The 56,027-nt window shown below is 73.6% G+C and carries 52 protein-coding genes, 2 tRNA genes and 1 pseudogene; 38 read left to right on the top strand and 17 right to left on the bottom strand.

Translation table 11 applies throughout. From position 1 onward, the window contains the following. Positions 1-137: 137 nt before the first annotated feature. The 4 genes from ettA to ACZ6Q9_RS03805 all read left to right on the top strand — a co-directional run bounded on the left by ettA (position 138) and on the right by ACZ6Q9_RS03805 (position 3,709). Positions 138-1,814, top strand: a complete 1,677-nt coding sequence (ettA, locus tag ACZ6Q9_RS03820) for an energy-dependent translational throttle protein EttA (protein ID WP_393260766.1) — start codon at positions 138-140, stop codon at positions 1,812-1,814. Position 1,815: 1 nt separating this feature from the next. Beyond that, a complete protein-coding gene (locus ACZ6Q9_RS03815; RefSeq protein ID WP_357695622.1) occupies positions 1,816-2,262 on the top strand; it encodes an acyl-CoA thioesterase in 447 nt (148 codons plus the stop codon). Beyond that, positions 2,259-2,972, top strand: a complete 714-nt coding sequence (locus ACZ6Q9_RS03810; RefSeq protein ID WP_393451339.1) for a DUF8185 domain-containing protein — start codon at positions 2,259-2,261, stop codon at positions 2,970-2,972. The genes ACZ6Q9_RS03815 and ACZ6Q9_RS03810 overlap by 4 nt, the downstream gene beginning before the upstream one ends. 149 nt (positions 2,973-3,121) lie before the next feature. Beyond that, on the top strand, positions 3,122-3,709 hold the full coding sequence (locus ACZ6Q9_RS03805) for a type III secretion system chaperone family protein (protein ID WP_350708519.1): 588 nt from the start codon (positions 3,122-3,124) through the stop codon (positions 3,707-3,709). A 128-nt stretch (positions 3,710-3,837) separates the two neighbouring features. Here the strand turns inward: ACZ6Q9_RS03805 and ACZ6Q9_RS03800 are convergent, their stop codons facing one another. From ACZ6Q9_RS03800 to ACZ6Q9_RS03785, 4 genes are all read right to left on the bottom strand, one after another. Continuing rightward, positions 3,838-4,227 (bottom strand): globin, encoded by a 390-nt coding sequence (locus tag ACZ6Q9_RS03800; protein ID WP_393261638.1) that lies wholly within the window; start codon positions 4,225-4,227, stop codon positions 3,838-3,840. A gap of 91 nt (positions 4,228-4,318) precedes the next feature. Further along, complete coding sequence (locus tag ACZ6Q9_RS03795) at positions 4,319-5,743, bottom strand: MFS transporter (protein WP_396827642.1); 1,425 nt, start codon at positions 5,741-5,743, stop codon at positions 4,319-4,321. A gap of 240 nt (positions 5,744-5,983) precedes the next feature. After that, complete coding sequence (locus ACZ6Q9_RS03790) at positions 5,984-7,036, bottom strand: mechanosensitive ion channel family protein (protein ID WP_393451345.1); 1,053 nt, start codon at positions 7,034-7,036, stop codon at positions 5,984-5,986. 219 nt (positions 7,037-7,255) lie between these two features. Next, on the bottom strand, positions 7,256-7,507 hold the full coding sequence (locus ACZ6Q9_RS03785; RefSeq protein WP_393451348.1) for a hypothetical protein: 252 nt from the start codon (positions 7,505-7,507) through the stop codon (positions 7,256-7,258). 397 nt (positions 7,508-7,904) lie between these two features. Between ACZ6Q9_RS03785 and ACZ6Q9_RS03780 the strand changes: the two genes are divergently transcribed. From ACZ6Q9_RS03780 to ACZ6Q9_RS03770, 3 genes and pseudogenes are all read left to right on the top strand, one after another. Further along, positions 7,905-8,204, top strand: a complete 300-nt coding sequence (locus tag ACZ6Q9_RS03780) for a DUF6342 family protein (protein WP_393260756.1) — start codon at positions 7,905-7,907, stop codon at positions 8,202-8,204. 217 nt (positions 8,205-8,421) lie between these two features. Continuing rightward, positions 8,422-8,604 (top strand): annotated as a pseudogene (locus ACZ6Q9_RS03775) (GntR family transcriptional regulator); the annotation flags it as partial. A 354-nt stretch (positions 8,605-8,958) separates the two neighbouring features. After that, on the top strand, positions 8,959-9,492 hold the full coding sequence (locus ACZ6Q9_RS03770) for an HNH endonuclease (RefSeq protein ID WP_396827639.1): 534 nt from the start codon (positions 8,959-8,961) through the stop codon (positions 9,490-9,492). An 18-nt stretch (positions 9,493-9,510) separates the two neighbouring features. Here the strand turns inward: ACZ6Q9_RS03770 and ACZ6Q9_RS03765 are convergent, their stop codons facing one another. The 3 genes from ACZ6Q9_RS03765 to ACZ6Q9_RS03755 form a co-directional block, all read right to left on the bottom strand. Beyond that, the gene (locus ACZ6Q9_RS03765; RefSeq protein WP_396827637.1) at positions 9,511-10,383 is read right to left on the bottom strand and encodes a class F sortase; all 873 of its coding nucleotides are present in this window, start codon (positions 10,381-10,383) and stop codon (positions 9,511-9,513) included. A 12-nt stretch (positions 10,384-10,395) separates the two neighbouring features. Continuing rightward, a complete protein-coding gene (locus ACZ6Q9_RS03760) occupies positions 10,396-10,872 on the bottom strand; it encodes a hypothetical protein (RefSeq protein ID WP_357695731.1) in 477 nt (158 codons plus the stop codon). 137 nt (positions 10,873-11,009) lie between these two features. After that, entirely contained in the window at positions 11,010-11,465 is a 456-nt protein-coding gene (locus ACZ6Q9_RS03755; RefSeq protein ID WP_396827636.1) for an Lrp/AsnC family transcriptional regulator, read from the bottom strand. Between the two features lie 169 nt (positions 11,466-11,634). On the opposite strand from ACZ6Q9_RS03755, the gene ACZ6Q9_RS03750 reads away from it, so the two are divergent. From ACZ6Q9_RS03750 to ACZ6Q9_RS03685, 14 genes are all read left to right on the top strand, one after another. Continuing rightward, positions 11,635-12,534, top strand: coding sequence for a tryptophan 2,3-dioxygenase (locus ACZ6Q9_RS03750; RefSeq protein WP_396827634.1), 900 nt, complete (start codon positions 11,635-11,637; stop codon positions 12,532-12,534). Between the two features lie 19 nt (positions 12,535-12,553). Then, complete coding sequence (gene kynU, locus ACZ6Q9_RS03745; protein WP_393260742.1) at positions 12,554-13,861, top strand: kynureninase; 1,308 nt, start codon at positions 12,554-12,556, stop codon at positions 13,859-13,861. Continuing rightward, complete coding sequence (locus tag ACZ6Q9_RS03740) at positions 13,858-15,195, top strand: FAD-dependent oxidoreductase (RefSeq protein WP_393260739.1); 1,338 nt, start codon at positions 13,858-13,860, stop codon at positions 15,193-15,195. Before kynU ends, ACZ6Q9_RS03740 begins: the two co-directional genes overlap by 4 nt. A gap of 23 nt (positions 15,196-15,218) precedes the next feature. Next, positions 15,219-16,700: a 2-hydroxymuconic semialdehyde dehydrogenase gene (locus tag ACZ6Q9_RS03735; protein WP_393261635.1), complete on the top strand. Its 1,482-nt coding sequence runs from the start codon at positions 15,219-15,221 to the stop codon at positions 16,698-16,700. Continuing rightward, on the top strand, positions 16,697-17,494 hold the full coding sequence (locus ACZ6Q9_RS03730) for a 2-keto-4-pentenoate hydratase (RefSeq protein WP_396827631.1): 798 nt from the start codon (positions 16,697-16,699) through the stop codon (positions 17,492-17,494). The genes ACZ6Q9_RS03735 and ACZ6Q9_RS03730 overlap by 4 nt, the downstream gene beginning before the upstream one ends. Then, the gene (locus ACZ6Q9_RS03725) at positions 17,491-18,447 is read left to right on the top strand and encodes an acetaldehyde dehydrogenase (acetylating) (RefSeq protein WP_393451363.1); all 957 of its coding nucleotides are present in this window, start codon (positions 17,491-17,493) and stop codon (positions 18,445-18,447) included. The genes ACZ6Q9_RS03730 and ACZ6Q9_RS03725 overlap by 4 nt, the downstream gene beginning before the upstream one ends. Further along, a complete protein-coding gene (gene dmpG, locus ACZ6Q9_RS03720) occupies positions 18,444-19,502 on the top strand; it encodes a 4-hydroxy-2-oxovalerate aldolase (RefSeq protein ID WP_396827629.1) in 1,059 nt (352 codons plus the stop codon). Before ACZ6Q9_RS03725 ends, dmpG begins: the two co-directional genes overlap by 4 nt. Before the next feature lie 173 nt (positions 19,503-19,675). After that, complete coding sequence (locus ACZ6Q9_RS03715) at positions 19,676-20,449, top strand: 2-keto-4-pentenoate hydratase (RefSeq protein WP_396827627.1); 774 nt, start codon at positions 19,676-19,678, stop codon at positions 20,447-20,449. Between the two features lie 124 nt (positions 20,450-20,573). Further along, entirely contained in the window at positions 20,574-21,002 is a 429-nt protein-coding gene (locus ACZ6Q9_RS03710; RefSeq protein ID WP_396827625.1) for a RidA family protein, read from the top strand. Beyond that, complete coding sequence (locus ACZ6Q9_RS03705; protein WP_350708470.1) at positions 20,999-21,523, top strand: 3-hydroxyanthranilate 3,4-dioxygenase; 525 nt, start codon at positions 20,999-21,001, stop codon at positions 21,521-21,523. The genes ACZ6Q9_RS03710 and ACZ6Q9_RS03705 overlap by 4 nt, the downstream gene beginning before the upstream one ends. Continuing rightward, the gene (locus ACZ6Q9_RS03700) at positions 21,523-22,557 is read left to right on the top strand and encodes an amidohydrolase family protein (RefSeq protein WP_396827622.1); all 1,035 of its coding nucleotides are present in this window, start codon (positions 21,523-21,525) and stop codon (positions 22,555-22,557) included. Before ACZ6Q9_RS03705 ends, ACZ6Q9_RS03700 begins: the two co-directional genes overlap by 1 nt. A gap of 148 nt (positions 22,558-22,705) precedes the next feature. Then, positions 22,706-24,169 carry an amidase gene (locus ACZ6Q9_RS03695; protein WP_393260727.1) on the top strand — a complete coding sequence of 488 codons (1,464 nt, stop codon included), beginning with the start codon at positions 22,706-22,708 and terminating at the stop codon, positions 24,167-24,169. 49 nt (positions 24,170-24,218) lie between these two features. After that, entirely contained in the window at positions 24,219-24,530 is a 312-nt protein-coding gene (ctaJ, locus tag ACZ6Q9_RS03690; RefSeq protein WP_466016085.1) for an aa3-type cytochrome oxidase subunit CtaJ, read from the top strand. Further along, the gene (locus ACZ6Q9_RS03685) at positions 24,517-24,924 is read left to right on the top strand and encodes a DUF5130 family protein (RefSeq protein WP_393260725.1); all 408 of its coding nucleotides are present in this window, start codon (positions 24,517-24,519) and stop codon (positions 24,922-24,924) included. Before ctaJ ends, ACZ6Q9_RS03685 begins: the two co-directional genes overlap by 14 nt. Before the next feature lie 133 nt (positions 24,925-25,057). Here ACZ6Q9_RS03685 and pepN read toward each other — a convergent pair whose 3' ends face one another. Further along, a complete protein-coding gene (gene pepN, locus ACZ6Q9_RS03680; RefSeq protein ID WP_393260723.1) occupies positions 25,058-27,607 on the bottom strand; it encodes an aminopeptidase N in 2,550 nt (849 codons plus the stop codon). Positions 27,608-27,817: 210 nt separating this feature from the next. Between pepN and ACZ6Q9_RS03675 the strand changes: the two genes are divergently transcribed. The 4 genes from ACZ6Q9_RS03675 to ACZ6Q9_RS03660 all read left to right on the top strand — a co-directional run bounded on the left by ACZ6Q9_RS03675 (position 27,818) and on the right by ACZ6Q9_RS03660 (position 31,030). Next, positions 27,818-28,441 (top strand): mycothiol-dependent nitroreductase Rv2466c family protein, encoded by a 624-nt coding sequence (locus ACZ6Q9_RS03675; protein WP_396827620.1) that lies wholly within the window; start codon positions 27,818-27,820, stop codon positions 28,439-28,441. 277 nt (positions 28,442-28,718) lie between these two features. Then, a complete protein-coding gene (locus tag ACZ6Q9_RS03670) occupies positions 28,719-29,144 on the top strand; it encodes a hypothetical protein (RefSeq protein WP_396827618.1) in 426 nt (141 codons plus the stop codon). A 147-nt stretch (positions 29,145-29,291) separates the two neighbouring features. Then, the gene (locus ACZ6Q9_RS03665; protein WP_396827617.1) at positions 29,292-30,491 is read left to right on the top strand and encodes a DUF1015 family protein; all 1,200 of its coding nucleotides are present in this window, start codon (positions 29,292-29,294) and stop codon (positions 30,489-30,491) included. 71 nt (positions 30,492-30,562) lie between these two features. After that, positions 30,563-31,030 (top strand): ribose-5-phosphate isomerase, encoded by a 468-nt coding sequence (locus tag ACZ6Q9_RS03660; RefSeq protein WP_350708454.1) that lies wholly within the window; start codon positions 30,563-30,565, stop codon positions 31,028-31,030. Positions 31,031-31,173: 143 nt separating this feature from the next. Here the strand turns inward: ACZ6Q9_RS03660 and ACZ6Q9_RS03655 are convergent, their stop codons facing one another. Both ACZ6Q9_RS03655 and ACZ6Q9_RS03650 read right to left on the bottom strand, forming a co-directional pair. Continuing rightward, positions 31,174-31,497: a hypothetical protein gene (locus ACZ6Q9_RS03655; RefSeq protein WP_393260712.1), complete on the bottom strand. Its 324-nt coding sequence runs from the start codon at positions 31,495-31,497 to the stop codon at positions 31,174-31,176. A 61-nt stretch (positions 31,498-31,558) separates the two neighbouring features. Next, positions 31,559-32,791 (bottom strand): GNAT family N-acetyltransferase, encoded by a 1,233-nt coding sequence (locus ACZ6Q9_RS03650; protein ID WP_396827614.1) that lies wholly within the window; start codon positions 32,789-32,791, stop codon positions 31,559-31,561. A gap of 108 nt (positions 32,792-32,899) precedes the next feature. Between ACZ6Q9_RS03650 and ACZ6Q9_RS03645 the strand changes: the two genes are divergently transcribed. Further along, positions 32,900-33,445: a hypothetical protein gene (locus ACZ6Q9_RS03645; protein WP_393451388.1), complete on the top strand. Its 546-nt coding sequence runs from the start codon at positions 32,900-32,902 to the stop codon at positions 33,443-33,445. A gap of 205 nt (positions 33,446-33,650) precedes the next feature. Here the strand turns inward: ACZ6Q9_RS03645 and ACZ6Q9_RS03640 are convergent, their stop codons facing one another. After that, positions 33,651-33,917 carry a hypothetical protein gene (locus ACZ6Q9_RS03640; protein WP_393260704.1) on the bottom strand — a complete coding sequence of 89 codons (267 nt, stop codon included), beginning with the start codon at positions 33,915-33,917 and terminating at the stop codon, positions 33,651-33,653. Between the two features lie 194 nt (positions 33,918-34,111). On the opposite strand from ACZ6Q9_RS03640, the gene ACZ6Q9_RS03635 reads away from it, so the two are divergent. From ACZ6Q9_RS03635 to ACZ6Q9_RS03610, 6 genes are all read left to right on the top strand, one after another. Next, complete coding sequence (locus tag ACZ6Q9_RS03635) at positions 34,112-34,909, top strand: S1 family peptidase (RefSeq protein ID WP_393451391.1); 798 nt, start codon at positions 34,112-34,114, stop codon at positions 34,907-34,909. Positions 34,910-35,364: 455 nt separating this feature from the next. Then, complete coding sequence (locus tag ACZ6Q9_RS03630; protein WP_396827612.1) at positions 35,365-38,994, top strand: amino acid adenylation domain-containing protein; 3,630 nt, start codon at positions 35,365-35,367, stop codon at positions 38,992-38,994. Between the two features lie 44 nt (positions 38,995-39,038). Then, the gene (locus ACZ6Q9_RS03625) at positions 39,039-40,022 is read left to right on the top strand and encodes an aldo/keto reductase (RefSeq protein ID WP_393451397.1); all 984 of its coding nucleotides are present in this window, start codon (positions 39,039-39,041) and stop codon (positions 40,020-40,022) included. A 61-nt stretch (positions 40,023-40,083) separates the two neighbouring features. Then, complete coding sequence (locus ACZ6Q9_RS03620) at positions 40,084-40,821, top strand: sulfotransferase-like domain-containing protein (RefSeq protein WP_393451400.1); 738 nt, start codon at positions 40,084-40,086, stop codon at positions 40,819-40,821. Next, positions 40,818-41,675 (top strand): family 3 encapsulin nanocompartment shell protein, encoded by an 858-nt coding sequence (locus tag ACZ6Q9_RS03615; RefSeq protein ID WP_396827609.1) that lies wholly within the window; start codon positions 40,818-40,820, stop codon positions 41,673-41,675. Before ACZ6Q9_RS03620 ends, ACZ6Q9_RS03615 begins: the two co-directional genes overlap by 4 nt. Before the next feature lie 12 nt (positions 41,676-41,687). Continuing rightward, positions 41,688-42,917 carry an MFS transporter gene (locus ACZ6Q9_RS03610; protein ID WP_393451406.1) on the top strand — a complete coding sequence of 410 codons (1,230 nt, stop codon included), beginning with the start codon at positions 41,688-41,690 and terminating at the stop codon, positions 42,915-42,917. A 16-nt stretch (positions 42,918-42,933) separates the two neighbouring features. Here the strand turns inward: ACZ6Q9_RS03610 and ACZ6Q9_RS03605 are convergent, their stop codons facing one another. From ACZ6Q9_RS03605 to ACZ6Q9_RS03585, 5 genes are all read right to left on the bottom strand, one after another. Then, positions 42,934-44,043, bottom strand: coding sequence for an NAD(P)/FAD-dependent oxidoreductase (locus ACZ6Q9_RS03605; protein ID WP_393260686.1), 1,110 nt, complete (start codon positions 44,041-44,043; stop codon positions 42,934-42,936). A gap of 286 nt (positions 44,044-44,329) precedes the next feature. Beyond that, on the bottom strand, positions 44,330-45,556 hold the full coding sequence (locus ACZ6Q9_RS03600) for a S8 family peptidase (RefSeq protein WP_396827606.1): 1,227 nt from the start codon (positions 45,554-45,556) through the stop codon (positions 44,330-44,332). Positions 45,557-45,671: 115 nt separating this feature from the next. Further along, positions 45,672-48,830: an Hsp70 family protein gene (locus tag ACZ6Q9_RS03595; RefSeq protein WP_396827604.1), complete on the bottom strand. Its 3,159-nt coding sequence runs from the start codon at positions 48,828-48,830 to the stop codon at positions 45,672-45,674. A 151-nt stretch (positions 48,831-48,981) separates the two neighbouring features. Continuing rightward, positions 48,982-49,260: a hypothetical protein gene (locus ACZ6Q9_RS03590; RefSeq protein ID WP_396827602.1), complete on the bottom strand. Its 279-nt coding sequence runs from the start codon at positions 49,258-49,260 to the stop codon at positions 48,982-48,984. A 110-nt stretch (positions 49,261-49,370) separates the two neighbouring features. Further along, a tRNA-Gly gene (locus tag ACZ6Q9_RS03585) sits at positions 49,371-49,444 on the bottom strand. 202 nt (positions 49,445-49,646) lie between these two features. Here ACZ6Q9_RS03585 and ACZ6Q9_RS03580 point away from each other — a divergent pair. The 6 genes from ACZ6Q9_RS03580 to ACZ6Q9_RS03555 all read left to right on the top strand — a co-directional run bounded on the left by ACZ6Q9_RS03580 (position 49,647) and on the right by ACZ6Q9_RS03555 (position 55,145). Then, positions 49,647-49,720, top strand: a tRNA-Pro gene (locus ACZ6Q9_RS03580). Positions 49,721-49,856: 136 nt separating this feature from the next. After that, positions 49,857-51,203 (top strand): trigger factor, encoded by a 1,347-nt coding sequence (gene tig / locus ACZ6Q9_RS03575; RefSeq protein ID WP_396827601.1) that lies wholly within the window; start codon positions 49,857-49,859, stop codon positions 51,201-51,203. Between the two features lie 168 nt (positions 51,204-51,371). Further along, positions 51,372-52,013 (top strand): ATP-dependent Clp protease proteolytic subunit, encoded by a 642-nt coding sequence (locus ACZ6Q9_RS03570; protein ID WP_350685012.1) that lies wholly within the window; start codon positions 51,372-51,374, stop codon positions 52,011-52,013. A 10-nt stretch (positions 52,014-52,023) separates the two neighbouring features. Further along, positions 52,024-52,686, top strand: a complete 663-nt coding sequence (locus ACZ6Q9_RS03565; RefSeq protein WP_357462851.1) for an ATP-dependent Clp protease proteolytic subunit — start codon at positions 52,024-52,026, stop codon at positions 52,684-52,686. 205 nt (positions 52,687-52,891) lie between these two features. Next, positions 52,892-54,187 carry an ATP-dependent Clp protease ATP-binding subunit ClpX gene (gene clpX, locus ACZ6Q9_RS03560; protein ID WP_350708380.1) on the top strand — a complete coding sequence of 432 codons (1,296 nt, stop codon included), beginning with the start codon at positions 52,892-52,894 and terminating at the stop codon, positions 54,185-54,187. Positions 54,188-54,347: 160 nt separating this feature from the next. Next, positions 54,348-55,145, top strand: a complete 798-nt coding sequence (locus tag ACZ6Q9_RS03555) for a carbon-nitrogen hydrolase family protein (RefSeq protein ID WP_393271226.1) — start codon at positions 54,348-54,350, stop codon at positions 55,143-55,145. Positions 55,146-55,149: 4 nt separating this feature from the next. Here the strand turns inward: ACZ6Q9_RS03555 and ACZ6Q9_RS03550 are convergent, their stop codons facing one another. After that, positions 55,150-55,377, bottom strand: a complete 228-nt coding sequence (locus tag ACZ6Q9_RS03550) for a hypothetical protein (RefSeq protein ID WP_350708377.1) — start codon at positions 55,375-55,377, stop codon at positions 55,150-55,152. Between the last annotated feature and the right edge of the window lie 650 nt (positions 55,378-56,027).

The following is a 56,027-nucleotide window of genomic DNA, read 5'->3' as shown; positions in this document are numbered from 1 at the left end:
ATGTGGGCGCGGCGGCGCGTACCTGTCAGGATTGACGACGGCGTGCGTGCGGCCGGCCAGCGGCCGGCGGCGGCGGACGGAAGTCGCAGCCCGCGCCCGCCGGCCCCCAGTCGCAACCTACGGAGGTAGCCCGCACCGTGGCCCAGTACATCTACGTCCTGGAAAAGGCGCGCAAGGCGCACGGCGACAAGGTCGTGCTCGACAACGTGACGCTGAGCTTCCTCCCGGGGGCCAAGATCGGTGTGGTCGGCCCGAACGGCGCCGGTAAGTCCAGCCTCCTCAAGATCATGGCAGGGTGGGACCGGCCGAGCAACGGCGAGGCCCGGCTCATGCCCGGCTACACCGTGGGCATGCTGGCCCAGGAGCCGCCGCTCAACGACGCCAAGACCGTCCTCGGCAACGTCGAGGAGGCGGTCGCCGAGATCAAGGCCAAGCTGGAGCGGTTCAACAAGATCGCCGAGCAGATGGCGACCGACTACTCCGACGAGCTGATGGAGGAGATGGGCCGGCTCCAGGAGGAGCTGGACAACGCCGACGCGTGGGACGTCGACTCCAAGCTCGAGCTGGCCATGGACGCGCTGCGCTGCCCGCCGCCGGACGCCGACGTCACCAAGCTCTCCGGTGGCGAGCGCCGCCGGGTCGCGCTCTGCAAGCTGCTGCTGGAGGCGCCCGACCTGCTGCTGCTCGACGAGCCCACCAACCACCTCGACGCGGAGAGCGTGCAGTGGCTGGAGCAGCACCTGGCCAAGTACGCCGGCACGGTCATCGCGATCACCCACGACCGGTACTTCCTCGACAACGTGGCCGGCTGGATCCTGGAGCTGGACCGCGGTCGGGCCATCGGCTACCAGGGCAACTACTCCACCTACCTGGAGAAGAAGGCCGCCCGGATGGCCGTCGAGGGGCGCCGCGACGCCAAGATGAAGAAGCGCCTCGACGAGGAGCTGGAGTGGGTCCGCTCCAACGCCAAGGCCCGGCAGACCAAGTCCAAGGCCCGGCTCGAGCGGTACGAGGAGATGGCCACCGCGGCGGAGCAGACCCGCAAGCTGGACTTCGAGGAGATCCAGATCCCGCCGGGTCCCCGCCTGGGCAGCACGGTGATCGAGGTCAACGGCCTGGTCAAGGCGTTCGGCGACCGGGTGCTGATCGACGGCCTGTCGTTCTCGCTGCCGCGCAACGGCATCGTCGGCGTGATCGGCCCGAACGGCGTCGGCAAGACCACCCTGTTCAAGACCATCGTCGGGCTGGAGGAGCCGACCTCCGGCTCGGTGAAGGTCGGCGACACCGTCTCGCTGTCGTACGTCGACCAGAGCCGGGCCGGCCTGGCGGGGGACAGTACGGTCTGGGAGACGGTCTCCGACGGGCTGGACCACCTGCTGGTCGGCAAGGTCGAGATGCCGTCCCGGGCGTACATCGCGGCGTTCGGCTTCAAGGGCCCGGACCAGCAGAAGCCGACCAAGGTGCTCTCCGGCGGCGAGCGCAACCGGCTCAACCTGGCGCTGACGCTGAAGATCGGCGGCAACGTGATCCTGCTCGACGAGCCGACCAACGACCTCGACGTCGAGACGCTCGGCAGCCTGGAGAACGCGCTGCTGGAGTTCCCCGGCTGCGCCGTGGTCATCTCCCACGACCGGATGTTCCTCGACCGGGTCGCCACGCACATCCTGGCCTGGGAGGGCGACGACGAGAACCCGGCCAAGTGGTTCTGGTTCGAGGGCAACTTCGAGGCGTACGAGAAGAACAAGATCGACCGGCTCGGCGCCGAGGCGGCCCGCCCGCACCGGGTGACCTACCGCAAGCTGACCCGCGACTGACGTGGCGGACCGCTTTGTCTACCACTGCACCCTGCGGTGGTCGGACCTGGACGCGTACGGCCACGTCAACAACTCCCGCTTCCTCACCCTCTACGAGGAGGCGCGGGTGGCGTTGATGTTCGCCGGCGGCCGGGCGTGGGGCGTGGGCTCGCTCGCCGACGGGGTCGTGATCCGTCGGCACGAGGTCGACTACCTGCGCCCGGTCGACTACGCCCTCGGCCGGGCCACCGCCGAGGCGGCTCCGACGGTGCGCATCGAGCTGTGGGTGGAGGAGATCCGGGCCGCGTCCTTCACGGTCGCCTACGAGCTGTACGACGGCGACGTGCTGGCCAGCCGGGCCCGCTCCGTGCTGGTGCCGTTCGACCTGACCCGGCAGACGCCCCGGCGGGTCAGCCCGGAGGAGCGCGAGTTCCTGCTCTCGTACGCGCCGCGGCTCGGGCCGGCATGACGGGGGCCGGGGGACCGGCCCCCACTCCGGCGGGCGCGGCCGGCGGCGGGCACGGGATCGTGGACGCGGCCGACGCGGGAGCCTTCCTCGCCCGCCTGGTGCGGCTGGACCGGGACGCGCCGGTGCGGCTGCGGCCGACCGGCGTGGCGGGGCGTACGGCCCTCTGGGGGCACCTGCCGTGGGGGGTGCTGGTCGTCCGCACCGTGGCCGGCGACGGCCCCGGCGACGTCACCGTCGGGGCCGGCGAACTCCTCGCCGAGCTGGCGGCCGGCGGTGGGGCGCTGCCCCGGCGCCGGGACGAGCGGTGGCGCTGGCCGCTGCCGCCCCCGGCCAGCCGACGGGTGGAGACGCTGCCGGCGGGGGAACTGCGGCGGATCGCCGCGGCGGCGGCGGGCACCCTGCGCGACGCCGCCGCGCACGGCGTGGCCGGCCGGGCGGTCGGCCAGCGGGCGCTGCGCGACGCGCTGCTCGACCACGTGCCGGTGGTCGTCACCCCCGACGACCCGCCCGGCGAGCCGGTCGAGGTGACCCAGCGGATGGTCCAGGGGTTGGTCCGGATGGGCTTCCTGGGCGCCGCCGGGGAGGCTGCCGGCGCGACCGGCGCGGGCGACGTCCAGGTGCGCACGGTCGGCCGTTGGGTCGGACTTGTGGGACCATACGGAGCGATCTGGTCGCAGAAGGCTACGGATCTTTCCGTCCGGCCCCTCTGAGGTCATCCGTTCGGATGACCCATGGTCATTCTTCTGTCCTGGGGCTGTCGTTGGGGGGGTGCTTCAACCCGGCTGTCCGGGTACCGTCCATCCTCGGATCCAACGCACCGTAGGCGGCTGGATCCGCTGGGGAGTGAGGTGCGCGAACGATGCCGTGGTGGTCATGGCGCCCCGGTCCCGCCAACGGCGGCGGCGATCCGGACAGTCGGAGCGGGATCACAGTGGAGGGCACCGTCCGGGTCGGACCACCGGCCCCCCGTCAGCCGGGAGACGACTGCCCGGCGGCCGAGCGGCCCGTGATGGCGGACATGCCGGCCACCGTCGAGCCGGTCACCCTGCGCCGTGTCTGCGACGCGCTCGACCTGCTCGACGTGCGCTACCTGGCCGACGGCGACGGGAACCTGCTGGCCATGTGGGAGCGGCACGCGGTGCTGGTCACCCTGGAGGGCCCCGAGGACGAGATCCTGGTGATGCGGGCCCGTCCACACGCGACGGTGCCGCCCGACTGGGCCGACCGGGCCTACCGGGTGGTCAACGAGTGGAACCACACCCGCCGCTTCTGCAAGGCCTACATCGGCGACCCGACGGAGCGCGGGCAGTTGCCGATCTACGCGGAGCTGCAGGTGCCGTTCGGCGCCGGGGCGCACGACGCGCTCCTGGTCGAGATGCTCGACTGTGGCGCGGCGGTCGCCACCAGCTTCGTCGACTGGCTGCACGACGAGGGTGCCCTGCTCTGAGCCGAGGCGGCCGTGCTGCGAGCGAAGGCGGCCGTGCTGCGAGCCGAGGCGGCCCTGCGCCGAGCCGGGGCCGTCCCGGCTGACGCGGCTCGGCGCAGGGCCGACCCCCGCGCCCACCTGGCGCGCGGTCAGGCGGGCCCGGCCGGGTCCTCCATCATGTTGACCATGAAGTACGCGGCCCGCTCCAGGTAGTCCCAGAACGCGGTGGCGATCTCCGGCGGCAGGTCGAGCCGGTCGACGGCGCGGCGCATGTGCAGCAGCCACGCGTCCCGCTCGGCGGCGCCGATTCGGAACGGCGCGTGGCGCATCCGCAGCCGGGGGTGCCCGCGCTGGGCGGAGTACGTGTGCGGGCCGCCCCAGTACTGCATGAGGAACAGGGCCAGTCGGTCCGCGGCGGGGCCGAGGTCCTCCTCGGGATACATGGGGCGCAGCAGCGGGTCGGTGGCGACCCCGGCGTAGAACTCGTCCACCAGCTTGCGGAAGGTGGGCTCGCCGCCCACCGCCTCGAAGAGGGTCATCGACGCGCCGGGACGGTCGGACTCACCTGCGGCATTCACCGTTCCATCCTGCCAGGTGCCATCCGGGGCGTCGGGGGGTGGCGGCTGTGCGTCAGCTCACCGCGTGCCGCTGGTAGCCCGGCTCGCCCGGCCGGCCGCCCACCGGGTCGCCGTCGAGCTGCTCCGACGGACCGCGCCGGCCGTCCCCCGACGGGCCCGTCTCCGTACCGGCACTGCCGGCCAGCGGGACCGCCGTGCCCGCTGTCGCCCTGCCCGCCGCCTCGGCCGCCGCGACGGCCGCGTCGACGGCCGGCTGGCTCGGCCAGCGCAGGGCGGTGAGCGCCATCAGCAGGACGCCGACCGCGCTCCACACCCCGACCACGATCGGGATCGGGTAGCGCTCGGACAGCAGCCCGGTGATCAGGACGGCCAGGCCCTGGATCACCTGGAGGCCGGTGGCCATCACCCCGAAGGCGCGCGCCCGGAAGCCGGTGGGCAGGGCCCGGACGAAGAGGCCGTTGGCCACCGGGAGCATGCCGGCCACCGCGAACCCGGAGGCCGCGGCGAGCAGCGCCACCACCAGCGGTGGCGGGTCGAGCAGGGCCGGCACCAGGGCCAGCGGGGAGAGCACCGCCAACGGCCGCATCATGGTCAGCCGCCGGTCCGGCCCGAACGCCCGGCTCATCACGAGGCCGCCGACGATGAAACCGACGGGGCTGGCCGCCATGATGATCGCCTGGGCGGCGCCGGCGTCCAGAGGACCGGCGTGCTCGCTGGCCCAGGCGGCGGCCAGGCCCTCCGGCACCACGGAGAAGAGCATGGCGGCGAAGACCAGGACGGCGATGGCCCGCAGCACCGGGGTGCCGAACACGATCTGGAAGCCCTCGGCGGTCTCCCGCAACAGGTGGCTGCGGTGCGCGGCGGTCATCGCCGGTGGGCGGTCCGCCACCCCGAAGCGGACCAGCGCGGCCGACAGGGCGAACGTCGCCGCGTTCACCAGGAGCGCGGCCGTGGGGCTGAAGGCGGCGATGGCGGCGCCCGCGAGGTAGCCGACGACCTGGGCGGCCTGGCCCACGCTGCTGTTGATCGACAGCCCCAACACCAGCCGGTCCCCGGTGAGGATCAGGGGGATCAGCGCGGACTTGGCGGCCTGGCTGGGTGGGTTGGCCAGGGTGGTGGCGAAGAGCAGGGCCAGGATCAGCGGGACGGGCATGCCGGGGATGGCGATGCCGACCATCAGCACCATCCGGACGAGGTCGCAGACCACCATGACCTGCCGGTAGCGGTGCCGCTCCGCGAGCGTCGCGAGCAGGGGGCCGCCGACCAGCCAGGGCAGGTAGCTCACCGCGAACGCGGCCGCGGAGAGCGCGACCGACCGGGTCGCCTCGTAGACCAGCAGGGTTACCGCGGCCTTGGCGATGTAGTCGCCGATCCAGGAGAGAGCGCTCGCCGCGAAGACGGCGCGGTATTCGCGATCGGCGAACACCTCACGGAAGGTTGCCGGCCCTTCCGGGGATGGTCGCTGGTCGGGCACCATCGCCTCCATCGTTCCCGGGGCGGTCCACTCGTGATGGACGGGCCCGGGAACCGTCGTCAGATTCACGGATCAGCGAGGACGTGATCACGCTCTGGGGGAGCGCGTGCACCGGATTCTGCCCGATCGTCTGACAACTGGCTAGGGCGAACGGATTGATCGTCGCATCTCCGACTGAACGAACGGACGATACCCGAGGGGCCGCCCGGACCGCGACCCCCGCCGATGGCCTTCCCGGCCGGCTCAGGTCGCGCCGCCCTGCCCGGTCTCGCCGGGGGCGGCGATCGGCACGCCGGGATAGAGCCGGGCGGCCGCGATCTTCGCGGTGATGCCCGAGTTCTCCAGCGCCTCGGCCAGCCGGCGCCGCAGCTCCCGGCCGACCGCGAACTGCCCGTCGGCGGTCGTCTTGACCACCGTACGGATCACTGCGCCCTCGACCGTCATCTGCTCGACGCCCAGCACCTCGGGCGGCTCGACGATCTCCGGCGCCAGCTCCGGGTCCACCGCCACCGAGGCGGCCGCGGTCCGCAGCACCGCCGTGGCCTGCTCGGTGCCGGCGAAGCCGATCGGCAGGTCCACCACGACCAGGGCCCAGCCCTGGCTCTTGTTGCCCACCCGGACGATCTCGCCGTTGCGGATGTACCAGAGCACGCCCCGCCCGTCGCGGACCGTGGTGACCCGCAACCCGACCGACTCCACCACGCCGGTCGCCTCGCCGAGGTCCACCGTGTCGCCGACGCCGTACTGGTCCTCGATCAGCATGAACAGGCCGGCGAGTAGGTCCTTGACCAGGCTCTGCGCGCCGAAGCCGAGCGCCACGCCCGCGATGCCGGCGCTGGCGAGCAGCGGGGCCAGGTCGAAGCTGAACTCCTTGAGCACCATCAGCACCGCGATGCCGAAGATGAACGCCGTGCTGAGGCTGCGCAGCACCGACCCGATCGCCTCGGCCCGCTGGCGGCGCCGCTCCGGGACGAACTCGCCCGGCTCCGCGGCAGCGGTGGGGATCCGCTCGCGCAGGGGCCGCAGCATGGTGGGCACGCCCGCGTCGGTGGTGGTACGCACCAACCGGCTGATCGTCCGGTGCACCAGCCACCGGGCGGCGACCGCCAGCAGCAGGATCATGACGATCCGCAGCGGCTTGAGCAGGATCCAGTAGCTGCCCTCGGCGAACCACACCGAGTTGGTGATGTCGAAGACGCTCCGGCAGAGCGCGTCGTCCAGGCAGGTCGGCGACGGGTCCGGCGCCGGCGCCTCGACGGCGGGCAGGGCGAGCGGCAGGAGGCTGGCAGCGGTCACGCTGTCTTCGTACCGCACCGGGGGCCTCGCATTCCCGCCGACCCTCCGGGCCGTGACCGGGGCCCCGCGCGATGCCGGGTCACGCCGGCCGTACGAGGGCGAACCGGTCATCGTGGCGGACGGGGGAAACGCTTCCGGAGGGACCCCGGATGAGTACGTGCGATCCCCGGTTGGCGATGGTGCATGGGCGGCCCACCCTCGGCGACCCGGGGAAGCTGTCTAACCAGGCCGCCCCGCCGGTCCTTCTTCGGCATCCAGTCCGAAATGTTCGACGGAACGCCGCAACTGTTGCACGGCGTGCAGTTCTCCGTGAATGACGTCGAGGCGCCGCAGCACTATCCTCCATGCCCAACACCTCACCGCGGCGCAATCCCTCACCAGTTCCTGGCCAGGTAGCCGCGCGGAACGTCCGGGCGCCACCTCGACAAGCTTGAGCACCTGATTCTCGTTCGGCACCATTTCGGTGCCCATGATATTCAGCGCAGGAATTGCTTGAGGCTCATGTCGTCGAGAGGATTGTCGGTGAGTGCCTTATCGGTAACGGCCGCGTTGGGCTCGATCCGCGATGGCGAGGGTGAAGCAGTGGTCACTGCCTGAGAGGGCGGTTTCGGGGGGCGTTTGTCTGGGGGGTGGCCGTAAATTAGGGGTCCCGGGCGGGGAGGGCGCGTCAGCCCGCAACCACTCGCGACGGTCATACCGCCACCTTCCCTGAGCCCCTGATCGGGTCCTGACTGCATCACCTTTAACTGGCGGTAACCAAGCTATTAATCGGCTCGGCAATATAGCCGACACTCGCGGTCGTCTATATAAGCCATAGGCTTGCCCTCGAACGCGGGAAATTCTCGCGAGTCAGGGAAGGGAGACTTCGATGCCGGATGTGGACTTGGGCGTGGCCACGGACTGGGACGAGGGTGACACCCATGGGCGAATCATGCTGCGGCAGAATCAGTGCTACCCGAACTCACCCAAGCGGGACGTGTTGATCAGCTCCCCGGTCAGCATCGAGTTGTCGGTGAACACCAACCACAGCACCAGCCAGGAGGCCGACAAGATTTTCTTCACCACCCACCACGGAAGCCAGAAGAAGATCATTGCCGTGCTGGATTCCGACGGCAATCTGCAGATCGCCGGCCGCGTCACGGAAATGCAGACGAATCTGCAGTACTGATAACGACGCGAACGTGACACCACGGGAGCGCCCGCACCGGCGGGTGCTCCCGTGCCATGCCGGGCGGGTCTGTCGAGTTGATGGAGCGTCGGCCGGCGCGGCGTGCCGCGGCACCCCACCGGAGCGCTCCGCCGGTCCTGGAGGGCGGACCCGTTCCACGGGGTGTGGGACGAAGGTGACGTGATGGCGGAGGGCCGGTGCTGGTTGCGCTACGCGATTGACGGAGGACCCGGAGGCCCGCATCGCTCACGGGGCGCCGCTGCCGCCGTATCGGCGACCGGCCGGCATCCTTGCCGCCCGGATCGAGCGCGGCGACTGGCAGCCCAACCGGGCGATCCCGTCCGAGTCTCAGTTGGTGCCGGAGTGCGGCCCTGCGCGGGCGCCCGTGCGGCGAACGATGCTTCCCGCTTCACGTCAGGCCCTTCAGTGATCTTGAGCTACCTTGATCAAATTTACGAATTCCAATGTGTATTCATGATCATCGGACGCGGATCCGGCGGGACCGAGTTTGAAAATCGGGCGTGAACGTCGACGGGATTGGAGGAGTCCGCCCCTGCTCAGGGGGTGGATCTGCCGGTTTCCGGGTGATGCCTACCTGGCTTCCGACATTAGTACGTGCAATCCGGGGGCCGATCAGGGACGATGGGCGCACGGACGTCGGTGATCCGGCCGGCGTCGGCCGCGGTGGGTCGCTGTGCCCGTTCCCGGTCGGCGGTGGTGAGTGCGGGGCCGCTGAACCGGGAGGGTGATCGCGATGCCTGACATACGACCCACGGTGGGCTCCGGTGCGCTGGTCCTCAACGCCACCTACGAGCCGCTGTGTGTCGTGTCCGTGCGTCGTGCCGCCATCCTCGTGCTCTCCGCCAAGGCGGTCTGTGTCGCCGACGGCGACGGCGTCCTGCACAGCGCCCGCAACGCGCTGCCGGTGCCGTCGGTCGTCCGGCTCACCCGCTTCGTGCGGGTGCCCTACCGCACCCACGTCGGGCTCTCCCGGCGGGCGATCTTCGCCCGGGACGGCTGGCGCTGCGCCTACTGCCGGGGCCCCGCCGAGACCATCGACCACGTCTTTCCGCGCAGCCGTGGCGGCCGGCACGTCTGGGAGAACGTCGTCGCGGCCTGCGCCCGGTGCAACCACACCAAAGGCGACAAGACCCCGGCCGAGCTGGGCTGGCGGCTGCACGCGCTGCCGGCCGCCCCGAAGGGCACCGCCTGGCGGGTCCTCGGCCACCGGGCGCCCGACCCCCGCTGGGCCGACTGGCTCGACCTGTGTGAGTCCGAGGCCGCCTGACCCGCGAGGCCGCCCCGGTCAGGCGGTGCGGGATCGGACGAGGGACGCGAAGACCACCACGTTGTCGGCGTAGCCGGTCTCCCCGCCGACCCAGCGCCCGCCACAGGTGATCAGGCGTAGCCGGGGGCGGCTGAAGTCGCCGAAGACCTCGTCGACGGGCAGCCGCTCCTTGCCGAAGCGCTCGACCGTGTCCACCTCGAAGACCGCCACCGAGCGGTCCGCGCGGGTGATCTCGATGGGGTCGCCCTCCCGCAGGTCCCGCAGCTTGTGGAAGACCGCCGGCCCGGTCGAGGTGTCGACGTGCCCGACGATGACGGCCGGGCCGTACTGCCCGGGGGTCGGGCCCTGGTCGTACCAGCCGGCCTCCTGGGCGCGGGCGGCGTCCGGCACGCCGATGCTGCCGTCCGGGGCGATGCCGACGTCGTGTACGGGCGCCCGGACGTCGATCGGGTCGATGGTGATGTCGACGGGAGGGCTGGCGGGCAGCACCGGGAACTTCTTCGGCGGTGGCCGCAGCCCCGCGATGAACCGGTCCGGCAGCACGCTCACGCCGGCGACCCGCTCCACGGCGAGCATCGCGATGATCAGCACCATCAGCGTCCCGATCACCAGGACCGGGAGCCCGGGGTTCCGGCCGGGAGCCAGCCGGCGACCGGCGGCAACCCAGCGGTGCCGGGGTCGGGCGGGCAGCGGCCCGACCGCCGGGTCGGTGGTGGCGACGCTGGCCGAGACCGTCTCCCCGGCCACCCGCCGCAGCCGGCGGGCGGTGGCGGCCGCGGCCCGGCGGGACGCCTGCAGCGCCCGCCGGGTGGTCGCCCGGACCCGGCCCGGATCGGATCGCCTGACCCGGCCCGGATCGGATCGCCTGGTACGCCTCTGGGAGCGGGCCATGGCGGCGGCGGGTCAGGAACCGGTCCCGGTCCGACGACGGTTGCCGAGGAATCCGAAGCCCACCGCCAGGGCCACCGCGGCGAGGCCGCCCACCAGCAGCACCGAGCCGGTGCCCGTGCCGCCGGCGGTGCCGCCGCCCCCGGTCGCCGGCCCCTTCGTGGGCTGCTCCATGTTCAGCACCGTGAGCGTGGTCGTCGCGGTGTTGCCGTTGTCGCAGCGCAGGTCGACCGGGAAGTCCCCGGGCTGCTTGTTGCCCGGGATCGTGGCCTGGGCGGTCAGGAAACCGTTGTCGGGCCGCAGCACCACCGGTCCCCCGAAGGCGTCGGAGCGTACGGTGGCCTGGCGGTTGTTGGCGTTGTCGCAACTGGCCCGGATCCTGACCCGGGTGCCGGCCTGGGCGCTGTTGGGCACCACCTCGACGAAGGTGTTCTCGCCCGCCCGCGCGGGCGCGATCGTGATCAGGACGAACGCCCCGACCAGGCCCAACACGGACAGGGCGCTGGTCAGGGCACGTGTGAACGCTGTGAACACCGGCATGATCCCCCCTTCCGGTGACGATCACCGGAATCCTCCCCGGGTAACAGCGCCTGCTTTCCCGCTGGCCCCGGGGCAAACCCGGATCGCGGTCAGCGATGGCGGGGGGAGGAGGACAGCGGCGTGACGGGGTGCCAGTCCAGCGGCGTGGACAGGACCATCGTGCTGGACGGCTGGCCGTACGGGGCGAGCCGGTCGATGACGGCCTCGAACTCCCGGATCGACCCGGCCGCCACCTTCAGCATGCTGCACGCGTCGCCCGTGATGCGGTGGATCTCCAGGATCTCCGGCCACCCCGCCACCTCGGGGTCGTGCAGGATGCACCGCGAGCCGTAGCAGGACATCCGGATGAACGCGACCACCGTGCGGCCGGCCCGGGCCAGGTCGACGTGGGCGTGGTAGCCGGTGATGATCCCGGCCTCCTCCAGCCGGCGCACCCGCTCGGCCACGGCCGGCGGCGACAGGTGCACCCGCCGGGACAGCTCGCTGAAGGAGAGGCGCGCGTCGGCCTGCAACTCCCGCAGCAGCGCCCAGTCCATGTCGTCCATGAGGCGACCTTACTTTCTCCAAGCCGAATCGCGCTCGCACCTTCCGCGCCGCAGGTCGGAGGGCGGCAGAGCCGTCGATCCGGCATTCCGTCTGCCCGTTCCACCGCGAGATCATGTCGGTCACCCGGCCCGGCCAGGCCGGCGCACCCCAGCGAGCAGAGGAGGACCGGTGGAGCAGACGGACCTGCGGGAGCCCACCCGGGCGGCGGTACGCCCGGTCACCCCGCGGCAGCGCGCCGCCCGGGCGGCCCGCAACGGCGGGGAGCCGACCCTGGAGTTCGCCGAGCGGGTGCCGTACGACGCGTACGTGCAGGCCAGCACGCTGCACCGGTTGCAGCGACCGCTGAGCGACGACCCGGGCGAGATGTCCTTCCTGATGGTCAGCCAGATCATGGAGCTGTACTTCGGGCTGACCTGCCACGAGCTGCGCGAGACCCAGCGGCTGCTGCGCGTCGACCGGGTGTGGGACGCGCTGGCCCCGCTGCGCCGCGCCGCCCTGCACCTGGAGGCGCTGAACGCCGCCTGGAAGGGGCTGCGCTGGATGACCCCGGCCGACTTCAACCGGTTCCGCAACCTGCTGGGCGAGGGCTCCGGCTTCCAGTCGGCGATGTACCGGCACCTGGAGTTCCTGCTCGGGCTCCGGGACGAGGCGCTGATCCGGCCGTTCCGGCGCCAGGCCGAGGTGCACGCCGAGCTGCGGGCCACCCTGGCCGCGCCGAGCGTCTGGGACGACGTGCTCGCGCTGCTCGCCCGGCACGGCCACGACCTCCCGGCCGACCTGCTGGACCGGGACGTCGCCGTCGAGCACGAGCCGCACGCCGCCGTCGAGACGGCCTGGGTGCGGATCTACGCCGACGCCGGGCCGGACAACCACCTCCGGCTGCTCGGCGAGGCGCTGACCGAGGTCGCCGAGCAGTTCGGCGACTGGCGACAACACCACGTCAAGGCGGTGCAGCGCACAATGGGCGCCAAGGTCGGCAGCGGCGGCTCCGCCGGACTGGCGTGGTTGCAGCGCAGCATGGCCCGGGTGGTCTTCCCCGAGCTGTGGTCGGCCCGGACCGCGATGTGACCGGAGAGCGAGACACCCCATGAACACCCCCGCACCAGACTCTTCCGGGTTCGCCGTCGGCGAGGCCGAGGCGCACCGCCGCGACGCCGCCGACCCCGGGCACCGCCACCTGTTCCACGTGCCGCCGGCCGACGGCGGGCGCTACCCCGAGGCCGCGTACCTGGCCGGCAACTCCCTCGGCCTGCAACCGCGGGCCACCCGTGGGGAGCTGCTCGCCGACCTGGACGCGTGGAGCCGGCTGGGGGTCGAGGGCCACCTGGAGGCGGAGCGCCCCTGGCTGCCGTACCACGAGCTGCTGACGGCGCCCGCCGCGCGACTGGTCGGCGCCGCCCCGGCGGAGGTCGTGGTGATGAACTCCCTGACGGTGAACCTGCACCTGCTGATGGTCAGCTTCTACCGGCCGGCCGGGGCGCGGACCCGGATCGTCATCGAGGACAGCGCCTTCCCCTCGGACAGCTACGCCGTGCGCAGCCAGGCCCGCTTCCACGGCCTGGACCCGGACGCCACCGTCGTCCGGCTGCGCCCCCGCGACGGCGAGGACACCCTGCGCACCGAGGACGTGACCGACTACCTGGCCGCCGAGGGCGACCGGGTGGCGCTGGTGCTGCTCGGCGGGGTCAACTACCTCACCGGCGAGCTGATGGACATCCCCGCGATCACCGCCGCCGGCCGCGCGGCGGGGGCCGTGGTCGGCTGGGACCTGGCGCACGCCGCCGGCAACGTCCCGCTGGCCCTGCACGACTGGGACGTCGACTTCGCCGCCTGGTGCTCCTACAAGTACCTCAACTCCGGGCCTGGCGCGCTGGCCGGCGTGTTCGTGCACGAGCGGCACCTGGGCGACCCCGGGCTGCCGCGCTTCGAGGGCTGGTGGAGCACCGACGCGGCGACCCGGTTCGAGATGACCCCGGTCTCCCGCCCGCCGGCCACCGTGGAGGCGTGGCAGGTCTCCAACCCGCCGATCTTCGCGATGGGTCCGGTGCGGACCTCGCTGGAGCTGTTCGACTCCGTCGGCATGCCGGCGCTGCGCGAGCGCAGCATCCGGCTCACCGGCTACCTGGCCGGACTGCTCGACGGGGTGACCGCGGACCGCCCGCTGACCGTGGTCACCCCGCGCGAGCCCGAGCGGCGGGGCTGCCAGCTCTCGGTGCGGATCGGCGCGGGCAGCGCCGCCGGGCTGGCCAAGCGGCTGCGGCACGAGCACGGCGTCATCGCCGACGCCCGGGAACCGGACATCATCCGGTTCGCCCCGGTGCCGCTCTACTCCACGTACCACGACTGCTGGCGGGTCGCCGACGCGCTGGCCACCACGGTGGAGGTCAAGTCATGACCGAGGAACGGGACGAGATCGCGGTGGTCGGCGCCGGCCTGGCCGGCTGCCTGCTGGCCTGCTTCCTGGCCCGCCGCGGCTACCCGGTGGCGCTCTACGAGCGGCGGCCCGACCCGCGTACCGGCACCGTCGAGCGGGGACGCTCGATCAACCTGGCGCTCTCCGAGCGGGGCCTCGACGCGCTGCGCCGCATCGGCCTCGACGGGCAGGTGCTCGCCGACGCGCTGCCCATGCGCGGCCGGATGGTCCACCCGGTCGACGGGGAGCCGCAGTTCCAGTCGTACAGCGCCTCCGGCGACCGGGCGATCAACTCGATCAGTCGGGGTGCGCTGAACAACGCCCTGCTGGACGCGGCCACCGCCCTGCCCGGGGTGCGGATCGCCTTCGACCACCGGCTGGTCGGGCTCGACCCGGCCACCGGCGAGATGACCTTCGAGACCCCGGCGGGCAAGGTCGCGGCCAGCGCGTCGGTCGTCCTCGGCGCCGACGGCGCCGGCTCGGCGGTGCGCGGGCAGTTGCTGGCGTACGGGCTGTTGACCGAGAGCCTGGACTTCCTCGACTACGGCTACAAGGAGCTGACGATCCCGCCGTTGGGCGGGGACTTCGCCCTCGACCCGGACGCGTTGCACATCTGGCCGCGCGGCACCTCGATGATGATCGCCCTGCCGAACCCGGACCGCTCGTTCACCTGCACGCTCTTCTGGCCCACCCACGGCACCGCCAGCTTCGCCTCGCTGGGCAGCCCCGCGGCGATCGAGCGGCACTTCGCCGAGCACTACCCCGACCTGCCGCCGCTCGCCCCGAACCTCGTCGACGACTACCAGCACAACCCGGTGGGCGTGCTCGGCACCGTGCGCTGCACGCCGTGGCAGGCGGACGGGCGGGTCGGCCTGCTCGGCGACGCGGCGCACGCCATCGTCCCGTTCTACGGCCAGGGCGCCAACTGCGCCTTCGAGGACGTCGTCGAGCTGGACCGCTGCCTGGACGAGTGCGCCGACGACTGGTCCGCGGCGCTGCCGCTGTTCCAGCAGCGGCGGCAGGCCAACGCCGAGGCCATCGCGCGGATGGCGTTGGCCAACTTCGTGGAGATGCGGGACAGGGTGGCCTCCCCGCTGTTCCAGGCCGGCCGGAAGGTCGAACACGCGCTGGAACGGGCGCTGCCGGGCCGGTACGTTTCCCGGTACGAGCTGGTGTCCTTCTCGACCACCCCGTACGCCGAGGTGGTGCGCCGCGTCCGCCGGCAGCACCGGGTGCTCGGGGCGGTCGCCGCCGGCGCGGCGGCGCTGCTGGCCGGCGCGGTCGGCGTGGCGATCAACCGAGGGAGGCGTCGATGACCGTCACCTGGGATCCCCGGCTGATGACCGGGCGGGCGCCCGACGGCCCGGGTCTGCTACGCAACTTCGTCGGCGGCGAGTTCGTCGACGCCGGGCGTCGGTTCACCAAGCGCAGCCCGGTCACCGGCGAGCCGGTCTTCGAGGTCGTGGAGGCCGACCGGGCGCGCGTGGACGACGCCGTCGCCGCCGCGCGGGCGGCGCTGCGCGGGCCGTGGGGCCGGATGGGGGAGCGGGAGCGCGCCGAGGTGCTCCGCCGGGTCGCCGACGAGCTGGAGCGCCGCTTCGACGACCTGGTCACCGCCGAGGTCGCCGACACCGGCAAGGCCATCTCGCAGGCCCGCACCCTGGACATCCCGCGCGGCGCGGCGAACTTCCGCGCCTTCGCCGAGATCGTGGCGACCGCGCCGACCGAGTCGTTCACCACGGTCACCCCGACCGGCGGCCGGGCGCTGAACTACGCCGTTCGCAAGCCGGTCGGCGTGGTCGCGGTGATCGTGCCGTGGAACCTGCCGCTGCTGCTGCTCACCTGGAAGGTCGCCCCGGCCCTGGCCTGCGGCAACGCCGTGGTGGTGAAGCCCAGCGAGGAGACTCCCGCCTCGGCGACCCTGCTCGCCGAGGTGATGGCCGCCGCCGGCGTGCCGGACGGGGTGTTCAACCTGGTGCACGGCTTCGGCCCGGACTCGGCCGGGGAGTTCCTCACCCGCCACCCGGGGGTCGACGCGATCACCTTCACCGGCGAGTCGGCCACCGGCGGCGCGATCATGCGGGCCGCCGCCGACGGCGTGAAGGCCGTCTCCTTCGAGCTGGGCGGCAAGAACGCCGGGCTGGTCTTCGCCGACGCCGACCTCGACGCGGCCGTGGCCGGATCCGTCCGCTCCAGCTTCACCAACGGCGGGCAGGTCTGCCTCTGTACGGAGCGGATCTACGTGCAGCGCCCGGTGTTCGAGGAGTTCACCGCCCGGCTCGCGAAGCGGGCTGGGGAGCTGCCGTACGGCTGGCCGGCCGACGAGGCCACCGTCAACATGCCGTTGATCTCGCACCAGCACCGCGCCAAGGTGCTCGGCCACTACGACCTCGCCCGCGCCGAGGGCGCCGAGGTGCTGGCCGGGGGCGGCACGCCCGCCTTCGGCGACGCCCGCGACGGCGGCGCGTACGTGCAGCCGACGGTGCTGACCGGGCTGGGCCCGGACGCCCGCACCAACACCGAGGAGATCTTCGGCCCGGTGGTGCACGTCGCCCCGTTCGACGACGAGGACGAGGCGTACGCGCTGGCCAACGGCACCGAGTACGGCCTGGCGGCGACGGTCTGGACGCGGGACGTCGGGCGGGCGCACCGGGCCGGGGCCCGGCTCGACGCCGGCATCGTCTGGGTGAACACCTGGTTCCTGCGCGACCTGCGTACCCCGTTCGGCGGGGTGAAGGCGTCCGGGATCGGGCGCGAGGGCGGCGTGCACTCGCTCGACTTCTATTCCGAACTCACCAACGTCTGCGTGGACTTCTCATGATCGATTACGAGGCCGCGGCCCGGGAACTGGTCGAGGCACGGGAGAGCGGCAAGCCCTGCCCGCCGCTGCGCGGGCGGCTGCTGCCCGAGGGGGACGTCACCTCGGCGTACCTCGTCCAGCAGCTCCAGGTGCGACAGTGGTTGCAGCGGGGCCACCGCCGGGTCGGCGCGAAGATCGGGCTGACCTCGCGGGCGGTGCAGGAGGGCCTCGGCGTCTACCAGCCGGACTTCGGCGTGCTGACCGACGCGATGGCGGTGCCGGACGGGGCCGAGGTGGCGATCGACCGGCTGCTCCAGCCCCGGGTGGAGGCGGAGGTCGCCTTCGTGCTCGGCGCGGACCTGCCCGACGAGCGGGTCACCACCGCGGACCTGGTCCGGGCGGTCGACCACGTGCTGCCGGCGATCGAGATCGTCGACTCGCGGGTCGCCGGCTGGGACATCTCCATCGTGGACACCGTCGCCGACAACGCCTCCAGCGGCCTGTTCGTGCTGGGCACCACGCCGCGCCGCCTCGCCGACGTGGACCTGCGGCTGTGCGGAATGGTCCTCGAACACGCGGGGGAGCCGGTGTCGGTCGGCGCGGGCGCGGCCTGCCTGGGCAACCCGCTGCACGCGCTGGAGTGGCTGGCGCAGACGCTGGCCCGCTCCGGCGATCCGCTGCGCGCGGGCGACGTGGTGCTCTCCGGGGCGCTCGGCCCGATGGTGCCGGTGATCCCGGGCGCGGCGTACGAGGCGCGAGTCTCCGGCCTCGGCTCGGTCCGGACGTGTTTCTCGTCCTCTGAGGAGGCGGCATGACTGTCGGGGTGGCGGTGATCGGGTCGGGCAACATCGGCACCGATCTGATGATCAAGGTTCTTCGTCTGAGTGACGGTCTCCGGATGGTGGCGATGGCCGGCATCGACCCGGCCTCCGACGGCCTGGCCCGGGCCCGGCGCCTCGGCGTGGCGACCACCGCCGAGGGCGTCGACGGGCTGGTCGCGATGCCCGAGTTCGCCGACGTCGAGCTGGTCTTCGACGCCACCTCGGCCGGGGCGCACCGGCACAACGACGCGGTGCTGCGGGAGCACGGCCGCACCGTGGTCGACCTGACCCCCGCCGCCATCGGCCCGTACGTCGTGCCCCCGGTCAACCTCGACGAGCACCTGCACGAGCGCAACGTCAACATGGTGACCTGCGGCGGGCAGGCCACCGTGCCGATCGTCGCCGCCGTCGGCCGGGTCACCCCGGTCGCGTACGGGGAGATCGTCGCCTCGATCGCCTCGAAGTCGGCGGGGCCGGGCACCCGGGCGAACATCGACGAGTTCACCGAGACCACCGCCCGGGCGATCGAGGTGGTCGGCGGCGCCGAGCGCGGCAAGGCGATCATCGTGCTCAACCCGGCCGACCCGCCGCTGCTGATGCGGGACACGGTCTACTGCCTCTGCCCGGACGCCGACGCTGACCGCGCCGCGATCGCCGCCTCGGTGGCGCGGATGGTGGCGACCGTCCAGGAGTACGTCCCCGGCTACCGCCTCAAGCAGGACGTGCAGTTCGACCGGGTCGACACGTACGTGCCGTCGCTGGGTCGGCACCTGACCGGGTTGCAGGTCTCCGTCTTCCTGGAGGTCTCCGGCGCCGGGCACTACCTCCCGGCGTACGCCGGGAACCTGGACATCATGACCTCGGCCGCGCTGCGCACCGCGGAGCGGCTGGTGGCCCTGCGCGCGGCGGTGACCGACCGCGACGCCGCCGTGGAGGTGACCGCATGACCGACCTGTACATCCAGGACGTGACGCTGCGCGACGGCATGCACGCCATCGCCCACCGCTACACCGTCGAACAGGTGCGCACCATCGCCGCCGCGCTCGACGCGGCCGGGGTGGCCGCCATCGAGGTGGCGCACGGCGACGGGCTCGCCGGCTCCAGCGTCAACTACGGCCACGGCGCGGCCAGCGACGCCGAGTGGATCTCGGCGGCGGCCGAGGTGCTGACGACCGCGAAGCTGACCACCCTGCTGCTGCCCGGCATCGGCACCATCGCCGACCTGAGGGCGGCGAAGGCGCTCGGGGTGACCAGCGTGCGGATCGCCACCCACTGCACCGAGGCGGACATCTCCGCCCAGCACATCTCCTGGGCCCGCGAGAACGGCATGGACGTCTCCGGCTTCCTGATGATGTCGCACATGAACGATCCGGCCGGGCTCGCCGCCCAGGCCAGACTGATGGAGTCGTACGGGGCACACTGCGTCTACGTCACCGACTCCGGTGGCCGGCTGCTGATGTCCGACGTGGCCGAGCGGGTCGACGCGTACCGGCAGGTGCTGGAGCCGGCGACGCAGATCGGCATCCACGCCCACCACAACCTGTCGCTCGGGGTGGCCAACAGTGTGGTCGCGGTCGAGCACGGGCGGATCCTCGGCGACGGCCCGCTCGGCGCGCCGCACGGCCGGACGGTGCGGGTGGACGCCTCACTGGCCGGGCAGGGCGCCGGTGCCGGCAACGCGCCGCTGGAGGTCTTCGTCGCCGTCGCCGAGCTGCACGGCTGGAAGCACGGCTGCGACGTCTTCGCGCTGATGGACGCCGCCGACGACGTCGTCCGGCCGCTGCAGGACCGGCCCGTGCAGGTCGACCGGGAGACGCTCTCGCTGGGGTACGCCGGGGTCTACTCCAGCTTCCTGCGGCACGCCGAGCGCGCCTCGGACAAGTACGGCGTGGACGTCCGGTCGATCCTGGTCGAGCTGGGCCGGCGCCGGATGGTCGGCGGGCAGGAGGACATGATCGTGGACGTGGCGCTGGACCTTGCCGGCAAGGAGGAATCGCTGTGAGCGCGAGGAGTGAGCCGGTTCTGCGAGCCCCGCAGTCGCGAACGGAGGTGGCACGGTGAGCGCGAGGAGTGAGCCGGTTCTGCGAGCCCCGCAGTCGCGAACGGAGGTGGCACGGTGAGCGCGAGGAGTGAGCCGGTTTTGCGAGCCCCGCAGTCGCGAACGGAGGTGGCACGGTGATCGGCCCGGACACGGCGGGGATCGCCGAGCGGTTGGGCGCGGCGGCCGACACCGCCACCGCGATCCCGCAACTGGCGGCCGAGGCCGGCCTGGACGTCGACGCCGCGTACGCGGTGCAGACCGCGCTGCTCCAGCGCCGGCTGGGCCGGGGCGAGCGGCTGGTAGGGCTGAAGATGGGCCTGACCAGCAAGGCGAAGATGGCCCAGGTCGGCGTGGACGAGGTGATCTGGGGCCGGCTCACCGACACGATGCGGGTGCCCGACGGCGGCACGGTCGAGGTCGGCGACTACATCCATCCCCGGGCCGAGCCGGAGGTGGCGTTCCTGCTGGACCGGCTCCCCGAGCCCGGCGAGCCGGTCGGCGACTTCACCGACGCGGTCCGGGCGGTCGCCCCGGCGATCGAGCTGATCGACTCCCGGTACGCGAACTTCACCTTCTCGCTGCCGGACGTGGTCGCCGACAACGCGTCGGCCGCCGCGTTCGTGGTCGGGCCGTGGTGCCCGGTGCCGGACGGGCTGGACAACCTGGGCGTGCTGCTGGAGGTCGACGGGCGGGTGGCCCAGGTCGGCTCGACCGCGGCGATCCTCGGTGACCCGCGCCGGGCGTTGGACGAGGGGATCCGCCTCGCGGGTCGGCACGGGGTGCGCCTCCGCGAGGGCTGGGTGTTCCTGGCCGGCGCGGCCACCGCCGCCGTGCCGCTGCGTCCCGGTGCCCACGTCCGGGCCGTCGTGGAGAAGCTCGGCACGGCGTCGCTGCGGGCTTCGTCGTGATCGGCGTCGGGGGTTCCGGGCAGCCCACCCGGCTCCGGGCGGTCAGGCTTGATCCCTGCGCCGGGCGGGCTGCCCGGAACCCCGTCGTGGTCGTTGCTCGCGCGTCGGTTCCGGTTGGTGCGTCATGAGCGGCGAGGCGCGCGTGGTGGCGGGGAAGGCCGTGCCGCGGGGGGCGTTTCCGCACGTCAAGGTGGCGGGCGGGTTCGTCTTCGTCTCCGGTACGTCGTCGCGGCGGCCGGACAACACCTTCGCCGGCGTCGAGGTGGACGAGTTCGGCACCACCAACCTCGACATCCGGGTGCAGACCCGGGCGGTGATCGAGAACATCCGGGACCTGTTGCGTTCGGTCGGCGCGGACCTGTCCGACCTCGTGCAGGTCACCACCTATCTGGTCAACATGAACGACTTCGGTGGCTACAACGAGGTCTGGGCGGAGTTCTTCGACGCGACCGGCCCGACCCGCACGACGGTCGCCGTGCACCAGTTGCCGCACCCGCACCTGCTCATCGAGATTCAGGCCGTGGCCCTTCTTCCCGCAGGAGGTCAGTCGTGAGTGAGATCGCCGAGCCGTTCAGCTTTCCGGGCTGGATTGCCGAGAACCAGCACCTGCTCAAGCCGCCGGTGGGCAACAAGGAGATGTTGCCGGGCAGCGACGACTTCATCGTCATGGTGGTGGGCGGGCCCAACCAGCGCACCGACTTCCACGTCGACCCGTACGAGGAGTTCTTCTACCAGGTCAAGGGCAACATGCACGTCAACCTGATGACCCCGGAGGGGCCGCGGACGGTGCACATCCGCGAGGGTCAGATGTGGATGCTGCCGCGCAACACGCCGCACTCGCCGCAGCGGCCGGAGGCCGGCTCGATCGGGATGGTCATCGAGCGGGTCCGCGAGGAGGGCACGCTGGAGAGGTTCCAGTGGTACTGCCCGGAGTGCAGCCACAAGGTGCACGAGGTCGAGTTGCAGGTCCGCGACATCGCCGCCGACCTGCCCCCGGTCTTCCAGGCGTTCTACGCCGACGAGAAGGCGCGCACCTGCGACAACTGCGGCGCGCTGCACCCGGGCAAGGGCTGATGGCGGTTCCCGCCGAGGGCCTGCCGGGGCAGGCGCGGTTCCCGGTGGTCGACGTGCACACGCACGTCGTACCGAGGGGGTGGCCGGACCTGGCCGCGGCGTGCGGCGGGTCCGGCTGGCCCTGGCTGCGGGTCGACTCCGAGCGCGCCGCCATGATCATGGTGGGGGAGACGGAGTTCCGGCCGGTCGGCGCGGAGTGCTGGGACGCGCCGACGCGGGTCGGCGACATGGCGGCGGACGGCGTCGACGTGCAGGTCGTCTCGCCCACCCCGGTCTTCTTCGGCTACGACCGCCCCGCCGACCAGGCCGCGAAGGTCGCGCGGATCTTCAACGACCTCACCCTGGAGGTCACGGCCGCCGGCGGCGACCGGCTGGTGCCGTTCTGCCAGGTGCCGTTGCAGGACGCGGACGCCGCCTGCGCCGAGCTGGACCGCTGCCTCGCGGCCGGGCACGCGGGCGTGGAGATCGGCAACCACGTCGGCGACCGCGACCTCGACGACGCCGGGATCGTGCAGTTCCTGACCCACTGCGCCGAGGTCGGCGCGCCGGTCTTCGTGCACCCGTGGGACATGCCGGGCGGCCCCCGGCTGGACCGCTGGATGGCCCGCTGGCTCACCGGCATGCCCGCCGAGACGCACCTGTCGGTGCTGGCGCTGATCCTCGGCGGCGTCTTCGACAAGGTGCCCGACACGCTGCGGATCTGCTTCGCCCACGGCGGCGGCAGCTTCCCGTTCTGGCTGGGCCGCGCCGACAACGCCTGGCACCGCCGGGGCGATCTGGTACGCGGATCCTCCGCCGCCCCGCCCAGTTCCTATGTCGACCGGTTCCGCGTCGACTCGGTCGTCTTCTCCGGGCCGGCGCTGCGGCTGCTGGTCGACACGATGGGCGCCGACCGGGTGCTGCTCGGCAGCGACTACCCGTACCCGCTGGGGGAGCGGCCGGTCGGGCGGGTGGTGCGCGAGGCGGACTTCCTCACCGACGACCAGCGCGCCAAGCTGCTCGGCGGCAACGCGCTGAGCTTCCTCGGCCGGTAACGGGACGGGGCAGGAGTGCCGTACGTCGCACGGGCGCGTTCGGCGAGGGACCGGCCGGTTCCGTCGTGCCGGGGGACATGGGCCCCTCGCCGGGCCGGCCGGTCGTGTCGTCCGGCAAAGCGGCGGCCGGACCAGGCAGGATGACGGGATGGCCGAGCCGCACGACCTGACCGCGCTGGAGCAGGCCGCCGCGATCGCCCGCGGCGAGCTGTCCAGCGTCGAGCTGGTCGAGCACCACCTCACCCGGGTCGACGCGCTCGGCGACACGGTCGGCGCGTTCGTCACGGTCACGCCGGAGCTGGCCCGCGCGGCGGCCCGCGCCGCCGACGCCGCGCCCGCCGGGGAACGCGGCCCGCTGCACGGCGTCCCGACGGCGATCAAGGACCTCACCCTCACCGCCGGGGTGCGCACCACCTTCGGCTCGGCCGCGTTCGCCGACTTCGTGCCGCCCGTCGACGCCGACGTGGTCCGGTTCATGCGCGCGGCCGGGCTGGTCAGCCTGGGCAAGACCACCACCTCCGAGCTGGGCTGCTCGCTCTACTCCGAGGGGCTGGTCGCCCCGCCGGCCCGCAACCCGTGGGACCTGGCGTACACCGCCGGGGGCTCCAGCGGCGGGGCGGCGGCGGCCGTCGCGGCCGGGCTGGTGCCCGTCGCCCAGGGCTCCGACGGCGGCGGCTCGCTGCGCATCCCGGCGTCGCTGTGCGGGCTGGTCGGCTACAAGCCGAGCCGGGGCCTGGTCCCCGGCGGCCCCGTCGGGTTCGGCGCCTACGGCCTGCCGACCAACGGGCCGGTCGGGCGGACGGTCGCCGACGTGGCGGCCCTGCTCGACGTGCTGGCCCAGCCGGTGCCCGGCGAGCCCTACCTGGCGCCCGCCCCGCCGGCCGGCGGCTTCCTCGCCGCGGCCCGGGCAGCGGAGCCCGGTCGGCTGCGGGTGGGCCGGTTCACCGCCCCGATGCTCGCCGACGAACCGGTCCACCCCGACTGCGTCGCCGCCGTGGACCGGGCCACCGCGCTCCTCACCGCTGCCGGGCACGAGGTGGTCGACGTCCCGGCGCCGTTCGGGCCCGCGGTGTGGCCGCTGTTCGAGATCGTCTGGTACGTGCTGGCGCTCGCGCCCGTGCCGCCGGAGCGGGAGGGCGACCTGCTGCCGCTGACCCGCCACCTGCGCGCTCGGGGTGCGGAGGTCTCCGCCGGCACCCTCACCGCCACGCTCGGCGAGCTCCAGGCGCAGGTGCGCCTCGGTGTCCGGCGCACCGCCGGGTGCGACCTGCTGCTCTGCCCGACGCTCGCCGCGCCCCAAGCCCCGGTGGGCTGGTTCGCCGAGGGCGGCGACCCGGCGGAGGATTTCGACCGGCAACGCCGGTTCTCGCCGTACTGCGCCGTCTTCAACGTCACCGGCGATCCGTCGGTTTCGCTGCCGGTCGGCGTCACCGCCGAGGGCCTGCCCGTGGGCGTCCTGCTCACCGGCCGGTACGGCGACGACGCGAGGTTGGTCGCCACCGCTGCGCAACTGGAGAACTCCAGTGGCGGGTGGGAACGCCACCCCGCAATCTGGCGGGCCGTCGGCTCCGCTAACGTGAATGGCAGCGGAGTCGGGCGGTCGGCACCATGATCGTCCACCCGACCCGGATGTTCGAGGTCTCTTCTTCCGCCTGGGGGCGTTGGGATTGTCTGTAACCGAGACGTTGCTGGTCTTCGTCGGCATCCCGGCGGCCGCGGTGCTGGTGATCGCCGGCCTGGCGTACGCCGGTAGCCGTGGTGGCGGTGGTGGCGGCGACAAGCGCTACCGGCCGGGCCGGCCCTTCGACTTCACTCCGGTCTGGTTCCTGGGCCGTCCGGAGCAGCTGGCCGACTCGGCCGGCACCGCCCTGGCAGCGGGCGCGCAGGCGCCGGCGCTGACCAGCCGCAAGCAGGAGCAGGCCGGCATCGAGGCGCCGGCCGGTGGAACCGGAGGCGCAAGTGACCGTTGGTGAGAAGCAGGTCGGGACGGGGAATCCGCCCGAGGTGCTGGACGGGCCGTTCACGACCCGACAGCTGCTGCGCATCGACGAGGCCCTGCGCCTGGCCGACCAGGGCACCGGCCTGGTCTTCTCGGTGTTCGTCGGCGGCCTCGACGAGCCGATCCGGGAGCACGCCGAGCGGCTGCACCGCCAGCTCGCCGAGCCGGACCGGTCGGTGCTGATCGCGGTGTCGCCGAACCAGCGCCAGCTGGAGATCGTCACCGGCCGGCACGCCCGCAAGCGCATCCCGGACACGTACGCCCGGCTCGCCGCCCTGTCCATGGTGGCGGCCTTCGGCGGCGGCGACCTGACCGGCGGCATCATCAACGGCCTCGACCAGCTCGCCAGCCACGCCGGCAAGGGCTGAGCGCCCCCGTTCACACCGAAGCCCGGTCCGCCAGTGCGGACCGGGCTTCGTCGTGAGCGGGCCCGGGACCCGCACGACACAGGCCGGGGCCGGCGCGGGTCTCCCCACGCCGGCCCCGGCCTGTCGGACCTGCTCAGGCGCTCCGGGCGTCCCTGGCGCGGGCCTTGAGGGCCCGGACGACGCCGTCGCGGCCCTCGGCGACCAGCCGGCGCAGCGGGGCCGGGTGCCCGTCGGCGGCCAGCCACGCGTCGGTCGCCGCCACGGTCTCGTCCTCCACCAGGTACGTCGGGTACGCCAGCTGCGCGAACTCCTGCGCCGGCTCGCTGTCCCGGCTGGCCCACACCTGGCCCACCGCGGCGAAGTACTTCTCCCGGTACGGCGCGGTCAGCTCGACCTGCGCCGCGTGGGTGAAGCCCTGCAGCAGCGCCCGGTGCCGCCAGTTCGGCAGCGCCTCCGGCCCGGTCAGCTCCGCCCAGACGGCGGCCTTGTTCTCCGCCGTCGGCACCAGCGCGTGCGCGTGCGCCGCCTCCCGGTCGCCGCTGGCCGTCCGGTCGGTGGCCAGCTCGGCCTCGATCTCGGCGGGACCGGCCGCGCCGTTCGCGACCAGCGCGTCCAGCACCGTCCAGCGCAGCTCGGTGTCGACGGTCAGCCCGGCGGGGACGCCGCTGCCGGCCAGCCAGCCGCGCAGGGTCGCCAGGTCCTCGGCGGAGCGGGCCGCCGAGGCGTACGCCCGGGCCCAGGCGAGCTGGAAGCCGCTGCCCGGCTCGGCGGCGGCTAACGCGGTGCGGGCGGTGCGGGCCAGCTCCGCCCAGCCGGTCGGCGCCCAGGCCGGGTCGGCGTAGACGGTGAGCGTCGTGGTGGCCTGCCGCAGCGTCGCGGTGACCAGGTTGATGTCGGTCTCGGCGGGCAGCCCGGCCAGCACCAGCGCCACGTAGTCGCGGGCGGCCAGCTCGGCGTCCCGGGTCATGTCCCAGGCGGCCGTCCAGCAGAGCGCGCGGGCCAGCGACGACTCGAGCCCGGCGATGTGCTGCACCACGGTGGCCATCGACCGCTCGTCCAGCCGCAGCTTGGTGTAGGTGAGGTCGTCGTCGTTGAGCAGCAGCACGTCGGCGGCGCGCACGCCGCGCAGCTCGGCCAGCTCCGTCCGCTCGCCGGTCACGTCGACCTCGAGGCGCTCGCGGCGGACCAGCCGGCCGTCGGTCAGGTCGTAGAGGCCGACCCCGATCCGGTGCGTGCGCAGCGTCGGGTACCCGGCCGGCGCCTCCTGGCGCACCACGACGTTCTCGTAGGCGCCGTCTGTCCCGATGGTCACCTCCGGCCGCAGCGTGTTGACCTGCGCGGTCTCCAACCACTGCGCGGCGAACTTGCGCAGCTCCCGGCCGGAGGCGGCCTCCAGTTCGGTGAGCAGGTCGTCGAAGGTGGCGTTGCCCCACGCGTGCTTGCCGAAGTACGCCCGCAGACCGGCCAGGAACGGCTCCTCGCCCACGTACGCGACCAGTTGCTTGAGCACGCTGGCGCCCTTGGCGTAGGTGATCCCGTCGAAGTTGACCTCGACGGCCTCCAGGTCCGGCATCTCGCAGTAGACCGGGTGGGTGGAGGAGAGCTGGTCCTGCCGGTAGCCCCAGTTCTTGCGGATGGAGAGGAAGGTCGTCCACGCCTCGCGGAACCGGGTCGCGTGGGTGTTGCACCAGTGGCTGGCCCACTCGGCGAACGACTCGTTCAGCCACAGGTCGTTCCACCAGCGCATGGTGACCAGGTCGCCGAACCACATGTGGGCCAGCTCGTGCAGGATCGTGTTGGCCCGCTGCTCGTACTCGAAGTCGGTCACCTGCGAGCGGAAGATGTAGTGCGCCTCGGCGTGCGTGACGCAGCCGAAGTTCTCCATCGCGCCGGCGTTGAAGTCGGGCACCCAGAGCTGGTCGTACTTGGGCAGCGGGTAGCGGACGCCGAACTGCTCGTGGAAGAAGTCGAAGCCCTGCTTGGTGATCAGGAAGAGGTCGTCCGAGTCCATGTACTGCGCCATGGAGGCGCGGCAGTACGCCCCCAGGTCGATGCCGTCGTGGCTGTCCCGCACCTCGTGGTACGGCCCGGCGCAGAGCGCGGTGATGTAGGTGCTCATCCGCGCGGAGGTGGCGAAGTGCACCGTCTTGAGGCCCTCGCCCGCCGGCTCCTCGCGCTCCACCGGCATGTTCGAGACCACCTTCCAGTGGTCCGGGACGGTGGCGTGCCAGGTGTAGACGCTCTTCAGGTCGGGCTGGTCGAAGCAGGCGAAGACCCGCTGCGCGTCCGCCGTCTCGAACTGGCTGTAGAGGTAGGTCTCGCCGTCGACCGGGTCGACCGTGCGGTGCAGGCCCTGCCCGCTGTTCGAGTACGCGAAGTCCGCGTCGACCACCAGCGTGTTCTCGCTGCCCAGCCCGGACAGCGTCAGACCCTTCTCCGCCGACCAGCCGCCGAGGTCGACCGGGGCGCCGTTCAGCGTCGCCGACCGCACCGAGTCGGCGGCCACCTCGATGAAGGTGCTCGACCCCGGCTCGGCGCACCGGAACCGGATCTCGGTGGTGGATCGGAAGGTGCGACCCTCGGCCGCCTGGACGGCGGTCGAGAGGTCCAGACTGATGTCGTACCCGGTCACGTCGAGCAGGCGGGCCCGCTCGGTGGCCTCGACCTGCGTCAGGTTGCGCACTCCCGGCACTGTTCGTCTCCATCCCGTCTCGCCGTACGCCTCGTTGGCGCCGTCACCGACCGCTCGTGACGGCCGGATTCGAGTCTTCCATGCACGAACACCCCGCGGTGGGCGAGGTCACGCTCTCATTCCGGTGCCGGTCGATGGCCGGCGGGGTGAAGATCGGGGAAGGCGCCGAAGGCGGCGCCACCTGTCGTGAAGGGACCCACCGTGAGCGAGCGTGTCGCCGTAGACATGTGGTTCGACCCCATCTGCCCGTGGGCGTGGATCACCTCCCGCTGGCTGCTGGAGGTCGAGCAGGTCCGGGACGTGGACATCCGCTTCCACGTGATGAGCCTGTCGGTGCTGAACGAGGGCCGGGAGGTGCCCGAGAAGTACCAGGAGCTGATGCGCACGGGCTGGGGCCCGGTGCGGGTCTGCATCGCGGCCGAGCAGCGGTACGGCCAGGAGGCCGTCCGGAAGCTCTACACCGCGCTGGGCACCCGGATCCACCTCGGGCAGGAGAAGCTCTCGCCGGAGCTGTTCGCGGCCGCGCTGGCCGACGCCGGGCTCGACCCGGCGCTGGCCGAAGCCGCCGAGAGCGCCGGTTACGACGAGGCGCTGCGGGCCAGCCACGAGGCCGGCATGCGCCCGGTCGGCACCGACGTCGGCACCCCGGTGATCCACGCGCCCGGCCCGGACGGCGGCACGGTCGCCTTCTTCGGCCCGGTGGTCACCCCGCGCCCGAAGGGTGAGGCGGCGGGTCGGCTCTGGGACGGTGTCCTGCTGGTCGCCGGCACCCCGGGCTTCTACGAGCTCAAGCGCTCCCGCGAGCTCGGCCCCATCTTCGACTGACCTCCACGGCCCGCGAGCCGTGCGCCGACCGGACCGGGCGCACGGCTCGCGGGGCCGGGTGCCGCCGGTCCGGCGCCGGGTGCCGGCGTGCGCGTTGCGGCCGGGTGCCGATGTGCGCGTTGCGGCGGGGTGCCGACGTGGCGCCGCGGCCCGGCGAAGCCGGGGCCCGGCGGGGCGCGGTCCCCGGCGTCACCGGGGGGCCGGCGGACTCGTTCTCTTCGGTGTCCGCCGCAGCGACCCGCAGGGCCGCACCCCGCAGCTCGTGGAGGCAATCCCGATGGCCAAGCACCGTGCTTCCGGTGACGATCCGCTGACCGGGGAGGAGGTGACCGAGGGCCCGGAGGCGGCGTACTGGTCGGTCGACGACTCCCGCTGGCCGGCGGTCCGCCCCGACCTTCCCGCACACATGGCGGACCTGCTCGCCCCGCCGATCGTGGTCGGCGTCGCCCGCGTGCCGGCCACCTCCCGACTCACCCCGCCGGCCGAGCACCGGCGGAACGCGCCGGCCGACCACCGGCTCGGCCCGCCGGCCGAGCAGCGACGCAACGCCCCGACCGAGCAGCGACGCAACGCCCCGGCCGAGCACCGGCCGGCGTCGGTGGCCGGGCCGCGGACGATCGTGCCCGCCGCGCCGGGCGGGTCGGGTCGGCGACCGGCGGGCGTTCCCGCGTCGGCCGGCCGGCACCGCCTGCCGGCGAAGTAGCCACCGGCGGGCGCGGACACGGCCTGCCGGCGGCGTGGCCGCCGCACCACCCGAAGCGGTGGCCCCGGCACGGCCGCTCTTTCATCTGGTGGACGCCGCGCGGGTCCCGTCACGCCGGCAGTCGCGTCGCCGGTAGCGTGGTCGCACATGACGGTCGTGCATCCGATCGCCCGGGCCTGGATCACCACTGGCGGCACCGGCGCGCAGAACTACGACGAGTTCGCCGACGACGCGGAGATCACCGCGATCATCGAGGCGAACCCGCACAGTGCCCTCGGCATCGAGATGCCGCACCGGGCGCCGGAGAGCCTGGGGAAGTCCTTCCTCGACGCCCTGCCGGACGCGGTGACCCGCCTCGCCGAGGCCAAGGCCGACGGCAGCTACACCCCGGCCGAGCAGGTCGTGGTCCTCTACCGGATCAGCGCGCCGGGGGAGGAGACGGCGTACGGGCTCTGGGCCATGACCGACACCGACCAGATCTCCACCCGGGCCGACGAGCCCGGTCTGGTCATCCGCAACGAGGACGTCTTCATCGCCAAGGTGCGGGAGCGGGTGGCGCTGGCCGAGGCGCTGGGTCACCTCCTCTCGCCCGTACTGCTGCTGCAGACCGGGCGCGGCGACGAGCTGCACGCCGCGCTCACGGCGGCGACCGACGCGGCCGGGGCGCCCGCGGCGACCGACACCGACCAGGCCGGACGCACCCACGCCATCTGGCTGCTCGGCCCCGGCCCGGAGCAGGACGAGCTGACCGCGCTCGCGGGCGGCGGGGAGCTGGTCGTGGCGGACGGCAACCACCGCAGCCTGGCCGCGCAGACCGGCGGGCTGCCGCGCTTCCTGTCGGTGATCACGACGCCGGCGTCGGTGGCGATCCAGCCCTACAACCGGCTGGTCAGCGAGCTGACCACCACCGCCGACGAGCTGCTCGACCGGCTCCGCGCCGCCGGCGCGGAGGTCGCCCCGATCGACGGACCGGTCGAGGTCCCGGCGGCCGGCGGCACCGTCCACCTCCGCCTCCCCGACCGGGGGTACGCCGTCACCCTGCCGCAGGTGGGCGGCGGCCGGCTGGAGAACCTGGACCACGCGCTGGTCGAGCGGCTGCTGCTGCGCGACGCCCTCGGGCTCGACCCGGGCGACAAGCGGATCACCTACGTCGGCGGCGACTACCCGGCGAGCTGGCTGACCGGGGAGGTCGACGCGGGTCGGGCCGAGCTGGCCGTCCTGATCGCCCCGGTGACCGTGGACGACTTCGTGGCCGTCAACCTGGCGCGGGAGAAGATGCCGCGCAAGAGCACCTGGTTCACCCCGAAGGCGCGCGGCGGCCTGGTGGTCGCCGAGTTGTCCCGCTGAGTTGTGACGAATCCGCCCCGGGGCGCCGCCCGCGCGGCGTCCCGGGCGCGCGCCCTGACAGACTGCGCGGTATGCGCGTCTACCTGGGATCCGACCACGCCGGTTTCGAGCTGAAGGTGCACCTGGTCAACCACCTGACCAAGGAGGGGTACGACGTCGTCGACGTCGGCCCGCACGCCTACGACCCGGACGACGACTACCCGGCCTTCTGCCTGCACACGGGTGACCGGGTGGTGGCGGACGCCGGCAGCCTCGGGGTGGTCATCGGCGGCTCCGGCAACGGCGAGCAGATCGCCGCGAACAAGGTGACCGGGGTCCGCGCGGCCCTCGCCTGGAGCATCGAGACCGCCCAGCTCGCCCGCGAGCACAACGACGCGAACATCGTCGCGGTCGGCGCGCGCCAGCACACCCTGGACGAGGCGACGGCCATCGTCGAGGCGTTCCTGACCACTCCGTTCTCCGGCAACGAGCGGCACGCCCGCCGGATCGGCCAGATGGCCGACTACGAGCGCACCCGCCAACTGCCCGCCCTTCCCTGACCCGCCGCCTCCCACCTGCGCCATCCCTGCCCGGCGCACCTGACGGCGCCTGTCCCGGATCCTGGTGCGGAGCGGCCCCCGTGGGGTCGCCTCCGTACCAGGATCGCCGGGCGGCGCGGGTCGGCGTCAGTTGCGGTTCGGCGTCAGCGGCGGGGAAGGTCCTCGCGGGGCGTCCAGTTCCGGCGGATGACCACCACGCGTTCCTCGGCCGCGGCCAGGTCCTCGTCGGTCGGCTGGGCGGCGTCGCGGGCCCGCATCGCGGCCGTCACGCTCACCTGGGACGAGCCGGAGCCGACCAGGCCGCGCAGGCCGCGCTCCCCCTCGTCGCCCGGGCCGCCCCGGCGACCGCGCGAGGGCTCGGCGCCGCCGTCGTGCACGCCCGGGGTCGTGGCCTGCGGTCCCTCGGGCGGGCCCGGGTCGCCGCCCGAGTGCCGTAGCCGGCGGCGCCGTCGCTCCACGTCCCCCATCAGCCGACCGTACCGCCCGAGGCCCACCGCCGCCGGCCCGCCCGCGCCGGTGGCCTGGTGGTCAGAACACGTCCATGCCGGCGGGGGCCCGGTGCCAGCCGAAGGCCGGACCTGCGGCGGCCAACGCGCCGGGACGCAGCTCGCGTACCCGGCCGGCGGCGGCGAGCGCGGCCAGTCCGGCGCCACCCAGGTACAGCTCGCCGAGGCAGCGCACGTCGCAGGCCAGCTCGGCCGGCCGGTCCGTCGGCGCGCACCCGGCCCGCCCCGGCCCGCCGCTCAGGTGCCAGCGGCCGGCGTTCTCCGGGAGCAGCTCGTCGGTGACCTCGATCACCACGTCCACCCCGGTCGCGTAGCGGCGGGCGGCGAGCGCGGCGGGCACGTCCACCACCCGCAGCCAGAGCGCGTCGACCAGTTGTGCGCCCAGCCGGCGCGGCTCGTTGACCAGCCGCAGCAGCGGCTCGTCCACCGCGCCCGCCCCGAAGGAGAGCTGCCCGGCCAGGTCGAGCGAGAGCAGCATCCGCCACATCGCCGCGTACGCCGCCGGGGTGGCGGCCACCACCTCGTCGACCGTGGTGATCCCGTTCGGCCCGACGCTCTCCCAGTTCGCGCGCGTACGGAAGAGCCCGTACCCGTCCACGCCGTCCGGCCCCTCGTGCAGCACCGCCCGGCGCTCGGTGGCGCCGCCCCGCCGGTCGGCCGGGTCGCCCAGCACGTACCGCCACCACGCCTCGTCGCGGCTGGACCAGCCGGGACGCTCGGGGCGCACCCGGTCGTACACCCCGGCCAGCTCGGCCCGGCAGTCGGCAGGCGCGGCCAGGCGCAGCCGGCCCTCCGCGGGCGTACGGTCCGGCATCCGCAGCGCGACGGTGGCGCACTGGACGGAGAGCCGCTGGGCGGCCAGGCCGTAGCCGAAGCGGGGGTAGATGCCGCCCTCGCTGGCCCACAGCACCGCCACCGGTTCCCGGCCCTCGTCGCGCACCTGCCGCAGCTGTCGCACCATGAGCTGGGTGAGCAGTCCCCGGCGTCGGTGGGTGGGTGCGACGCCCACCCCGCTGACGTGGGCGGCCGGCACCCGTGCGCCCGGCACGGTGAGTTCCCGGGTGAACGCCCGTGCGGTCGCCACCGCCTCGCCGCCGTCCCGGATCAGCAGCGTGCGCTCGGGCTCGAAGAGCGCCCGCTCGATCTCGTGCGCCTCGGGGTCGGCCGGGGCGTGGAAGAGGTGGCCGAGCAGCCGGGCCAGCTCGTCGAAGTCATCGGCGCGGGCGGTCCCGGCCGCGAGTGGGGGTTTCGTCACGCCGCTGTGTCTAGCCGATCGGTGCGGGCTCGGCGACCGATTTGCCGGCTGGCTACCCTCGAAGCCGGACGGTGGCCGGTGGTCGCCGTCGGTCCAGGGAGGGACGAGATGGCCGACCAGACACAGCCGTGGGCCGAGCGAACCGTCGAGGTGCCGCCGCAGCCCGGTGTCGGGGTGCCGCCGCAGCGCGACGCGTACCGGCGGGGGGTGGCCTCGGTCGGGCAGCCCCGGGCTCCGCGCACCGAACCGTTCCCCGTGGTCGGGCAGGAGCCGACCGGCACGGGCTGGCCCGACGGGCCGGCGCCGCGGCGCCCGCTGAGCTGGCACGTCGCGCAGCTCAAGCGCGGCGGCGAGTGGAGCGCCGCCGGGGCGCTCTTCGCGTTCGTCTGCTGGGGGATCTGGGCGATCTCGGGCGGCGGCGACCTGGCCGGGCCGCTGCTGATCTTCGTGCTGAGCCTGCTGGTGGCGGCCGGTCTCTTCGCGTTGGCCCGGCTGCTCGGCCGCGTGGTGCTGGAGCGGCAGCTGGGCCGGGTGCGCCGCAGCGCGCGCGGGGCGCACCTGGTCACGGCGGTCTTCCTGGCCGGCCTCGGCATCGCCTACCTGCAGCAGACCGAGTGGGTCGTGTCGGCCTGGAACTGGATCACCGGGAACTGACCGGACCGCGGGCATCACCCGGGACTGACCGGAGAAACCGCATCACCCCGGGACTGACCGCACGCCCGGGCGGGTCGGCGTCCGCCGCCCGCCCGCGCGCCCGGTCGCGTGTCGCGACCCCGGTCGTTCTCCACTCCACCAGGTCGGCCGCTGCTTACCCGGCGGGTCGCGGTTCATCCGCGCCCGGGCCGGCCTGACCCGGCGGTCAGTGCTTGCCGCCGTGGCCCTCCGCGTCCGCCTTCGGGGAGGCCACCCGGGCGGCCGGGTCCTCGACGCCGGGCTGCCCGCCGTCCGGCGCAACCATCCCGTCGTAGTTGTAGATCGTGCCGTCCTCGCCGTGCTGCCTGGTGGTGCGGATGTAGCGGTGCATCATGCCGTCGATCTCCACCTCCACGAGGGCGTCGCCGCCCGCGTCGATGGTGCTGCCGTCCCGGGGGCCGCCGACCAGGTGTGCCTTCGTGTTCGTGTCCATGGGGCTGCGGTACCCGGGCGGTCCCGACGCAAAACGGGCGGTCTCCCGCGGGGAGGTCGCCGCCCGGTGCGCGGCGGTATGACCGACGCGGGATGGGCCCGAACATTGCCGATCATCGATATATGTCCATAGGATCCCGCCATCGGATGCCGGCGCGTCGACCCCCGCGCGCCGCGAAGCTCGGGGAGGCTCCCATGGTCCGTTGGCGCAGACTCATCGGCCGGTTGGCCGCCGCGTTGGTGGCGGTCACCGCCGGCTCGTTCGTCCTGGCCGTTCCGGCCGGTGCCAGGCCCGCGTCGGACGTGACTCCGTACGTCGTCGGCGGCACCCTCGCCGCACAGGGCGAGTTCCCCTTCATGGTCCGGCTCTCGATGGGCTGCGGCGGCTCCCTCTACAGCCCCCGGCTGGTGTTGACCGCCGCGCACTGCGTCGGCGGGACCGGTGCGAACACCAGCATCACCGCCACCCTCGGCGTGGTGGACCTCCAGTCGTCGAGCCGGATCCAGGTGCGGTCCAACTACGTCTACCGGGCGCCCGGCTACAACGGCAACGGCAAGGACTGGGCCCTGATCCGGCTGGCCACCCCGGTGACCACGCTGCCCACGCTCAAGATCGCCACCAGCACCGCGTACGACAACGGCACCTTCACGGTCGCCGGGTGGGGTGCCACCCAGGAGGGCGGCGCGCAGCAGCGCTACCTGCGCAAGGCGACCGTGCCGTTCGTCAGCGACGCCACCTGCAACTCCTACTACGGTGGCCAGATCATCCCGAGCGAGGAGATCTGCGCGGGCTACGCCAGCGGCGGGGTCGACACCTGCCAGGGCGACTCGGGCGGCCCGATGTTCCGGCGGGACGCGACCAACGCCTGGATCCAGGTCGGGATCACGAGCTGGGGCAACGGCTGCGCCCGGCCCAACTACCCCGGCGTCTACACCCAGGTGAGCACCTTCGCCCCGGCGATCGCCTCGGCGGCGGCGAGCCTCGGCGGCTAGTCGCGGGAACGATGTGCGGGGACCCGGCCGGCCCGTCCGGCCGGGTCCCCGCGCGTGTCCGCCCTCGCGACGCCGACTACCGGGCGTGATCCGCCCTGCCCGATCGGGTGACGAGAGCGTGCCGCGCGGCCCCGTCCCGGCCCCGGCCGCCCGAGCGGCGGCGGGTGCGGAATCGTCGTGCCCGGCCGGCGGGGTCCGGAGGATCGGCTGGTCGCGGGCCGGTTTCCCGGGCGGTCGCGCGTCCGGGGGGCGCGGCGACCGCCGCCGACGCAGGCAAGTGACAACCATCGATGTAGCAGAAAGTTGCATATTCCCTACCGTCGATCAGCCCTCTAGTGTCCATGACCAGCGGCCGTCCATCGACCGACGCCGATCACTGTCGGCGTGCGGCGGGTCGGCACAGCTCCCTCCGCGGCTGCGACCGACGGCCGCACGGGCTCGGGACAGGAGGCGCGATGAGGTCGGGCGACAGCGGGTCCGCGGCACCGGTTCCCGTCTCGGACGGGTCCACGTACCGGTACACCGCCACCCGCCCGGCGACCACCGGGCCGCACCCCGCGGCCGACCCGGGCGGCGCGGCCGGCGGCAGCCGCGACCGGGTGTCCACGGCCGCCCTGGCCGCCGTGGAACTGCTCGACCGCCTGGGCCGCCAGGCACCGGTGCGGGTCCGGGCCGGCGCGGAGGTGCTGGACCTGCCGGTCTGGCCGGCGGACCTGCACCGGATGCCCGGCGACCGGGCGCGCGCCATGGTCCGCGCGTGCGCCGCCGCGCTCGACCACGAGGGCGTCGACCACGTCCTCGTGCTCCTCGACGGAGGCTCGCCGGCACCGTCCGCCGGCGCGCCACCCGTGCTGCTCACCGCCGACGTCACCGACACGACGGTCGCGGTCGTGCTCCGCTGCGCCGCCGACGATCCATGGTCGGCCGACGCCGCCGCCGTGGCGGAGATGTACGCCGAACTGCTCGCCGCCCTGCTCGCCGACCCGGCGTCGCCCACGTCGGCGGCGCCGGCCCTCGGGCCCGCCTCCCGGGCGCTGGTGGAGCGGGCCGGCCGCCGGCACGACGACGGGCCCTTCGTGGCGGTGCCGCGCATGATCGAACACCGCGTCGACCTGCATCCGCAGCGCCGGGCGGTGTCGTTCCGGGGGCGCTCGCTGACCTATCGCGAACTGGACGACCTGGCCAACGGCGTCGCCGCCGCCCTCGCGGGCCGGGGGATCGGGCGGGGCGACGTGGTGCCCGTGCTCCTCGCCGACGGCCTCGAACTTCCCGTCGTCGACCTGGCCCTGATGAAGCTCGGCGCGGCCTTCGTGCCCGTCGACCCCGGCTGGCCGGCGGACCGGCTGCGCGCGTCCCTGGCGGTGATCCGGCCCCGGCTCGCCGTGGTCCGGGGCGGCGACCCGCGTCCCGACACCGGGGGCGTTCCCTGCCTGCCGGTGGACCTCGACGACATCACCCCGACCCGCCGCCGGCCCCGGACGCCCGTCGGCCCGGGCGACCTGATCTACGGCATCTTCACGTCCGGCACCACCGGCGCCCCGAAGTGCGCCGTCAACCGGCACGACGGCATCGCCAACCGGTTCCGGTTCATGACCCGCTACTTCGCGGCCACCGGCGCGGAGGTGGTGCTACAGAACAGCCGGCACACCTTCGACTCGTCGGTGTGGCAGATGTTCTGGCCGCTGACCACCGGCGGCCGGGTGGTGGTGCCCGTCGAGGGCGGCTTCCTCGACGTCGAACGGACCGTCCGCACCATCGCCGACGAGGCCGTCACGATGACCGACTTCGTGCCGAGCGTGCTCGGCGCGCTGGTGTCGGTCCTGGACCGGGACCCGGCGGCCCGCCGCGCCGTCGCCACGCTGCGGCACGTGATCGTCGGCGGCGAGGAGATCGACCCGTGGGCGGTGCACCGCCTGGCCGACCTGGTGCCGGGAGTGTCGGCCACCAACGGGTACGGCCCGACCGAGGCCTCCATCGGCATGGTCTTCCACACCGTCACCCGGTCCGACGGCGACGTCATCCCCATCGGCCGGCCCATCGACAACTGCTACGCGGCGGTGGTGGACGCCGGGCTGCGCCCGCTGCCGCCCGGCGCGACCGGCGAGATCGTCATCGGCGGGGTCTGCCTCGGCGGGGGATACCTCGGCGACCCGGCCCGCACCGCCGAGGTGTTCGTCCCCAATCCGCTGCCCGGCATCCCCGGCACCCGGCTCTACCGCACCGGGGACCTGGGCCGTCTCGCCGCCGACGGTCGACTGCACTTCGTCGGCCGGCGCGACTTCCAGCTCAAGGTGAACGGCGTCCGGATCGAGGCCGGCGAGATCGAGACCGCCGCCACCCGGCTGCCCGGGGTGCGGCAGGCGAAGGTCCTCCTCGCCCGGGAGGGCCGGGGGAAGTCGCTGGCTCTCTTCGTCGCCGCCGACCCGGAGGTGACCGAGCCGGCGCTGCGGGCGCACCTGCGCCGGCTGCTGCCCCGGCCCCACGTGCCCCGGCACGTCGTGGTGCGGGACGCGCTGCCGCTCACCGGCAACGGCAAGGTCGACCGGCGGGCCCTGGAGACCTGGCTCGACCGTACGCTCGCCGAGCGGGCGCGGGCGGCCGCCGCGCGCGCCGAGGCGCGTACGCTGCCGGACCGGGTGCTGGCCGTGTTCCGGACCGTTCTCGGCCGGCCGGACCTCGACCCGGACACCGACTTCCTCGACGCGGGCGGCGACTCGCTCCAGGCGCTCGACGTGGTGACCGCGCTCGGCACCGACCACCACGTCCGGGTCGGCGTCCAGGACCTCTTCGCCCACCCCACCGCCGCCCGGCTCGCCCGGGTGGTCGCGGCGCGCCTGCGCGCGGCCGACCCCGCCGAGACCGAGGCCGAGCTGGTGGAACGCGACGCGGCCGTCCCGGCCGACCTGCCGGTGCGCCCCGTCGCCCGGCGCCGGTCGCCGCGCACCGTCCTGGTCACCGGCGCCACCGGGTTCGTCGGCGCGCGGCTGGTCCACGAACTGCTCGCCACCACCGACGTCCGGGTGCTGTGCCTCGCGCGGGCCGCCGACGACGCCGAGGCCACCGCCCGCGTCGTCCGGGCGTTGGCCGAGCGGGGCCTGTGGCGGCCCGGCCACGGCCTGCGCCTGCACGGCTACGCCGCGGACCTGGCCCGCCCCGCCCTCGGCCTGGACCCGGAGACCTGGGCCCGGCTGGCCCACGACTGCGACCTCGTGCTGCACGCCGGGGCGCTGGTCAACTTCCTGTTCGACTACCGGGCCCACCGCCAGGCGAACGTCCTCGGCACCGCCGAGCTGCTCCGGCTGGCGCTGACCGGCCGGCCGAAGCCGCTGCACCACGTCTCCACCCTCGGCGTCCTCGACACCGAGGCCGCCCGCCGCCCCGACCCGCTGCCGGAAGGGTGCGACCCGGCCCTCGTCGTCCCGCCCACCAGCGGCTACAGCCGGTCGAAGTGGGTGGCGGAGCGGTATCTCGCCGAGGCCCGGCGGCGCGGCGCGACCGTCACCGTGCTGCGTCTCGGGGAGGTGATGCCCGCCGCGGACGACGGGCAGCCCAACCCCCGGGCGCTGACCCACCTGCTGCTGGCCGCCTGCCACCGGCTGCGGATGCGTCCCGACGCGTCGGTCCGCTCCGACTGGACGCCGGTGGACTGGGCCGCGCGGCGGATCGTCGCCGCCGTCGTCGACCCGCGGCTGTGGGGCGGCGCGCTGCACGTCCTGCACCCGGTGAGCGTCGACTTCACCGACCTGCCGCTGGCCGGCGCGGACGCCCTGCCCCGGGTGAGCTGCGTGCGCTTCGTGGCGGCGCTGCGCGAGGCGGCGACCGACGGCGACCGGGCCGCCGCCGTGCTGCTCGCGCTGTTCCCGGCCGGGGCCGGCGCCGACGAGGAGCGGCTGCGGGCGGTCTTCGCGACGCTGCTCACCGACAACCCCCGGCTGTTCCGCCGCGACGGCTGCGCCGAGTTGGAACGGCGCCGGGGCTTCACCGACCACCGGCTCGGGCCGTCCGTCGGCGCCTACCGGGCGTGGCTGGGCGAGCACGAGCGACGGGCGACCGACCGGCTGCTGCTGCCGGCCGGACCAGGGTGACCAGCCGCGCGCGGCGCGGCGATCGGCACGGACGAGGGAGTGGAATGCGATACCGCAGGATGGGTCGGCTCGGCTGGCAGGTCAGCGAGGTCGGGTACGGGATGTGGGGCATCGGCGGGGGACCGGGCGGCTTCACCGGCTGGGACTACGACACCGCGCCGGCCTGCCTGGACGAGGCGGTGGAACGGGGCTGCAACTTCTTCGACACCGCCTGGGTCTACGGGCGGGGCGTCAGCGAACGGTTGCTCGGCGCCCTCGTGCGCCGGCACCCGGACCGCCGGCTCTACCTGGCCACCAAGATCCCGCCGAAGAATCGGGAGTGGCCGCCCGGCCCGCAGGACACCCTGGACGACGTCTTCCCGGCCGACCACATCCGCGAGTACACCCGGCACAGCCTGGAGAACCTCGGCGTGGACCGGATCGACCTGCTCCAGTTCCACGTCTGGGAGGACCGCTGGGCGGCCGACGGCCGCTGGCAGGAGACCGTCGCGGACCTCAAGCGGGAGGGCCTCGTCGACGGCGTCGGGATCAGCGTCAACCGGTGGGAGCCGACGAACTGCCACGCCGCCCTCGACACCGGGCTGATCGACGTCGTCCAGGTCATCTACAACATCTTCGACCAGGCGCCCGAGGACGAGCTGTTCCCCCGCGCGCAGCGCGACGACATCGGGATCATCGCCCGGGTGCCGTTCGACGAGGGGACGCTGACCGGCACGCTGACCGCCGACAGCACGTGGCCGGAGGAGGACTGGCGCAGCACGTACTTCGGCCCGGAGAACCTGCTGCCCAGCGTGGAGCGCGCCGAGCGGCTGGCCGCCGACGTGCCGCCGGGGACGACCATGCCGGAGCTGGCGCTGCGGTTCATCCTGCACCACCCGGCGGTGAGCACGGTGATCCCCGGCATGCGCCGCGTCGAGCACGTCCGCGCCAACCTGGCCGTCAGCGACGGCGCGCCGCTGGACGCCGGGCTGCTCGACACGCTGCGCGACCACCGCTGGGACCGCAAGCCGACCTGGTGGTCCCAGTGAGGCCCGTCCACCACCTCGGCGGCGCGCCGGTCCGGCGGGCGACGCGGTACGGGGCGTCCGCATGCCGGTGATCGCCATGTGGGCGCATCCGCGGGCGCTCTCCACCGCGTTCCTGCGCATGATGATCGCCCGCGGTGACGTGACGGTCGTGCACGAGCCGCTGGTCACCCTCGTCGACGAGGGGCACGTCGACCTGCCCACCGCCGACGGCGGCGCCGTCACCGTGACCGACCCGGCCGACGTCGTCGCGCACCTGACCGGGCTGGGCCGGGACCGGACGGTCTTCGTCAAGGACACCCTCGAGTACCGGTACCGGCACCTGTTCGACGATCCCGAGGCGATCGCCGACGTCACGCACACCTTCATCGTCCGGGAACCGGCCCGCACGATCAGCTCGCACTACGCCATCAAGCCCACGGTGACCTGCCCTGAGATCGGCTTCGAGCACCAGTGGGAGCTGTTCGACCTGGTCCGCCGGACCGCGCGCCGGCCGCCGGTGGTGATCCGGGCCGAGGACCTGCTGCGCCGGCCCGCGGACACGGTGGCGGCCTGGTGCGCCGCCGTGGGGCTGCCGTTCCGGCCGGAGGCGCTGAACTGGGCGCCGGGGGAGCGCGCCGAGTGGCGGCGCACCCGCAAGTGGCACCTCGACGTCGAGCGCACCTCCGGCTTCTCGCCGGTCGCCAAGTCCTTCGCGGTGACCGTCGACAACGACGACACCCTGCGCTCGTACCACGACCATCACCAGCCCTTCTACCAGCGGCTGATCCGGCACGCCATCGCCATCGGGGAGGATTCATGACCACCACCGCCGCGCCGCCCGTGACCGCGTCGTCGACCCTGTCGCCCGGCGAGGTGTTCGCCCGCGCGTACGCCGCCGACCCGGCCGGCGCCGAGGTGCGCTTCGACTACACCATCACGGACGCCTTCCAGCCGACGAAGGAACGCCCCCGGGTGACCGTCCGCAACCTGTTCCGCAAGCGGTCCGTGGGGATGGACCCGGTGCGGTTCTGGTGCGAGGGCCGGCCCGACGTCGGGGAGGCCGCCGCGGTGCACGAGTCCGGCCTGCGCCGCGAGGCGGCCTTCCGGTTCGGCACCGCCTCGGCCGCCGTGCACCCGATCCGCGCCTGGGTACGCATCCCCGAGGAACTCGCCGACGACCCGGAGGCGTTGGCCGTCTTCGTCGACTACCGGCTGCTGGTCCGCCTCGCCACGGCGGAGAACCAGGCGCTGACCATCGGCGAGCACGGCCTGCTGCGGCACCCCGAGATCGGGCGGCTGCCGTACCGGCACGACTGGCTGACCGGCCTGCTCGCCGCCTGCGACGAGATCGAGCAGACCGGTGCCACCCCGCACGCGATGATCGTCAACCCGAGGGACTACTACACCCACCTGCTCGGGCGCGACGCGCTGCTGGCGGACCTGCACCGCAACGGCGTCCTGATCAGCCGTACCCGGATGGTGGCGCCGGGTGAGGCGGTGGTGGGCGACTTCGCGATGGCGGCGCGCCTGCTCGACGCCGGGCGCTCCGCGATCCGCGTGGCGACCCCGCCGCCGGGCACCTTCGCCACCGACGGCCCGGCCGTCTGCGCCGAGATCCACGAGGGCCTGGCCGTGCACCTGCCGACCCACTTCTTCCACGTCGTACCGGCCTAGGAGCGTCACCGCATGACCACGACCGGCGGGAAACTCGCGTTCTACCGGCCCATCGTGCCGCTCTTCGGCGCCATCTTCCTCTGCCTGCTCGGCGTCGGCGCGTCCCTGGCCGTGCTGCCCTTCTACGTCCTCGACGAACTCGACGGCAACCGGGTCGAGGTGGGCGTGGTGATCGCCGCGATCGCGGTCTCCGCCGTGATCGCCCGGCCCGTCGCCGGCCGGCTCGGCGACCGGCACGGGTACCGGACGGTGATGCTGGCCGGGGCGGCCGTGTGCGCGGCCGCCGCCGCGGCCTACCTGGTGGCCGGCAACGTCGGCGTGCTGGTCGGCGTCCGGGTCCTGCACGGCGTGGGGGAGGCGGCCGTCTACACCGCCGGCGCGGCCTGGCTGGTGGCGCTCGCGCCGGCCGACCGGCGGGGCCGCGTCGTCGGCCTGTACGGCATCCACATGTGGCTGGGCATCACGCTCGGCGCGCTGCTCGGCGCGGTGCTGCTGCGCACCTCGGGCGGCTATCCCGCCGTGTGGCTGTTCGCGATCCTGGCGGCGCTGGCCGGGGCCGCGCTCGTCGCCGTCCGCCCCCGGCCGGAGCAGCCGGAACCGAAGGGCCCGGCCGGCATCCTGCCGCGCAGCGCGGTCGCCCCGGGCGTCGCGCTCTCCCTGGCCGGGTTCGGGTACGCCGCACTGGCCGCGTTCGTCGCCCTGCACCTGGCCGACCGGGGCATCGAGAACGGGATCGCCGCGTTCAACGCGTTCGGCTTCACCTATGTCGGGGTCCGGCTGTTCGTGGGCGGGCTGCCCGACCGGCTCGGCGCCGGCCGGGTGGCGGTAGCGTCCGCGCTGGTGGAGGCGGTGGGGCTGCTCCTGGTCGCGGTCGCGCCGAATCTCGTGGTCGCGGTCGTCGGCGGGCTGGTGATCGGCGCCGGGCTCTCGCTGCTCTTCCCGGCGCTGGCCCTGCTCGTGATCAACCGGACCGACCCGGCGCACCAGGGGGCGGCGCTCGGCGCGTTCACGTCGTTCTGGGACCTGGGCCTGGTGGCCGGGGCGCCGCTGGCCGGCCTGGTCGCCAGCGTGGCCGGCTATCCGGCGGTCTTCCAGGTGATGCTGCTGGCGGCGCTGGTGTCGGCGGGCATCTCGGCGTGGACGATGCTGCCCCGTCGCTCGCTCGTCGGCCAGCGACCCGGCCATGCTCCTGAACGCCCGTCAGGTGAAAGGAAGGGCCCCTTCCTAACGCCTGGTGCATAGGAAGGGGCCCTTCCTTTCACCTGACCAGGAGGGGACGCGCGGGTGAGTAGGGGGCGGGGTCGACGGGTGGCGGGGCATCGACCGCCAGCGCGGCGAGCAGCGCGCCCGCCGCGGGCGCCGTCTGGACGCCGTAGCCGCTCAGCCCCGCCAGCCAGAGGAAGTCCGGCGCGTCGGGCGCCGGGCCGATCACCGGCACGTCGTCCGGGGCGGCGGTCCGCAGACCGGCCCAGGCCCGGTGGACCCGGCGGAAGCTCAGCGTGGTCGCCTCCTGCACCCGCTCGGCGCCGATCGCCACGTCGAGGTCGTCGGGGCGGGCGTCCCCGGGCGGCGCCGGGGTGGCGTCGGACGGGGAGACCAGCAGGCGTCCCGACTCCGGCTTGAAGTAGAAGGTGCCGGCCACGTCGTTGACCATCGGCCAGTCCGTCGCCGGGACGCCGGCCGGCGCGTCCACGAGGAAGGCGGTGCGCCGCAGCGGGGTCAGCCCCACCGGTCGTACGCCGGCCGCCGCGGCGACCTCGTCGGCCCAGGCGCCGGCCGCGTTGACGACGACCCGCGCCGTGAACTCGCCGGCGTCGGTGGCGACCCGCCACGCCCCGTCCGCCCGCCGCAGCCGGCGGACCCGGGCGCCGCACATTACCCGGCCGCCGGCCGCGCGGATGCCGCGCAGGTATCCCTGGTGCAGCGCGGCGACGTCGAGGTCTCGGGCGGCCGGCTTCACCATCGCCCGCCGGCACCACCCCGGCCGCACCACCGGGCAGTACGCGGTCACCTCGGCCGGGTCGATCTCGCGGGCCGGCGGGTCCACGTCGGCCCCGTCGCGCAGCGTCGCGTCGAACTCGTCCTCGGCACCCGGCGGGCAGAGGCTGAGCACGCCGCGCGGGGTGAGCAGCGGATGGTCGGCGAATCCCGGCGGCGGGGCGGCGAGAAAGCCCCGGCTGGCCCGGGTCAGCCCGCGCACCACCGGCCCGCCGTAGTACTCGGAGAACAGGGCGGCCGAGCGGCCGGTGGAGTGCTGGCCGGGGACGCGTTCCATCTCGGCCAGCAGCACGCTGCCGTACGCGGCGAGGTGGTGTCCGGCGCTGGCGCCCGCGATGCCCGCGCCGATGACCATATAGTCGATCGTCACTGGATTCGACGGTAGCCGCAGACGCCTCCAGCGACAAGCATCGATGTTGCGTGCGGCCGTCACCGCGCCGCCGGCGAGGCGTACCCGGTGTCCGGCGGGCGGCCCGCCGCCGTGCCGGAGGTGCGACCGTCCTCGTGCCGCACCGCATCGACCCCGGCCCGACCGCCTGTGTCGACCGTTCGGGGCGGACGATCCGCCCGCGCGGCCCGCCGGATCGACGGGTCGCGCGGGCGGGCGCCGGGATGCCCGGTGCCCGCTCAGCGTCGGTGGCCCCGGCGTTCCCGGGTCAGGCGCCGCAGTAGAGCAGGCGGTTCGGCGTGCCGGCGACCACGCCGCTGACGACCCCGGTGGTCGCCCTGCCGGTCAGGTAGGCCGCCACCTGGGCGGGAGTCCAGGTGGGATTGGCCGAGAGGGCGAGCGCGGCGCACCCGGCGACGTGTGCGGCGGCCATCGACCCGCCGCTGAGGGTGGCCACCGCCGTGTCGGTGGCGTGCCAGGTGGAGGTGATGTTGGCGCCGGGGGCGTACAGGTCGAGGCAACTGCCGTAGTTGCCGCTCGGCATCCGGCCGTCGGTAATGGTGGTGCCGGCCACGGTGAGCGCCGCCGGCACCCGGGCGGGAGAGTAGTTGCAGGCGTTGGCGTTCGAGCTGCCGGCCGTGACGACGTAGGTGACGCCGGACGAGATGGACCGGTTCACGGCCGAGTCGAGGGCCGTACTGGCCCCGCCGCCGAGCGCCAGCAGCGCCACCGCCGGCCGGACTGCGTTCGCGGTGACCCAGTCCACCCCGGCGATGACCTGGGAGAAGGTGCCGCTGCCGGCGCAGTTCAGCACCCGCACCGGGCGCAGCTGGACCTCCTTCGCCACCCCGTGCCGCGTGCCGCCGACGGTGCCGGCCAGGTGGGTGCCGTGGCCGTTGCAGTCGTCCGCCGGGCCGCCGTCGACGAGGTCCACCCCCACGCCGGCCCGCCCGCCGAAGTCGGTGTGGGTACGCCGCAGGCCCGTGTCGATGACGTACGCGTGCACGTTGTGCGCGGTGTTCGGGTAGGCGTACCGGCCGTCGAGCGGGAGGCCGCGCTGGTCGATCCGGTCCAGGCCCCAGGACGGCGGGTTGAGCTGGACCCCCGGCCCGACGAGGGTGACCACCCGGTCCCGCTCCACGTACGCCACGGCCGGGTCGGCGGCGAGCCGGCGGGCCGCGCGCTCCGGCAGGCGCGCCGCGAAGCCGGTGAGCGCGTGGCCGTAGACGTGGCCGAGGGCGGCGCCGTAGCGGTCGGCCAGCCGGTCCGCGACGTTCCTGACCGCAACCTGCCGGTCGCCGCCGTGCCGGCCGACGCTGTCGTCCCGGAGCACCACGACGTAGCCGTCGGTCACGGCGTTCGCGTCGTCGGCGTGCCGGATCTCGCCGCCGGAGGCCGCGGTGGCGGGGGTGCCCACGGTGGCGACGAGCGCGGCGGCGAGGGCGAGTACGCCCACCGCGCGGGCCCGCCACCGCCGGGTACGGGGAAGTGTCATGCCGGTCCTCCTCCTGTCGGGCCCGCGCCGGCTCGTGGCCGGACGCGGGGCGGCCTGGCCGTTGAGAGGAGGTTATCGGTTACATAGATCGATCTGAATGGCTGTCGGGATTCGGCTAGCGGTCGGCGAACCGGTAGATCACGAAGTCCTCCTTGGCGCCGCAGACGATCACGCTGGTGTTCCACGAGCACGTCTCGCTGCGTACGTCCTCCAGTTGGCCCATCTCGGTCACCTCGCCCGAGCCGGCCGCCACCCCGGCGACGCTGCGGTCGTCCTCGACCGAGCTGGGCGGATCGGCGAAGACGAGCAGGTTGCCCCCGTCGAGCCGGACCGCCACCCCCTTCCGGTCCCGAAGCACCGCGCGACCGTCCGGGTCGAACAGGGTGCTGACCGATTCCGAGGAGGTCCGCTGGACCAGCAGGTGCTCGCCGAGCGGCACCAGCCGGGTCGCCTCCGGCGCCGGCCAGTGGGCCATCTTCTCCTCGGTCGCCGCCACCACCTCGGTGCTCTCGTCCTCGCCGCCCGTGGTCTCCAGCAGGCAGGCCCGGTGCTTGCCGCAGGGCACCAGCGCCTCCGGCCGCTTGCGGTCGTCCGTGGCCGTGTACAGCACCTTCGGCTGGGCGTCGGTCGTCAGGTCGTACGCCAGCAACTGGTAGCGGGCCTCGTCGCGGGCGACGTAGAGGCGGTCCTCGTGCGCCACCACCAGGTCGTCCTGGTCGGCCACGCCGGCATGGCTGTGGACGATGCGGCCGCTGCCCATGTCGACCACCCGGACGGAACGGTCCGCGCCCACCTGCACGAGCCGGCGGACCTCGCCGCGCCAGGGGTCGCGCGGCGAGCCGTCGACGAAGGCCGGGCCGCCCAGCGCCTCGTCCGTGGTGACCGGGTGGACGCTGGTGCGGGCCCCGCCGTACTCGTCCTGCGGGCTGGGCTGCGTCCACGCCTCCCCGCCGTCGCTCAGGCGCAGCCCGACCAGCCGCTTCTCGGTCTGGTCGACCAGCACCGCGACGTCCTCGCCGAAGAAGACCTCGTCGTTGCCCAGGATCGGCCGGCGCCACCGCTCGGCACCGGAGGCGCCGTCGAGCAGCACCAGGTCCCGGGGGGTGTCGTCGCCGATGGCGTCGGCGAAGGCCACCACCGCGCCGGGCAGCGCGACGATCCGCTCCCACCGCTCGGCGGACGCCCCGGTCTGCTTCCGCCACTCGACCCCGCCGGTGTCGGCGTCGACCGCCACCACCTCCAGCCGCCCGTCGTCGAGCGGGTGCGCGAGGTACGCCCGTCCGCCGAGCACCGCGGTGAACATCGCCTCCGGCCGGTCGTCCCCGGCGGCCACCTGCTCCACCACGGCCACGGCGGCCCGGAACTCCAGGGCGGGGTAGCGGTCCCGGGTCAGGTAGAGCACCGCCGCGGTCACCACGCCGGCGAGGGCGACGACGGCCCCGGCCGCGATCCACAGCGCCCGGCGGCGGGGGAACGCGGGCGCGGCCGGGCCGGCGCCGGGCGGCGGCGACACCGGCGTGCCGGAGACGGGTACGCCCGGCCACGCCGCCGGCGACGCGCCCGACCCGGCGGACAGGCTCGCCGGGGGTACGCCGGGCGCCCATCCGCCCGCCTGAGGCGGCCCGGGCACGCCCGACGGCTGACCGCCATGACCACCGTGCCGGCCGTGTCCGTCGTGACCGCCGTGCTGGCCGTGTCCGGCGGCCGGCGGCGCGCCCGGCACCGGGCTCCCGGGCGGGGCGGCTCCCGGCGGTCCGTACGGCGTGGTCGGGGCCGGCGCGGCGGGCACGGTCGGCGTGGCCGACGCACCCGCGACCAGGGTGGGCGCCAGTCCGGCGGGGATCGCCGGCGTGACGCCCTCCGGCCCGGCGACAACGGTCGGCGTGGGGCCCACGGGCCCGGCGGGCTGGGGCAACGCCGGCCCGGCGGCCTGCTGCGCCGGTATGCCGGACCCGGCCTGCGCCGGGCCCGTAGGCCCGGCCGACGCCGGCGCGGCGGCTGCGTCCTGCGGCGGTGCGGTCGGTCCGGCCGGCGCGACCGGTCCTGGCTGCTGCGCCGGCGCTGGTCCTGGCTGCGGTGGCGCGGCGGATCCGGCCTGCGCGGGCGCGGCGAAGGCGGCGGCGCCGCGGGGGCGTCGGGGCAGGGGCAGGTCGGTGAGCGCCCCCTCGGCGACCGGCAGCTCCGGCTGCTCCAGCACGGTCGGGGCGATGCCCAGCTCGGCGTGCAGGAGCCGGGCCACCATCGGCATCCGGGTGGCGCCGCCGACCAGGAACAGGCCGGCGAGCTGCTGCGGGTCGAGGCCGGCCGCGCCGATCACCTCCCGGGCCACCGTCACCGCCCGGCCCAGCAGCGGCGCGGCCACCCGCTCCAGGTCGGCGCGGGTGAGGGTGACGACGGCCTCCACCCCCGGCACGGCCACCGGCGCGGCCGTCGCGCGGGACAGCATCTCCTTCGCGCCCCGGGCGTTCTCCCAGAGTTCGTGCTGCTCCCGCCGCTGCGTCGCCGACTGCGGGTGGACCAGCCGCTGCCACTGCGCCGGATGGTCGCCCGCGACCAGCTCGCCGAGCCGGCCCAGCAGCGCCGCGTCGACGTCCAGGCCGCCGAGGTCGTCGGCGCCGCCCGCGGCGACCACGCTGAACCCCGAGTCGCCCCACGGGTCGGCGCCCTCGTTGCGGAGCACGGCGACGTCCAGGGTGCCGGCGCCGAAGTCGAACACGGCGATCGCCCCGCCCACCGGCACCGGCCGGCGCAGCACCTGGGTGTAGTAGCGGGCGGCGGCGACCGGCTCCCGCAGCAGCCGAGTGCCCGGTGGGGTGGGGCCGGAAAGCGTGTGCTCGGCCGCCGACGGCCACCCGGCCACGGCCAGGGCGTCGGCGAGCACCTGCCGCCGGGCCGCGTCCCAGGTCGCCGGGCAGGTGAGCACCGCCGGGGGCAGAAAGCCGACCGCCTCGACGGCCGCCCGGGCCACCGCGTGCAGCGTCGCGGCCAGCAGTTCGGCCGGCGGATACCGGCGGTCGCCCAGCGACACCCCCGGCTCGTCGATGCGCCGCTTCGGGTTGGGCTCGTACCGGCCCGGATCGGTGCGGGCCAGCCGCTGGGCGTCCCGGCCGGCGTGCAGCAGCCCGTCCGCGTCGGCGTACACGCCCGAGGGGATGATCGGCTGGCCGTCCACCAGCAGCGGGCGGGTGTGCCCGTCCGGCCGGCGCAGCACGGCGACGGTGTGCGACGTGCCGAGGTCGACGCCGAGGGCGTACCCCTCGTGCTGGCCTGCCATCTGCCGATACCTCCGCGGGACGAGGGGATGCCCGGCCCCGCATGGTACGCAGCAGCCGCACCGGCGCCGATCTCGCCCCGAGGCCGCCGGCGCGGCGGGCCGTCGCGCGGCTACAGGCCGGCGCTGCCGCCCATGACCACGCCGGTTGCCGTCATTCCGCCAGGTAGCCGGTAGCGGGATCGATCTGGGCGAGGAAGTCGCGGATGGCCTCCTCCATCTCGGGCCGGCTCATCGCGGAGCCGTCAGACCGGGAAAGGCCAAAGCCGTAGTCGTGCGGCCCACTGAGCCAGTCGAAGTCGTACGTGCCGGGCTCCCCGACGCGTACGCGAACACGGAAGTCCTGCCCGTCGACCGTCACCATGATGGGATCACCGGCATAGCCGGGCCGCAGGTGCTCGGGCGCCAGGCCCGGCTCCGGCTCGCTGGACATGGCTGCTTTCTATCGCTTTCCCCGCCGGGACGTGCTGGCGATTCGGAAAAGGGGCTGGGACGAGAACGGCCCAGGCTCGGCGGCAACGCCGCTGACCTGGCCGGAGTTCGTGGAGCGGGCGACGGGAATCGAACCCGCACCGTCAGTTTGGAAGACTGAAGCTCTGCCATTGAGCTACGCCCGCGTGCGCCCCGACGTTGCGGGACGCGCCGACAGCGTACCCAATGGCCCACCCCGTCCGCTCAGCCGTATCCCGGCGCGGCGCGTGCCGTCGCCCGGTGCAGGGGTGGCCGGCGCACGCGGTGTCCGGTTGGTCCCCGTTCGGCGCGTTGGGTGACGCCCCGGCACGTCGCGCGGGCCGCGACCGCATAGACTGCTCGTCGCCACGGGGTGTGGCGCAGCTTGGTAGCGCACTCGCTTTGGGAGCGAGGGGCCGTGGGTTCAAATCCCGCCACCCCGACTGTCGTCCGCGGCCGGTCGCCGGGGTCGCCCTCCGCGCGGTCCCCGGCCGCTGCCGGTGCGCCCGGCCGGCTCGCCTACACTCGATGGGCTTATCACGCCCAGACTAAAACCGAGATCCGTCAAGGAGTACGCCTGTGAAGAGCACCGTCGAGACTCTGAGCCCGACGCGCGTGCGGCTCGCCATCGAGGTGCCGTTCGTCGAGCTCGAGCCGAGCCTCAAGAAGGCGTACCGGGAGATCGGGCAGCAGGTCCAGGTTCCCGGCTTCCGCAAGGGCAAGGTTCCGGCGGCCGTGATCGACCAGCGGGTCGGCCGGGGCACCGTCCTCAACGAGGCGGTCCAGGAGGCCATCCCGCAGAACATCCTCGCCGCCGTCCGCGAGCACGACCTGAAGACGCTCGGCCGCCCCGAGGTCGAGATCACCGAGTTCAACGACGGTGACTCGCTGAACTTCACCGCCGAGGTCGACGTCCGCCCGGAGATCACCCTGCCGGACCCGGCCACCATCGAGGTGACCGTCGACGAGCTGCAGATCGACGACAGCGAGATCGACGAGCAGGTGAAGAACCTGCGCGAGCGCTTCGCCACCCTGAAGACCGTAGAGCGGGCCGCCCAGGAGGGCGACTACGTCCAGATCGACCTGAACGCGACCGTCGACGGCGAGGACGTGCCGGGCGGCCAGGCGAGCAACATCTCCCACGAGGTCGGCAGCAAGCAGCTCCTCCCGGGCCTGGACGAGGCCGTCGTCGGCCTGTCCGCCGGCGAGAGCACCTCCTTCACCACCCAGCTCGTCGGCGGCGACTTCGCCGGCCGCGACGCCGAGGTGGCGGTGACCGTCCGCACGGTCAAGGAGAAGGAGCTGCCGGAGCTCAACGACGAGTTCGCCCAGATGGCGAGCGAGTTCGACAGCATCGAGGAGCTGCGCGGGGACCTGCGCGAGCGGGTCACCCGGGGCAAGCGGGTCGAGCAGATCTACGCCGCCCGCGACAAGGCCCTGGAGCAGCTCGTCGCCGCCGCCGAGGTGCCGGCGCCGGAGGGGGTCGTCCGCGAGGAGGTCGAGAGCCGCAAGCAGGCGATGGTCGACCAGCTCGAGCGCATCGGGGCCTCCCTGGAGGAATACCTGGCGGCCGAGGAGAAGACCGAGGAGCAGATCGACGCCGAGCTGACCGAGGCGGCGACCGAGGGCGTCAAGATCCAGCTGCTGCTGGACACCCTCGCCGACGCCGAGGAGGTCCAGGTCAGCGACGACGAGTTCGGCCACGAGATCGTGCACCGGGCCCAGCGCGCCGGGATGGCCCCGCAGCAGTACTACGACCAGCTGGTCCGCTCCGGCGCGGCCGGCGCCGTCTTCGGGGACGTGCGGCGCGGCAAGGCCCTGGCCTCGGTCATGGAGCGCATCAAGATCAAGGACTCGGCCGGCAACGAGGTGACGCTCGACGCCCTCCGCGCCGAGAGCGAGGCCGAGCACAACCACGAGCACTGATCGTCGGGTGAGGCCGCCGTCCGCCGCCTGCGGTGGGCGGCGGCCCGATCCCTTTTCGGGGTACGTCTCCAGGGCTGCGCTGTTAGCGAACACTGCCCGGACCGGGACTCTGCCACCCGGCTGAGCGGTTAGTGTCGGGTAGGACGGTACGGAGAGCGAAGGGCTGCCATGACCGACATGCACATGCAAGCGATGCCGCTCCGGGCGATCGAGGCCCGCGGTGGCGACAACATTGGCAACCTCGATGACTCGGTCTACAACCGGTTGCTCAAGGAGCGGATCATCTTCCTGGGCAGCGAGGTGACCGACCAGGTCGCCAACCGCATCTGCGCGCAGCTCCTGCTGCTCGCCGCGGAGGACCCGGACCGCGACATCAACCTGTGGATCAACTCGCCCGGTGGCTCGGTCTACTCGGGCATGGCGATCTACGACACCATGCAGTTCATCGACAACGACGTGTCGACCGTGGCGATGGGCATGGCGGCCTCGATGGGCCAGCTGCTGCTCTGCGCCGGCACCAAGGGCAAGCGTTACGCCCTGCCGCACGCGCGGATCATGATGCACCAGCCGTCCGGCGGCATGGGCGGCACGGCGTCGGACATCGCCATCCAGGCGGAGCAGATGCTCTACACCAAGCGGATGTTCCAGGAGCGGGTCGCCTTCCACACCGGGCAGAGCCAGGCGCAGATCGAGGCGGATTCCGACCGCGACCGCTGGTTCACCGCCCAGGAGGCCACGGACTACGGCTTCATCGACAAGGTGATCACCGGAGCCACGCAGGTTCCGGAAGGCGCCGGGACCCTGAGCTGAGGAGCTGACGATGACCGACCTGAGCCTGCCGCCGCAGTTCGCGGCCGTGCACAACCGCTACGTCCTGCCGTCGTTCGTCGAGCGCACGTCGTACGGGGTCAAGGAGTCGAACCCGTACAACAAGCTCTTCGAGGACCGGATCATCTTCCTCGGCGTCCAGGTCGACGACGCGTCGGCCAACGACGTGATGGCGCAGCTGCTGACGCTCGAGGGCACCGACCCGGACCGCGACATCATCATGTACATCAACTCGCCGGGTGGTTCGTTCACCGCCATGACGGCGATCTACGACACCATGCAGTATGTCCGGCCGGACATCCAGACGGTCTGCCTCGGCCAGGCCGCGAGCGCCGCGGCCGTGCTGCTGGCCGCCGGCACCCCGGGCAAGCGCATGGCGCTGCCGAACTCGCGGATCATCATTCACCAGCCGGCCACCGAGGGCGGCTACGGGCAGGGCTCGGACATCGAGATCCAGGCCCGGGAGATCCTGCGGATGCGGACCCAGCTCGAGGAGATGCTCTCCCGGCACTGCAACCAGCCGATGGAGAAGGTTCGCAAGGACATCGACCGCGACAAGATCATGACGGCCGAGGAGTCCCGGGAGTACGGGCTGGTGGACACCATCCTCACCAGCCGCAAGAAGGGCCTGCTGGCGGCCAACGCCGCCAGCTGAGCAGTTTCACGTCGAGGTCGGCCGGGAGTCCGCTCCCGGCCGACCGTCTGACACACCCGTTTTGGGGGTCGGAGAAAACTCCGCCAGCGGGTAACGTCGGGTCTGTACCGCTCCGCCGGTCCTCCGGCTGGGTGAACGAGGCGGGCGGCGTACCGTCCGCAGGTCAGGGCCGGGTCTCCGGCCGATGAGTGCAGGGAGAACGTAGGTGGCACGGATCGGTGACGGCGGCGACCTACTGAAATGCTCCTTCTGCGGCAAGTCGCAGAAGCAGGTCAAGAAGCTCATCGCGGGCCCAGGGGTCTACATCTGCGACGAGTGCATCGATCTCTGCAACGAGATCATCGAGGAGGAGTTGGCCGAGTCCGGCGAGGTGAAGTGGGAAGAGCTTCCCAAGCCGATGGAGATCTGCCAGTTCCTCGACAACTACGTGGTCGGGCAGGACCAGGCCAAGAAGGCGCTCGCCGTCGCGGTCTACAACCACTACAAGCGGATCCAGGCCGATGCGGCCGGCGCGCCGGGTTCCGGCAGCGACGCCGTCGAGCTGGCCAAGTCCAACATTCTGCTGCTCGGCCCGACGGGGTGCGGCAAGACCCACCTGGCGCAGACGCTGGCGCGGATGCTGAACGTGCCGTTCGCCATCGCCGACGCCACCGCGCTCACCGAGGCCGGCTACGTGGGCGAGGACGTGGAGAACATCCTCCTCAAGCTGATCCAGGCGGCGGACTACGACATCAAGCGCGCCGAGACCGGCATCATCTACATCGACGAGGTCGACAAGATCGCCCGCAAGTCGGAGAACCCGTCGATCACACGGGACGTCTCCGGCGAGGGTGTCCAGCAGGCGCTGCTCAAGATGCTGGAAGGCACGGTGGCCAACGTGCCGCCGCAGGGCGGGCGCAAGCACCCGCACCAGGAGTTCATCCAGATCGACACCACCAACGTGCTGTTCATCTGCGGCGGTGCCTTCGCCGGGCTCGACCAGATCATCGAGGCCCGCACCGGCCACGGCGGCACGGGCTTCGGCGCCCGGCTCCGGTCGGTCAGCGAGCGGTCGACCGACGACATCTTCAGCCAGGTCATGCCGGAGGACATGCTGAAGTTCGGGCTGATCCCCGAGTTCATCGGCCGGCTCCCGGTGATCACCAACGTGCGCAGCCTGGACCGCACCGCGCTGGTGCGCATCCTCACCGAGCCGCGCAACGCCCTCGTCCGGCAGTACCAGCGCCTCTTCGAGCTCGACGGCGTCGAGCTGGAGTTCGAGGAGCCGGCGCTGGAGGCGATCGCCGACCAGGCGATGCTGCGCGGCACCGGCGCCCGCGGCCTGCGCGCGATCATGGAAGAGGTCCTGCTCTCCGTGATGTACGAGGTGCCGAGCAACCCCGACGCCGCGCGGGTGCTGATCACCCGCGAGGTGGTCCTGGAGAACGTGAACCCGACGATCGTGCCCCGCGAGTTCACCGGCCGCCGTGCCCGGCGGGACCGCGAGGAGAAGTCGGCCTGAACCACCGCCACCGCCACCGCGCCCCCTCCGCCGAGGTCGGGCGCGGTCGGCGTTTCCAGGGGGCGGTGAGCGTCGGCAGCGGATGAGGCGTGACCGGGGCGCAGTGTTCGACGGTTGCCGCTGTCGCGCCGTGGCCCGGTCCGGTCGTACGCTGATTCCCATGCGTGTCGCCGTCTGCCAGCTCAACGCCCGGGACGACCGTAAGGCCAACCTCGCGGCCGCCGAGGCCCTGCTGGAGCGTGCGGCCGCGGCCGGCGCGGACGTCGCCCTCCTGCCGGAGTACGTCGACTACCTCGGCCCCGCCGCCGGGCTGCCCGAGCCGGAGCCGGTGGACGGCGAGGTGGGGCAGTTCTTCGCCGGCGTCGCGCGCCGGCTGGGCATCTGGGTGATCGCCGGGTCGATCCACGAGCGCGGGCCGGACGCGGCCCGCACCTGGAACACCACCCTGGTCCTCGACCGCTCCGGAGCGCTCGCGGCCACCTACCGCAAGATCCATCTGTACGACGTGGAGATCCCCGGCCGGGTCTCCTACCTGGAGTCCGCCACCGTCGCCCCCGGCGACCAGCCGGTGGTGGTCGACGTCGAGGGGCTCCGTGTCGGACTGTCGATCTGCTACGACCTCCGCTTCCCGGAGCTGTACCGGCAGCTCGCCACGGACGGCGGCGCCCAGTTGCTGGTGGTGCCGGCGGCCTTCATGCTGCACACCGGGCGGGACCACTGGGAGGTGCTGCTGCGCGCGCGGGCGATCGAGAACCAGTGTTTCGTCGCCGCGGCGGGGCAGACCGGCGACCACGACCCGGGCCGGACCTGCTTCGGGCGCAGCATGGTGGTCGATCCGTGGGGGACGGTGCTCACCCAGGTGCCCGACGGCCCGGGTGTCGCCGTCGCCGACCTCGATCTCGACCGGCTGCGGACCATCCGTGCCGAGTTGCCGAGCCTGGCGAATCGGCGCCTGTAGGACCTCAGCCCTGCAGCAGCACGCCCACCACGGCGAAGCCGGCGATCGCCGCGGCCGTGACGAGGAGGGCCGTCGTCATCCGGGACCGCCCCCGTCGGGCCAGCCGTGCCACCGACACCACCAGGACGAAGAGCACGAAGGCGCCGATGACCAACTGCCAGAACGGCAGCAGCAGCCCGAGCAGCGCGTCCTCGGCGAGCACCGCCGGCCGGGGGCGGGTGAGGTCGTCCATGACGAACACTCTGGCACGGCGGAGCCCCGTGCGGACCCTGTGCCGCCATCACGAATGCGGGACCCCTCCGCCGGCGAATCCGGGCAGTGACCGACGCTGATTTGCCTTCCCGGGGCAGTCCGCGTAACTTTCTCTCTGCACGCGGGAGGCCGGACAAACCGGCTGACAACGGGCACCAGGCTCGTGGCGGAGACGCCGAGCGAGACTGGGGATCGGGCGGTGCGAAGACACTCCGAGGCGGGGTTGTGATCGCGAGACTGACCGGGTAGAGTGCTGAAGCCGGCAGGAGCCGGGCGGATAGCCGCAGAGCGGCGATCGGCCGGTCTGCGGTTTCCCACGACGGAAGCGACCGCCGTTACGGCGTGCGTCATCGTGGATCTGGAACACCGAACGTTGATCATCTCGGACACGAGGTTGACAACGGGAAGTGAGCCGAGTAAGTTAGAGGAGTTGCCCCAAGCGGGATCCCACGACGTGGGACGCCTGAGTGGTGTGTGGTTGTTCTTTGAGAACTCAACAGGGTGCTTGATAAGCCAGTGCCAAATTGATTTATATCCCGGGACTGGTCAGGCCTATTGGTTTGGCTGGTTTTGGATTCCTTTGGCAACACATGTTGTCGGGATGACTGTTTCAACAGGTTTTTGTTGGAG

Source organism: Micromonospora sp. NPDC049139, assembly GCF_055586845.1.
Note: the sequence above shows the minus strand (reverse complement) of the source record. Positions and strands in the feature narration are given on the sequence as shown.

Bases quoted from the DNA above. Each gene is read 5' to 3' on its own strand.
- ACZ6Q9_RS03810 (WP_393451339.1), top strand. From the start codon at position 2,259: ATGACGGGGGCCGGGGGACCGGCCCCCACTCCGGCGGGCGCGGCCGGC.
- ACZ6Q9_RS03805 (WP_350708519.1), top strand. From the start codon at position 3,122: ATGCCGTGGTGGTCATGGCGCCCCGGTCCCGCCAACGGCGGCGGCGAT.
- ACZ6Q9_RS03800 (WP_393261638.1), bottom strand. From the start codon at position 4,227: ATGACCCTCTTCGAGGCGGTGGGCGGCGAGCCCACCTTCCGCAAGCTG.
- ACZ6Q9_RS03795 (WP_396827642.1), bottom strand. From the start codon at position 5,743: ATGGTGCCCGACCAGCGACCATCCCCGGAAGGGCCGGCAACCTTCCGT.
- ACZ6Q9_RS03785 (WP_393451348.1), bottom strand. From the start codon at position 7,507: ATGGGCACCGAAATGGTGCCGAACGAGAATCAGGTGCTCAAGCTTGTC.
- ACZ6Q9_RS03780 (WP_393260756.1), top strand. From the start codon at position 7,905: ATGCCGGATGTGGACTTGGGCGTGGCCACGGACTGGGACGAGGGTGAC.
- ACZ6Q9_RS03770 (WP_396827639.1), top strand. From the start codon at position 8,959: ATGCCTGACATACGACCCACGGTGGGCTCCGGTGCGCTGGTCCTCAAC.
- ACZ6Q9_RS03765 (WP_396827637.1), bottom strand. From the start codon at position 10,383: ATGGCCCGCTCCCAGAGGCGTACCAGGCGATCCGATCCGGGCCGGGTC.
- ACZ6Q9_RS03755 (WP_396827636.1), bottom strand. From the start codon at position 11,465: ATGGACGACATGGACTGGGCGCTGCTGCGGGAGTTGCAGGCCGACGCG.
- kynU (WP_393260742.1), top strand. From the start codon at position 12,554: ATGAACACCCCCGCACCAGACTCTTCCGGGTTCGCCGTCGGCGAGGCC.
- ACZ6Q9_RS03740 (WP_393260739.1), top strand. From the start codon at position 13,858: ATGACCGAGGAACGGGACGAGATCGCGGTGGTCGGCGCCGGCCTGGCC.
- ACZ6Q9_RS03735 (WP_393261635.1), top strand. From the start codon at position 15,219: ATGACCGGGCGGGCGCCCGACGGCCCGGGTCTGCTACGCAACTTCGTC.
- ACZ6Q9_RS03730 (WP_396827631.1), top strand. From the start codon at position 16,697: ATGATCGATTACGAGGCCGCGGCCCGGGAACTGGTCGAGGCACGGGAG.
- ACZ6Q9_RS03725 (WP_393451363.1), top strand. From the start codon at position 17,491: ATGACTGTCGGGGTGGCGGTGATCGGGTCGGGCAACATCGGCACCGAT.
- dmpG (WP_396827629.1), top strand. From the start codon at position 18,444: ATGACCGACCTGTACATCCAGGACGTGACGCTGCGCGACGGCATGCAC.
- ACZ6Q9_RS03710 (WP_396827625.1), top strand. From the start codon at position 20,574: ATGAGCGGCGAGGCGCGCGTGGTGGCGGGGAAGGCCGTGCCGCGGGGG.
- ACZ6Q9_RS03700 (WP_396827622.1), top strand. From the start codon at position 21,523: ATGGCGGTTCCCGCCGAGGGCCTGCCGGGGCAGGCGCGGTTCCCGGTG.
- ACZ6Q9_RS03695 (WP_393260727.1), top strand. From the start codon at position 22,706: ATGGCCGAGCCGCACGACCTGACCGCGCTGGAGCAGGCCGCCGCGATC.
- ACZ6Q9_RS03670 (WP_396827618.1), top strand. From the start codon at position 28,719: ATGGCCAAGCACCGTGCTTCCGGTGACGATCCGCTGACCGGGGAGGAG.
- ACZ6Q9_RS03665 (WP_396827617.1), top strand. From the start codon at position 29,292: ATGACGGTCGTGCATCCGATCGCCCGGGCCTGGATCACCACTGGCGGC.
- ACZ6Q9_RS03660 (WP_350708454.1), top strand. From the start codon at position 30,563: ATGCGCGTCTACCTGGGATCCGACCACGCCGGTTTCGAGCTGAAGGTG.
- ACZ6Q9_RS03655 (WP_393260712.1), bottom strand. From the start codon at position 31,497: ATGGGGGACGTGGAGCGACGGCGCCGCCGGCTACGGCACTCGGGCGGC.
- ACZ6Q9_RS03645 (WP_393451388.1), top strand. From the start codon at position 32,900: ATGGCCGACCAGACACAGCCGTGGGCCGAGCGAACCGTCGAGGTGCCG.
- ACZ6Q9_RS03640 (WP_393260704.1), bottom strand. From the start codon at position 33,917: ATGGACACGAACACGAAGGCACACCTGGTCGGCGGCCCCCGGGACGGC.
- ACZ6Q9_RS03635 (WP_393451391.1), top strand. From the start codon at position 34,112: ATGGTCCGTTGGCGCAGACTCATCGGCCGGTTGGCCGCCGCGTTGGTG.
- ACZ6Q9_RS03630 (WP_396827612.1), top strand. From the start codon at position 35,365: ATGAGGTCGGGCGACAGCGGGTCCGCGGCACCGGTTCCCGTCTCGGAC.
- ACZ6Q9_RS03625 (WP_393451397.1), top strand. From the start codon at position 39,039: ATGCGATACCGCAGGATGGGTCGGCTCGGCTGGCAGGTCAGCGAGGTC.
- ACZ6Q9_RS03620 (WP_393451400.1), top strand. From the start codon at position 40,084: ATGCCGGTGATCGCCATGTGGGCGCATCCGCGGGCGCTCTCCACCGCG.
- ACZ6Q9_RS03615 (WP_396827609.1), top strand. From the start codon at position 40,818: ATGACCACCACCGCCGCGCCGCCCGTGACCGCGTCGTCGACCCTGTCG.
- ACZ6Q9_RS03610 (WP_393451406.1), top strand. From the start codon at position 41,688: ATGACCACGACCGGCGGGAAACTCGCGTTCTACCGGCCCATCGTGCCG.
- ACZ6Q9_RS03600 (WP_396827606.1), bottom strand. From the start codon at position 45,556: ATGACACTTCCCCGTACCCGGCGGTGGCGGGCCCGCGCGGTGGGCGTA.
- ACZ6Q9_RS03595 (WP_396827604.1), bottom strand. From the start codon at position 48,830: ATGGCAGGCCAGCACGAGGGGTACGCCCTCGGCGTCGACCTCGGCACG.
- ACZ6Q9_RS03590 (WP_396827602.1), bottom strand. From the start codon at position 49,260: ATGTCCAGCGAGCCGGAGCCGGGCCTGGCGCCCGAGCACCTGCGGCCC.
- ACZ6Q9_RS03570 (WP_350685012.1), top strand. From the start codon at position 51,372: ATGACCGACATGCACATGCAAGCGATGCCGCTCCGGGCGATCGAGGCC.
- ACZ6Q9_RS03565 (WP_357462851.1), top strand. From the start codon at position 52,024: ATGACCGACCTGAGCCTGCCGCCGCAGTTCGCGGCCGTGCACAACCGC.
- ACZ6Q9_RS03555 (WP_393271226.1), top strand. From the start codon at position 54,348: ATGCGTGTCGCCGTCTGCCAGCTCAACGCCCGGGACGACCGTAAGGCC.
- ACZ6Q9_RS03550 (WP_350708377.1), bottom strand. From the start codon at position 55,377: ATGGACGACCTCACCCGCCCCCGGCCGGCGGTGCTCGCCGAGGACGCG.